Source organism: Candidatus Omnitrophota bacterium (assembly GCA_028716245.1).
In the GTDB taxonomy this organism is placed as follows: Bacteria; Omnitrophota; Gorgyraeia; order Gygaellales; family Profunditerraquicolaceae; genus UBA6249.
Map to the genome: position 1 here is coordinate 472,501 of JAQUQW010000001.1, position 57,671 is coordinate 530,171.

Below are 57,671 nucleotides of genomic sequence, written 5' to 3' on the forward strand. Positions count from 1 at the left end.
AAGTCTGCAGCTCATCAATAAAAGCGTCGGTGGAGTATTCTAATTTTACATTGGCAATCGAGCCTACCTTGGTCCAGGTGATGTTTTGCGTGGAATTTATCGGCCAGGCCTCGCCGCCGTTGGGAGCGGTAATCGTTAAAGAACCTCTGATTTTAAAATTGGCGGCAGAGGTTTTAAAGGCATTAGCATTGGCAACATCCGAGACCTTTATCCTGGCGCTGGTAGTTATGTTATCGGGAACCGTCCAGGCATACGCGCCGGTATTGGGCGTAGTGGCAATAATAACGTTGGGATAAGTAGTGCCGCCGTCGGTAGAATATTCAAGCTTTACATTAGCCACGCTTCCGGCAGTAGTCCAAGTAATGTTCCTGGATTCACCTACTGTCCAGACTTCGCCGCCGGCAGGAGCGGTAATGGTAAATCCGCCCAAAATTGTAAAATTAGCACCCGAAGCAGAAAATACCGTGGCGTCGGAAGCATCGGAGATCTTTACTTTAACTTGTATGCCTATAGCATCGGGAATGGTCCAGGCATAACTTAAACCCGCCGCTGGGGTTGAGGCAATGATTATATTGGGATAGCTAGTTCCACCGTTGGTCGAATACTCCAGTTTCGCATTGACAACCGAACCAACTTTGCTCCAGGTAACAGTTTGGATTGTTCCTACTGTCCATTGCTCTGTGCCGTTGGGAGCGGTGAGAGTAAAACCGCCTGTAATCTTAAAGTTCGTAGCCGACCTATTTGTAACCGTAGCATCAGCAGTATTAGTAATTCTCACCTTGACCGTAGAGGATATGGCATCAGGTATTGTCCAGGCATATTTGTAAGTACCGGCAGGTGTTCCGGTGGCATCCGTAGAAGCAACAATTACTACTGTAGCTAACTCATCCACAAAGGCATTGGTAGAGTATTCCAATTTTACCGTCGAGATAGTTCCTGTCTTTGTCCAGGCGATATCATGGACACTTCCAACTACCCAAGCTTCCCCGCCGGCAGGCGAGGTTATAGCCAATGAACCTTTAATGTTAAAGTTAGCGGCGGAGGCGATAAAAACCGTGGCATCTGAGGCATCAGTTATCCTGACCCTTAATTGAATGCCTATAGCATCGGGAATGGTCCAGGCATAGGTTCCGGTGACTGCGGAAGTTGAAGCAATAATAACATTGGGATAAGTTACGCCTGCATCAGTTGAGTATTCTAATTTAACATTGGCAATTGAACCAGTTCTGGTCCAGCTTATGTTTTGCGATTGGCCCACAATCCAGGTCTCCGCGCCATTAGGTGAGGTAATGGCTAGTTTTCCTTTAATAGTAAATGCGCCGGTAGAAACAGAAGTGACCGTTGCATTCGCCGCATCAGAAATCCTTACCTTAAGATTAGTCCCGATGGCATCCGGAACTGTCCAGGCATAGGTTAAAGGCGAAGCCAAGGTAGAGGCAGTAATTACCGTAGTCTGCAGTTCATTTAAGAAACCATTAGTCGAGTATTCTAATTTTACGTTGGCAAAGGAACCGGTCCTGGTCCAGGTGATATTTCTGTTTTCGCCGACAATCCAAGTCTCGCCTCCCACAGGGCTGGTTAAGGTAACTGAACCTTTAATGCTAAAGTTGGCTGCTGAGGCGGCAAACACGCTGGCGTCTCCGGCATCGGTAACTTTAACCCGAAGCTGTGTACCTATGGCATCGGGTATGGTCCAGGAATAAGTTAAGGTAGCGGCAGGGGTTGAAGCAATGATGATATTTCCTACAGGATAGGTTATGCCTCCATCAGTAGAATACCTTAATTCTACGTTAGAGATAGAGCCGAACTTGGTCCAGGTAATGTTATTGGTTGCCCCGACCACCCAGACCTCCCCGCCGTTGGGGGCGCTAATCCAAAGGCTTCCTTTAATACTAAAATTACTGATAGATTTAGAAAGAACTGTAGAATCCGAAACATCGCTGATGCGCACCTTAACAGTTGCCGAGGGCTTATCCGGTATAAGCCAAGAATATGGCGTGCCGGTAGTGGCACTGACCGAAGCCGCAATTAAAAAAGTCTGCAGCTCATCAATAAAAGCGTCGGTGGAGTATTCTAATTTTACATTGGCAATCGAGCCTACCTTGGTCCAGGTGATGTTTTGCGTGGAATTTATCGGCCAGGCCTCGCCGCCGTTGGGAGCAACTACAGTTAAATCTCCCCTGATTTTAAAATAAGCGTTAGAAACATCATTTACTGCCGCATCACTTGCGTCGGAAGCCCTGACCAGACAAGTAGGCGATATAGTATCCGGGATTGTCCAGAGATAACTTAAAGCTGCTGCCGGCGTAGAAGCAATAATAACATAAGGATAAGTTGTGCCGCCGTCAGTGGAATACTCCAATTTTATATTGGTAACTGTCCCTCCCATTGACCAGGCGATACTCTGGGTAGAGTTTACCTTCCACACCTCTCCGCCGTTAGGAGAAACTACAGTAAGAGTAGGCCTGATGGTAAAATCAGCCGCAGAAGCGCTGGTAACGGTAGAATCTCCCGTATCCGTGATACGCACTCTTGCCTGCGCCGTATGGCCATCAGGAATAGTCCAGGAATAGCTTCCCGAGGCGGCTAAGGTTGAAGCAATAATAAGGTTCGGATAAGTAACTCCTCCGTCGGTAGAATACTCCAGCTTCACATTGGCAATTGCCCCGGTAGTTGACCAAGTAATACTTTGCACGGAATTCACATTCCAAGCCTGGCCGCCGTTAGGAGCGGTCAAGTTAACGCTACCCCTAATCCTGAAATTAAGGTCAGAGGCATCATTTACCGTAGAATCCGCAATACTGGTAATTTTAACCTTAGCCTGGGTAGTCGGGTTATTCGGGATTGGCCAGGAATATGTTAAAAGCGCGCTATCTACGGAGGCGGTAATTGTATTAGGATAAGTAGTTCCTCCGTCGGTGGAATATTCCAACTTGGCATTGCCCACTGTGCCGGTCTTGGTCCAGATAATATTAGTTGCCGAACCTCCAATAACCAGCACTTCTCCGCCGTTGGGGGCGGTTATCGTAAGCGAACCTTTGATGGTAAATACAGCAGTGGATTCGGCTGAAATAACAGGATAAAGTAAACTATAAATCTTTACTTTCAGGTTCGTCCCTATTTTGTCGGGAATTGCCCAAGTATAAGTCAGGTTATCCGCCGGAAGCAATGCAATGATAACATTTGCGGGGTCAGGATATGTTGCGCCGCCGTCGGTAGAGTATAAGATTTTCACGTTGCCTAAACTACCGGTCTTGGTCCAGGTAATATTGGCATTCTGGCCTACAATCAAAGCTTGTCCGCCGGAAGGATAGGTGAGAGTTATTGAACCGTTAACTGTAAAATTGGCAGTTGAATTTCCAAATACTGCTGCGTCACTGAAATTAGCTACTTTTATCCTGACCTGGCTGCCGATTATATCCGGGACTGTCCAGGAATAAGTATTGGCATTGGTTACCGCGGTCGCGATAGTGGCAGGATAAGTTACTCCTGCGTCGGTAGAATAGTAAAGATTTACCTGGGGAATAGTCCCATAGCTATTCCAGAGGATATTGTAAGCTGTGCCGACAACAAAAGTCTCTGCGCCGTTAGGATATGTAACTATGATTTTACCTTTAATGGTAAAGGTGGCAGCGGAAACAGTGGAAACAGTGGCGTCAGAAACATCCGTAATTTTAACTTTTAAGCTAGTGCCTATGGCATCGGGTATCGTCCAGGTGTAACTGCCTACAGCCGCGGGCGTAGAAGCGATAATAATATTAGGATAAGTGGTTCCTCCGTCGGTGGAATATCCCAGCTTCACATTGGCAATTGAGCCGGCCTTGGTCCAGGTGATATTTTTGGATGCGCCAACCTCCCAGGCCTCGCCTCCGTTAGGAATACTGAGGAATAACTTTCCCTTGATCGTAAAGTTGGCATTGGAATCGTCAAAAACATTGCCCGGGTCGCTTAAAAGCAAAACCCTCACCCTTAGCTGGGTGCCGATGGCATCCGGGACGGTCCAGGCGTATGGAGTTGCCGTGCTAAGGACTCCGGTAGCAATCACATTACCCACCGGATAAGTCAAGCCGCCATCAATGGAATACCTTAACTCCACATTGCCTAAAGTACCGGTCTTAGTCCAGGTAATATTTGTAGAATCACCTACATAGAAAGTTTCTCCGCCATTAGGGGCGGTCACAGTAAGAGAGCCTCTTATGGTAAATACCGCGGCAGATTCACCGGTTACCGTGCTGTCTGTAATACTAATAATTTTGACTTTTAGGTTAGTGCCGATGGCATCCGGCACTGTCCAAGCATAAGTTCCCAAACTAGCCGCTACTCCGCCTAAAGGAGTAATCTTATTACCGGCAGGATAGGTTGTGCCTCCATCCGTTGAATAATAAATATCGACATTGCCTATACTTCCATAAGGCGTCCAGGTAATATTCTGGGTTGCGCCAACAGTCCAAGCCTCCCCGCCGTTGGGCGAAGTTAGAATTATCCGTCCTTTTACCGTAAAGTTTGCCGCGGATGCAGCGTAAACCGTACTATCGTAAAAACTCTCTACCTTGACCCTAGTCTGAGTACCGATAGCATCCGGCACTGTCCAGCTCCAGGCATTCACATTGGTTGCCGCGCTCACTATAGTAGACGAGTATAGGGCACCGCCGTTAGTAGAATAATAAAGATTAACTTTGTCAACTGTTCCATATGTTGTCCAGGTAATATTCTGAGATATACCCACATACCAGGTTTCGCCGCCGGAAGGCGCGTTAAGGGCGAACCTTCCGATAATGGAAAAAGTCCCGGTGGAAACATTATTAATGGATGCGTCGATAAGAGAAGTTATTTTAATCTTTACCTGATTTCCGATAGCATCGGGAATAGTCCAGGGATAAGTTAATGCTGCGGAATCAACCAGGGCCGTAATTGCGTAAGGATAAGCATCCAGGCCGCCGTTTTTAGAATAATCCAATCTTACATTACCCAGGCTGGCGCCATTCCTGATCCAGGTAATTGGCTGGCTGGTGCCGACTCCCCACTTTTCCACTCCGGAAGGAGAAGTGATGGTCAAACTACCCTTAATAGAAAAATTGCTGGTGGAAGTGCTATAGACTGTACTATCGCTTACCAGACATACCTTAACTCTGAGCTGGGTGCCGATGGCATCCGGGATGGTCCAATTGTATGGAGTGCCGGTGACCGGATCAAGGCCGCTGACAATCGTATTTGCAATAGGATAAGTTGTGCCTCCGTCGGTAGAATAAATTAATTGCACGTTTCCTATGGTTCCTTGCTTGGTCCAGGTAATAGTTGTAGTAGCGCCTACAGAAAATGACTGGCCTCCGGTCGGAGCGGTTAAAGTCAAAGAACCCTTGATAGCGAAGTTTGCGGTGGAAACACCAAATACATTACTCGGGTCAGAGATTAATTCTACTCTTACCTTGGCAGTGCTGGAGATATTATCAGGTATGGGATTCCAGGTATAATTCAAGGCCGAAGCCGATATACCGCTAGCAATTGTATTAGGGAAAGTTACTCCTCCGTCGGTCGAATATTTAATATTGACATTTCCCAATGTCCCATATTTCTGCCAGGTAATAATCTGTGAAGAAGCTACCGGATATACTTCTCCGCCGTTAGGCGCGGTAACCGTGATTTTACCTTTGATCTTGAAATTATTAGTTGACTGATTATTTATACCCGGATTAAGCACGTCGCTTATCCTTACTTTACACGTATCGCTGATTGCGTCGGGTATTGTCCAGGCGTAACTCAAGCTGGCCGCAGAAGTAGATGCAATTATGGTGTTACCCGCAGGGTAGGTTGTCCCGCCATCAGTAGAATATTCTATCTTGACATTTGCTATAGAGCCGCCGATAGTCCAGGTAATGTTATGGCTTTCTCCTACCAGCCAGACTTCGGTTCCTGCATCCGGGCTGGTTACTTTAATGGAGTTAACAATGTTAAAATTCGCCGGAGAAGTATTGCTTACCTGCAGGTCTGCCGACTGGTCACTGACTATCTTAACTCTGGCTTGCGTACTTAGTCCGGCTACCGGCACTGTCCAGGCGTAACTTCCGGTAGTTGTTCCTGCCGGCTGGGCTGTGGCGATAGTATTTGCATAACCATCGCCGCCGCTATTAGTAGAATAATATAATGAGACCGTAGCGAATGTACCGGCCTTATTCCAGGTTATATTTTGCGAAGTCAAAGTAGGCCAGGTCTCCCCGCCTATAGGAGCGGTTAAGGTTAATTTACCTTTAATGTAGAAATTCGCCGGTGAAGAAGAAGAAACTGTGGAATCGCTGTCTAAGACAACCTGGATGCGCCGGTTGTTCCCTATCTGATCGGGTATAGGATTCCAGTTATAAGTGCCGCCTGTTCCGCTGCCCGCAGCCACCGTCGCAACAATAATAGGGTAAGTCACACCACCGTCGGTAGAAAGCTTTATCTTTAATGTGCCCGGGGCTATGCCGTTTAAGTTACCTGTATTATTCCAGGTTATATTATTCGTTGCATCACCAACAAACCACACCTCCCCTCCCACGGGAGACGTTAAAGTCAAAGTCCCCTTTATCTGAAAATTGGCGTTGGAGGTATCATAGTTTCGCGCTGCCAAATCTGTATCCGTAATCTTAACCTGCAGCTGCGTGCTAATAAGGTTGGATACACCGATCGTAGCTGGTATTGTCCAGGCATAAGTATCCAGAGAAACATCGCAGCCTGTAATGATATTTAACGGAAAGGTCGCCCCGCCATCGGTAGAAAGATCAATATTCGCCTTATGGTGGCCCAAGGGGCCTGTGCCGCCTGATTCCAGAGCCGATGCGTGCTTCCAGGTAATATTCTGGGTTGAGCCTACTGTCCAGACTTCGCCTCCGTTAGGCGTCTTTATGGTCAAGGGACAAAATTCCACCGATTGGAATACGGTTGTGCTGGCTTCTATATCCGCAATAGTCATATAGTTGCGGAAAACATCGGTTGTCGTGGAGTTGTATAGGTTCGTTGCCACGCAATAATCACCCATCTCGTCGTTTTTACTGTTCTTGCTATTGCCATTTCCCCTGGTTGATTTTATCATTACTGTCCTGGTAGTATCAATTGCTGTAGGCGTTGTCGATAGGTTTACGTTATCGACTTTTACGACATAACCTGTTGCAGCGCCGGCATACCCAAAATAAGTTGAGCTGTTAAGGGTAAAAGTAGTGTTATTAATTACCATTACCGTCCAATACCCGTCATACGGAAGATAGTTATTCGCGCCGTCGCTTACAGTATGCCCGCTTATGGTAACCCTATCGCCCGTAGCTAAGGTATTGGCGGCGCTCGTGACAATCTGGGCCAGCCCGCCGTTATTGCCTGAGGAAGAAATAGTCCAGGAGTTTACGGAGTTCAGTGGATAATTAAAAGAATTTGCCTGATAAAAGTTTGACGGGTTGGTCAAATTCACTACATAATAGCGCATACTTACATCGGTATTGGCGTTACCGCTGGATAAATAGCGGGTAAACTGAATATTTGTATAAGGGGATGACCCGGTAAATTCCGCCGCGGGTAAATAGTTCTTTTCAAAGCTTGAGTCAGTAGTTCCCGTGCGGAAAGTAAAATAGTTAAAAAGTAAAGGATTGGTCACTCCGGTAATAGCCTGATTAACTGTTTGCGGGGTTGCCGCGACTGCCGGCAAACTCGCTGTACCGGTCTGAACCGTGGCATCGGTCAAAAATTCAATAATCTGCCAGGTAATCTGAACCGTCTTTGTGCTGGTGGCGCTATAACGGTCTAATTGCAATTTCTGATCCGGAGCTTCTGTAATAAACGAAGGCAAAAGGAATAACTCCTGAGTAGTGGTAGTGTTTGTAAAAGGGGCTTGAGTCTGGATAATAGGAACGGCTTTAGTAAAATCCGTATCGCTGGCAAGAATGATCTTTTTCTGGATTATGCCCTGACCGATACTAGAAATACCCCGCTGCACCCTTACTCCGTCACTAAATTCAATGACCTGCCAGGCAACCGCTGCCGACGCATTAGTTACTGCTGCCCCGGCGCGGTTAATTTGAATCGTGCTGGAACTTTCAAATTGCGCGGTAAAGAAAAAATTCTGGTCATTGGTGCTGTTTCCCGGCGTATTTTGCAAAAGGATAATGGTTTTTGACATATCCACCGGCGTTATGTTTACAGACGCAGAGATATCCCAGGTATCGAAATTTACCACACCTGACTGCACCCTTTTTATCTGCGCCGCTTCGGCATGGGAGATAAAGCAAAGAAATGAAAATAAAAATCCGAACAAAACTAAAGTTTTTAAAACTCTGCGAGTTTTATTCATTCCCACTTTCTTTGGGTTCCGTAACAGGAACTTCGGGTTTTTTGGGTGCCGGTTTAAGAAAAGTAACCGTTATGCCTTTAAAGGTTTTCCCCGGACCTTCTTTAGTTTCGCTGGCAACTTCTTCATATATGACACTTACCGTATCTCCTATACCTATTTCTTCAAGCTTTTTTTTATGCACCAGCCTTATATTGCTGTCCAAGGGCACAAACATTTCTTGTTCCGCGCCCTTTGCCAGGTCACGGTTATAGACAATAGCAACTCCGTTCTTATTCACCGCGCTTACCTGTCCCTCGATTGTTTTAATGATGCTTGTCGTTTTAGGTTTTTCCTGCTTTCCTTCCTCTTGCGCAAACGAAACACAGGACCATAAAGCCATTAATCCGGCTGCCAAAGCTATAACGCATATTTTTTTGCTTTTCATCGTTTCCCCTGGTAACTTATGCTTATTTTTATATTTGCCGATTGTTTTAAATCCTTAAGCCAATTATTAAAACCCTCGTATTTTTTCTTCATCCTCACCTTTTCAAAATATGACTGTTTTAATTGCGGATATTTTGTTTCCTCTGCCGGCCTTTTCTCCAGCACCTTAAAAACACCGTAACCTTTATAAATAGGTGCAGGCGGATAAATCCTGCCAATCTCCATCTGCATCATTTTATAAACCGCGTCCTTAGGCAGTTTCCACATCTCCATTAAGAATTCCAATGCCACAAAGCCCGGGCGTTTAAAATCCTTGGGCCGCTTCTCTTTTTCCTTATCCCAGAACCGGGAATTTTTTTCTGCCTTTTGATAAAAATCCCGGGCATCCTTTAATTGATCGAACTGCACCAATTCTATAGCTAAGGTATTGTATTCATTTAAAAATTTCTGATATGCCTCTTCTGCGCTAACCTCCGGCTTGATACTCTTCATCACCTCTTTACGCAGTTTCTCAAGCTGAATAAGATACCTGATCTGATTTTCAAACAATTCCACAGGTTCATTGACCCTTTTCTTTACCCATTGGGCATAAGCCTCCCTGTCTTTCTTCCGGTCAAACTCCACCTTTTCGTCTTTAATGATCTTGGCAATCTCATTTTCAATTTCTTCCTGGCTTACGGTAATATTCCTGCGAAATGCCTCATAAGAAAGGAGTAAACCGTCCCAAACACAATCTTCTAATTCTTGAGCAGTTTGAGGTTGCGGCCCAAAACGGTTGCCAAAGACCATAATTACGCCCTTGACAAAGTAGTAATTACCTATGGGAACAGGAGCGCCAAAGAACTCACCCGCGAATTCTGTTTTCTTCTCTGCCGGCTCTGCCCCATAAACAAAATTAAAAACCAAACACACAGAGACCGCGAAACAGAAAGTTAATATTTTTTTCATAGTCATAGGAAAGATAGGTTTTTTATTGCTTTGTGGAAGATATATTTGTAAAAGAGAACCCCCGCGCCTGGCCTTTTGGCGATTGCAAACTTAATACCCCCCGCATTGCCCCACCCTCTAACTCACCTCTCCAAAATGCCATCTCGCCTTTTTCCGTAGTCTGCATCGTCTCCCAGATTATTGTACCGTTGGGCTGGACAGTAATCGTACAATTAGAGGTGGGATACCCCTTGCTGGAAAGGTTCTTTGAGCTAAGTTTACCCTCCGCAAAATTCAATACATCTGTCTCCTGTCCCGCTTTTTTTTGCCCCATTGCCGTAAGATATACAGTCCATTCCTTTGCCGCTAATGTTGTTTTTGCTTTTACCTCAGCTTCTTTGCGCACAGCCGGAGAAAGCGCAGGGGGGCTGGCCGGCTTTTTTTGAGCCGCGCAGAGCGTCTCATTTGCCATCACTAAAAGACTTAAGATCATCATGCTTATAACTATCCTTTTCATTCTTGCTCCTTTTTTGTAGTTTTTATTTTTGATATTTAATTTTTGATATCCCGATCTCACCTCCTTACTCTACAGGTTTCTTACCCTCGTATGTCTCCCAGGTAAGCAAATATTTCTTCACCCAATCAACATCTTTATCGTCGCTTTTGGCAAGCTGCAAGTAATGCCGAAAGTGCTCAACTGCCTTTTTGCGGTTTATCAGATATTCCGCATAAATATAACCTAAATTAAAATGCGCATAGGCATCTTCCGGAGTTATCTCCACGACCTTCTCAAATTCCGCAAGCGCCCTTTCATATTCCTTGTTCTTGGTATAAAAGACGCCTAAATTATAATGCATCTCTGCGGTCTCTCTAATCAACCTCTTATTCTGACGGGCTATCTCTGAGAACTTCTTGGGAAGATTATTTACTTCCTCTTCCAATCTCCTATTTTTATTTATTGCCTGAGCAATAGCCTTTTTCTGCTCTTTAACCTGCGAGGTTAACTCTTTTTTTATTTCTTCTAATTTTGTTCTTTGCGCCTTGAGCTGCTCGATTTCCTTATTTTTCAGGTTAATTTCCGCACTAATCTTTTCTTTTCCTAACTTGACCAGCTCTTTTTTCGATTTTTTTATGGTGGCGTCCTTCTTAGCCGCCTCATAGGCAAGTTTAAAATCATCCCTTTCCTTAGTTATCTGGGCCTGTAATTCCTGGTATTTTTTAAACTTCTCTTTAAGGCTCAAGTTATAATTTTGTATCTCTTGTTTTTCTTTCTGAAGTTGGCTTATCTCCAGGTTAGCTTTCTCCAGGGAAGCCGCGAGTTCATTGGCCCGGGTTTTTTCTCCCATAAGGCTCTTTGTTTGCGCCAAAACATTATCACGATCAACCTTTAATGTTTCATTTTCCTTAACAGAGGCCGTAAACTTGTTCTTTAACTCCCGATTTTCCCGGTCAAGTTTTTGATAATCCGGAGTCATGGCTTCTAATTTCTTAGATAAATCTTGCGACTTGCCGGCAAAATATATAAGGCTGGCGCTCTCACCAAAAATTAAGGCCCCTATTAAAATAATCGGTATCTTAAATTTATTCATTGTCCCCCTCTCCTTTAATTGTTGGCTTGTATTCCTTCTCTTCCTTAAGAACCGGGTATTCCCGATAAGCTTTTATTTCCTCTTCCGGCTCCGCTGGTTTAGGGTTAATTATTTTTTCCGGTATTTTCTCGGGCGGTTTAAAATCCGGCTTTTCAGTAAACGCGGGGTACTCTTTATAATCTTTCCCGGGTTTTATTTCAAACTCCCTTTCATCGCCAGTTGTCAGGGTGTCGCCACTGACAATATGTGGAGTCAACATTACCAATAATTCCGTCCTTTCGGTTTTTTTTGTGCCTGACCTAAAAAAGAAACCCAGCAGGGGAATCTTACCTAATATAGGCACCTGGTCATTGTTGGAAGTCTTTTCCTCTTTACGCAAACCTCCGATAACAATCGTCGAGCCATCCTTTACCATCACCGTTGTTTCTGCCATGGAAGAATCGATTATAGGAATCTTATTGCCCGAAGGGGTAGTCAGGGTAGAAACCACGCTGGAAACCTCCGGCTTTACTTTCATCGTCACATAACCGTCATCATTTATAGTTGGAGTCACCGAAAGCTGGATTCCCACATCCACGAAAGTTACCTCTTCGGAAACCGTGGAGGTAGTCTGGCCGGTAGTGGTAGTTGTCGTAACATAAGCCTGTTTTTCACCCACATGTATTCTGGCTTCCTGATTATTTATTACCGCTAATTTAGGGTTAGAAAGTATTTGCGTATTGCCTAATGTCTGCAGGTATTTGATCAAAACATCGAAATCCTGTTTTTTGTTTATCATACCAACATGCATCTGTCCGGGAGTAATTTTTTGACTAGTGGAAGTACTGGTGGGGTAAGCGCCGATTGTCTGCTGAGTATTTAGGAAAGCGTCCCTGGATTGCCAGGGAACCGCGGTAGTTGAAGCGGGTATTACGCTAAAAGGATAAGAACCCATGTAAGTAGCCCCGACTTTTGTGCCCAAACTAAACAACCCTTCCCAATCAATCCCGGTAGTTAACTGGTCGGATAATTTAACCTTTACGATTTTCGTATCAATTAAAACTTGTTTTGTCTTTCTATCCAAAGCCTTTACTAACATTTCAATATCCGGCATTCGTTCAGGCAACGCTTGGATAACAACCTGATTTGAACGCTCATCTACTTTTATCGAACCGACCTTCTTGGCATCCAACTGGGCCTTAAGCTGCTCTTCCACGTCTTTTACTTTACTATATTTTAAGGTAAATACCCGAACTAAATTTTTCTGCTCAAATACGGCTAAGGCATTCTCAATCTGCTTGATATTTTCCGGAGTGTCCATAATGAGGGCAGTACCGGATTCAGGTTCAACTAAAACCCTGCCTACCTCGCTCTTTAAAGTATCCAGGAGGCTAAACGCCTGTTCCGGTATCGCATATCGAAGCTTAAAGGTCTTAACCTGCCGGATATCCGCAAACTTCTTTCCGTAAAGCGCCTTATATTCTTCTTCGGTCATTACATTGTAAATTTCACCCTGCTTTGTATAAGCAAGGCCGTTAGAACGCAGGGTTATATCAAATACATCTTTAACCGGGACATTCTCCACCATAAGCGTAATCCTGCCGGTGACATTTTTAGTAGCAATAATATTTATCTCAGCTTTGGTTGCTATAAATTTTAGCGCTTCTGTTACATCAATATTACGCAGGTCCAAAGAAATCCTTCCCGTTATACCTCCGGATATAGGCAAAATTGCGGCTTGAGCCTGCCTTGAAGGAGTTTGCGCTAATTGAGAAGGGGCTTCTTCGGCAACTAAACCCCTATTCACAGAAGACATAACCAAGATAACCAGTAAAATTATATTTCTTATGGATTTCATCTTAATTCGATTTCTTCTTCCGCGTAACTTAAAATCACCTTATCCTTAAAAATTGCCTGAACTTTTACCCCGCCAACCAATCCTCCCCTTTTCACAAAAAATGTCCGTAATGCCTTTGTATCCTCAATCATCGCATCAGGGTCATCAGACCAGGAAATCCCCACTAATTTTAAATTCTGAGTTGCTTCAATAATCCTTGGAGAAGGGCCGCGAGAAGCAACCTCAGTATCGCCATTCTTATTTTGCCCCATCCTAAAAATATCCCTTTGCTTAATTTTCTCTAAAAAATAAGAAACGGTCTTTTTTGAAACAAAAGCATCACCGGGACCGCCCATCATCGGATCTAAATCCTCTTTTTTAACTTCTAATGCTAAATTGCGCGGATTTTTCAAGTTAACAAAAGAAGTATAGAGGTTATTTATAGAATAAAATATTAGGGTCAGAATACAAATCCCTAAAACCTTGCTTATTATTTTTGTATCAAGCCCATGCGCTTGCGGCCTCTGAAACTGCTTTCTAAACCAATCCTTAAAAAAAGAAACCCTGCCTATCCAGGCACTGAAAGAAAATAAACTTAAACTCTGATGTTTAATTGCCAACGAGTTAAAGGATGCCGGTTTTAACTTCGGATCCTCAATTAATCTTAATAACTGCTTCTCTGGAGTAAAAGGTCTTTCCTGTGCCATCCTGATTTTATTTCCTCATTGATCAGCTCACGTATAAATAACTCATCGATCACGAATTTATTCCTCATTACCAGATTTTTTAAAGCCCGATGGCATAACATCGTAATCCTGCGGGGATATCCTTGGCTGTATTCATAGATTTCTCTAATCCCTTCATCTAAAAAAAGCTGGATGTTGCTTCTGTATCCTGCCTGCCTTATGCGAAAATCAATCATCTCTTTGGTCTCATCAAAACCCAGCGGGTTTAAAGTATACTTAAAACTAATGCGGTCAAAAAAATTGGGGATATTCATTATTTTAGAATATAACTCGACCTGCCCCAAGAGAATCAATTGTAAAAGTTTAAATTCATTTGTCTCATAATTAAGGAGGACGCGCAATACCTCTAAAGAGGCTTCGCTTAATTTTTGAGCTTCATCAATAATTAAAGTAACGGTTTTACTTTCGATCACGCCCTTTTGAAAAAGATAGGCCTGCAGGGCCTCTCTTAAGTCCAGGATAGTTTTGCAGCTATTAACTCCCGTATTATTAATTTCGAAATTTTTTATTAATGAGCTTACAAATAAAAATTCATTGTCAAAGGAAGGATCTAATATAATATGGAAGACAACATCGTCTCTCTCTTTTAGTTCCTGGATGAGCTTTCGAGAAAGCGTAGTTTTACCGGTCCCCACATCCCCTAAAATAACCGAAAGGCCTCTTTTTAAACGCAGCTCGATAAGGATATTAGTTAAGGCATTCTCATGTTCTTTAGATAAATAAAAAAACTCAGGATCAGGGCTGGTAGAAAAAGGCTCTTTCTCAAATCCTAACACCTTAAAATAGCTCACGTTTTAACCTTCCCCCTAAAATTTTAAACAAACTCATAACTTATTGTATTTCAATGAGTTTTGACTCATCCTAAATTCCAATTAGTTGCTTTCGGATCAGGCTCAGAGAATACCCTTCTTCTGTCAACTTCTTTATCTTTTTTATACGTTCATCTACTATATTCTTGTCATAGAACCTCACATTCCCCTTCTTTAATGCTATCGGTAACAATCCAAAATCCGTATAGTGGTTAACAGTCTGATAAGTCAGGTTATACTCCCCCATAATATCTTTTACTGAAAGCATTTTGCCCTCTTTATTATTGTCTTTTACCATTTATTTATTTCCTTTTTTGATAAACTCTCTAAATATATTTGACTTATGGTAACTACAAGAACTCGGATAAATACCATAGTCAAAATATATACCATACTTAAAATATATACCATAAAATATAATCTTGTCAATAGAAATTTAATAAAAAAGGCCCGGCGTTTTTTGCCGGGCCTTTTACTTTTCTTGCCTAAAAAATCTTAACTGCTAAACAAACGGTAATCTTATAATAACAGTAGTGCCGTAATCCTGCCTCTCTATTTCCATAGAACCATTATAGTTATTAATAATTTTACGGCACATCAACAAATCGAAATGTGTCCGCTCTTTTTTCTTAGGCCCCACATCGCTTATCTTAACTTCAATGTAACGATTCTCAAAATTAGATGTTTTTATGCTAAGTTTACTGTCCTGCCCTGTCATTGCCTGACAGGCACTCAGGAATAAATCCAGAAAAACTTCCTGCAACTGATTAAAATCACTTTTAATAAGCGGGATATCTTTGGCTAAATCTTTTTCTATACTTATGGATGCGGAGCATTCTTTATAATAGGCAAGAAGGGTGGCGGCATTTTCGATAACCTCATTTATATTTAAATCCTCAAGCTTATGCGGCATGTTCATGGCGAATTTAAGGATGCGGTTGACTATCACACTAAGCCTGTCTGCGCAATTACTGATTAACTCCAAATTTTCCCGGGCATTCTTATCTATTGTCTTTTGCTCTAAAAGGAACTTGAGCCTTCCGGAAATAACAATTAAGAGATTATTCATCTCATCCGTCAGGCCAACCGCGAATTCACGTATAGATGCTATTTTTTCTGCCTGGGTTCCTCTAAGAGGCTTTTCTTCTTTCTGCATTCCGCTATATCCTTCCCTTGAGTTTTTTATGTTTTCTCAAAATAACTTCTAACAAAGAAAACTCTTTTTCAAAATCATCCTCTTTAGAAAATATACCCGAGACCCCCAAAGACATTAACTCATTGGCCCTGGGGGTACCAATGTGGGCACTTATAATTATCACCGGAATTTCTTTATCGAATTCCCTGATCTTCTTAAAGGCCTCAACACCGTCCATGCCAAACATATTCAAATCCAGGAAAACGACATCCGGCTTTTTTTCTTTTACAAGTTCCACCCCCGCTCTTCCATCAGATGCGGATATAACCGTATAGCCTTTGGATTCAAGCCAAAACGTCATTATGGTCCGGAAATCAACTTCATCTTCCACGACAAGAATGGTAATATTATTAGACATTGATCTTCCTCCGATTTAACTCCAATATTGTTTACTTTAATGGCAGCGTAAAAATAAACCTTGCGCCAACGCCCTTTTCACTCTCTACCCAAATCTTTCCACGATGCAACTCAACAATTTCTTTGACAATTGATAACCCTATGCCTGTCCCATTTATATCCGAAGCGACCCTTTCCCCCGCCTGATAAAATTTATTGAAAATATTAGGCAAATCTTCTTTAGAAATACCCACACCGTTATCCTGCACAGTAATCATTACTTCTTTGCCTTCTGCGCTTAATGACGCTTCGATAATTACATTACCGTTAGCAGGCGTAAACTTAATGGCATTGCCGATAAGGTTAGTTAGAACCTGAATGATCCTGTCTCCATCAATATTTATCTGTGGCAGCCCATTCTCAATTTTCTTTTCTATGGTAATAGACTTTGTTTTTGACCAATTAATAAGGGATCCCACGGATTCCTCAATAACAAACGCAATTGAAGTTGGCAAAGCACTGATTTTCATCTTTCCCGCTTCAAGCTTGGAAAGATCCAACAAGTCATTGATCATAATCGATAACCTTTTAATATTGCGCTGGGCGATAGACAAAAACTCCTCCTGGGCGGAGGAAATCTCTCCCGCATTTTTAGCCAGGATTAAAGCAATAGATTTATCTATGGCTACCAGAGGCGTACGCAGCTCATGAGTAATATTAGAGACAAAGTTTGCTTTTAATTGATCCAGCTCTTTCTGTTTGGTGATATCGCTTAAAACAGAGACCATGCCTATGGACTGCCCATTCTCATTTTCGATAACCGCGCTGCTTGCCCTTAACGTCCTTTTCGTATCGTCTTTTTGGCTGACCAGCTCTATTTCCTTATCATCTTTGTCCTGCGATTCATTAACCAGCGAAACCAGCTGTTCTTCTTTAAGATTCTCTAAAATAGATTTACCGACCTTCTCTCTCTTGGAAACGCCCAAAAGCTTTTCGGCGGCAGGATTCATCATCACCACCCTGCCCTGCGCGTCCACGATCACCAGCCCTTCGGCAATACTGCGGATCACTGCGTCGGTATTTTTCTTGTCAGAAAGCACCTTTTTATATTTCTTCCAGGTAACTTCCTCATTGTGTTTTTCTTCCTGAATAATCGCTTCATATTTTTTGTCTAATTGATGGGTATTCTGATCTATTCTCTTTTCTAATTCTTTGTCAAAAGTGTCAATTAGTTTTTGACTGACCTCTTGGCCCTTGGCCTTAGAATCTACCAAATCATTTATTTCTTCAAGTATAGCCTGCTTTAGTGGTTTATCTTCAAAAGCATTTTCATCTAAGCCTTCAATTGCTTTTCTTTTATTATCAGCGTCTATTTTTGTCTGCCCGGATAATTTTGTTAAATTAAATAATACCAGGGCAATCACGATGCTGACGACAGCTGTTACTGTATATATTATCGCTATAAAGGACATCTTGGCCTTTCTGCTAAAATAACTTAACTAAATATACCATAAAACTTAGAAATTTGCTAAACAAAAAACCCGCTAATCTTTCGGTTAGCGGGCAAAAAAAACTTAAATCAGCTCTTAATCCACCTGTCCGCGATGGACCTCTCCGATTCTTACGCGAACTACCCCCTTTTTAACATCAGCTATTTTGGAAAAAGCATTCTGGCTTAAATCGACCATTCTTCCCATTACAAAAAGAAAGAACGAGGGGCCAAAATCATTATGCCTGACTTCCACGCATCTATTATTTGCCAAATTACATACCAGGTAATATTTACCAAAACCTCTCTTCCGCATCGCGCAAGTAAGCTGGCCGCTTTGGTACATTTCTCCCGAAGCAGTGCGCTGGGGACTATACCAGGTAGCCAGCCCGATTGCCGGATAAACCTCTCTCAGATGTTTCTTGTCTTGGCACCCGCAGAATAAAATAAGGCAAATCAATATAACCCAATAAAGTTTCATAAAGGATTGATTCTGTTCGACTTTAAGCTTTCTTCAACGCTACGAAGGCCCTTTCGTTATCACTGGTAGAAAGCACTATGGTTGCCGGGCAACCCGAAGAACAGGTAGTGCCATAGGCGTATTTTATATCTAAATCTTCCTGCGATACCTTATCGGTCACCAGTTTTAACGCGCCGATCTTATTTTCAAGATCAACTACGACCACGCTCTTTTCTTCCTGTGATTTGTAGCCAGCTTTTTTCAAGGCATCAGAGGCGCGCAGATTATCCGCAGTTAAGAGATGGATCTTGGCTTCTTTGCCGATGCCGTAACCCACAAAAGCCTCCAAGTTTATGCCGTGGTCAGCAACTATCTTGCACATATCCGCCAGAATACCCATCTTATTTGCCACGCTTACTACGATCTCCTTCTTCATATTCACTGCCCTAATCATGCCGGCCTCCTTTTTAAGTTTAAGATTTTTGGTCCTTGCTCCCTTCGTCAATAGCTATTCTTCTAATCTTACTTGTGCAGGGTCGATTCTATAATAGAAGTTGTTTTCCCAAAATCCCTGATAAATTTCTATCCAACCTCCAATTTTTAATAAGATCGGAGGATTTAATTTAGTCATTATGACTATGCTGGTCTGAAGATCAGCGACCGTTTCATTAACCCTGAATATCCAACGCGCCTTTAATGTCCCCCGGCCCGTAGACTGGATAGTGGCGACCTTCCAGACCCATGGCTGAGGCTCTATCGCGAATTTTGCCTTGGCTTCCGCGCTCAAAGGAACCCCGGCCACGGGCACAGAATAATTCATACCCAAGTCTAAACCAACGCTGCCGCTGATCCTCAACTTTTCTTCATAAGTAGTTTGAGGAAAGATGTCGGATATATTCAGGCGCGGATCTTTATCCTGCGACAATTCATAATGCAATTCCGCCTGTATGAATTTATAATTTGTAGACGGCCCCAGGTTAACACCGACATTAGCCTGATAAAAATTATAGCCGTTTTTCACAAAAGATTTGGCTTCCGGGGACAGTTCCTTTCCGCCGGCATTGGTAACATCAAGGACATTTATTAGGGGAGGATTCTTTAGCACAATAAGGTCTTCTATATTTTCAGGCGGTTTCTCGTAAGTAACGCCTCCAGCAGGGACTTCCATCCCCAATGTTTCTACTTCCCTTGCTTTTCCCCTTGGCATCAAAGATTCATCCAAAACAAGCCTCAATTTTTGTACTGCCATTCTACCCCCTTTCCTTTTAAACAAATAGGCACCCTCTATCTTCTAGAAGGTGCCTGTGATTGGCTGCTATTTTAACCCCATTTTTCGCTCCTGCTTATTGGAATTATTTTACACCTCTTAAAATCCTTGTCAACCCAAAAAAACCCCGGCCTCCCTGTAAACCAAAAATCCCAAGCTCTTGTGGAGCCTGGGATTAGAGGTAAACCGCAACTATTTATTTCTTACATTTCATGCAAAAATTATCATGCATGCACTTCACAAAGGATTTAGCAAAAACAAAGATGATTATCAACAACGCGATCTGTCCGAACAATCTCCAATCCATCATCTTTCACCTCCTTTTTATGCCTTTATTATACGCCAATCCGGGAAAGATACAAACAAAAAGAAGCTTGAAAGCTGAAGAATTTCAGCGAGCTTTAGAATCTAAAATGCACAAAAATCCTGCCAAAATTCTTGTCATCTTTCTCTATGCGGTGATAAAGCTTCTTAATCTCCGGTTGCTCCAGAAAACGCAATACGCTTTTCTTTAACTGGCCGCTTCCTTTGCCTGGAATGATCTCAACTTCGGTGATCCTTTTTCTTACTGCCTCTTCAATAACTCTCCTAAGCTCAGAATCAATCTGCTTTCCAACATTATAGATATCATGTAAATCCAACTTGATCTTACCCATTATTTTATAATCACCTTAAAAGAATTGAAACTTTTATCACTTTTAGACCCGCTAAAGGAAATCCGGACTAAAGACCAGGTATAAACCTGGCCGGCATTAAATAATTCCGGCTTAATTTTAATTAAAGACGCCTCGGACGGCAGCTCTTCTTTAAAAATCAGGTTCGCGGCAAACATATTATAACCTTTATAGAGCTTAAAGATATACCCTCTTGTTTGCGTAAAATCATTCCACCAACTAAACTCTAAAGCTTGGTTTAGGGATAAAATAACCGTGTCGTTAATGGGGTATCTTAGCCTTGGCGCAGGAGGGCTATTATTAAATCCGCTGTCTAAATTAACACTCAGCGGCCCAGCTAGACTAACCACAGCGGGCAGCAGAATTAACGCCAGTATGATTATTACAATCTTCCTCATGATCATATTTTACTCCCCAGCTATGTTATTTATGCCTAAAGATTAAGTTTATAATAATTGTAAGCAATAAGCTGATTATTAAAGAAGTTACTATTGGAAAGTAAAAATGGAATCTCTTTGTGTGGATTGCGATATCACCCGGAAGTTTTCCCAGGTAAGGGATCTTCCCTGCTAACATAAAAAGTAATCCTAGGAAAATCGTAACGGCACCGAAGAACACAAGCATCTTGCCGATACTCTCAAGAGAAAACATATAAGCCACCTCTTATTCTATTTTTTTTCATACACTATATTTAATTACAATTATATCCCTATAAACCAAAACAAGCACTTTAAATCTTTTATCCAGCGTAGTCCTTTTTGCTTCAGCAAAAAGAAATCCCAAGCCCTTTTCGAGCTTGGGATTCAAAGAATTATAACCTTCACCTTAATTCTTTAGTTAGAATTAATATCCCTGGTAGTATTCACTTGAAGGGCTATGACGGTAATGATTATGCCCTACCTGTCCCGTATAAGGATTCGAGTTTCCTTCATATGACCAATTATCTCTTACAGTACCATTGGAATTGGAACGTTCATAACTGTTTACAATGGTACCATTGTTTCTCATATATCCGTTTACTCTCTCAGCAAAACACAGCGGAACAGTAACCAATAACAATAGTAACACTAATAACAATTTCTTCATGGCCCCTCCTTTGTGTACGCTTATATCATCCTACTGCATCAGCTAGAAGTAAACCATTTTCTGGCTATTTTACACTATCCAGCTTAACTTGGGAATTAAGATTTGTAAAAATCATGACTAAATATTTTAATTGAAATTTCTAGTGTTACGGAAAAAACAGAAAATACAGTTAAGGAATTTATACAACTATTTTAAGGATTATCAGGAGACTGTCCAGATAAGGAAATAAAGAATCCTTTTGTTTCGCCATCTTTCATAACAATCGAACCTACTCCATAACCAATAACATACTGTTGCCCAAACATATCTCTATACCTAATGCTTTCAATTTCCGCTTCTAAATTAGGGATTCCTGAAATTTTAATTATACTTTGCTCATATTCTTCTTTTGCATCCATATTTGAGAATCTAACATCTACAACCTCTTCACAAATCTCATTGTTTCCCTCAACTTTTGAAAAACGCAATTTAAACTTCAAAGAAACCCCAATGGCAACGCCATGCGGATGCTCCTGTACGTTCTTCAAACTCAAGTTTAGATAATGAGGTTTGCCTTGTTCTGCTGTATCTGCTTTAGCATTCCATAATATAATCTCTCGCGGTCTCTTCTCATCTAAAATTTTAGGCCCAAGCACTTCTTCTCCTATCCACAAATTAAATTTTAACATTGGCGCAGTGTTCTTTCGATCAGATAAACGCATCTGATCTAAGGTATTTTGTGAAACCTTTATTGCCTCTTTAGTTAGGATTATGTTACAAAAAGTTAATAGAGCTACAGCCAGAGTTGAAAACGGTAAAAGCCAATTTAATAAAAATGCCTTTAATAGAACAGTTATTGTATCAATAGAAAACTTGGAAACAAAAAGAGACTGACGATTATCTGGCTGAACAATGAAAATAAAGAGAAGGAGGAGAAAAGAAACTAACGCTGTTAAAACATCAACTTGTAATTTAAATTGGATACCACGAGTATTTTTTTTAATTGTTTTCTTACTACATTCTCCGGCTGTCGCCATACCTACCCTCTTAATTGGGTGTTATGTACTGGCTTATATTTCGCAATCCATTCTTCCTCAAGTGACTTAGCATTTTGACCATCTGAAGTTTGATACCAATCAAAAAACGCCACATTAGGAATATCATTATTATTCCAATGCGACAGAAGCCTATCTTTCATAGAAACTTCTGACATGCCTATATAAATAAGTTGTTTTAAAGAATTACGCAGAACATATACTCCACAAGTAGGCATAGTAGTGTCTATGTTCAATTTGGTCCACTCTAAAATCCCAGATTTATTTATGAAACCCATTTCTTTTCTCCTTCTTAATATCGCATTATTTTAACATTTTTTAACTAAAATTCAATAGAATTTATTATGTTTAAATAACCAAAACCTAAGATAATACCCACTGTCGCTTTACGACAAATAAAATCTAAGATAGTTTACAGATGTTTTCGTGGCGCCTAATAACACAAGAAAATAACAATGGGACAAAACCCATAAACTCATAATTAAATTATAGAACACCGACCATGCTCTCAATCGCTCCTCACTACAATACAAAAAAAGACACTGATTTCTCAAAGCCTTCCTCGTACCAAAATGCCCCCTCCCCTTGTAAATGAAATTTAATAGTGTATACTTTAATTGGGAGGCGGGTAGAGTAGGAAAGAACAAGAGCAACCGCCCTTCCACACAAGAGCTGGGGCTGTGCAGTTGAACAGTGAACCCCGACTCTTGTTCTTTCCTATACAAAGATTAGGTGTATCCGAAAACAAAAAAGGCGTTGATTTCTCAACGCCTTCCTCGTAGCACAAATGCCCTTCCCCAACGATGAATAAAATATACACTACAAATAACAATATGTCAAGATAATTAGGGCGTAACTAACCTCCCTTTCTAGCTACGCCCATTTCAATACCCCCTCGGTGGGGCTCGAACCCACACTATCCTCATCGTTAGGGAGGAACACTATCCATTTGTGTTACGAGGGGGTACGAGCGAAGGTTAACCCTTCTGCTGCAATAGACGCGGTAAACCGGAAAATCTAACGGAAATTTTATAAGAAAACTCGCATGAGCACGACCTACTCTCACTATTTAGAAGGGGGCAAGCCCCCTCCTAACGCTGATGCGCAATTATTAACTAGGCGCTGTTCTCCCCCAAGCGCGGGGGAAAGTTTTCCCCCGCACCCCTTTGTGAGAGTAGGCCGGTGCTCGGGACAAATAAAAAAAGAGCCAACTAAATTAATAGCTGGCTCTTTTTTTATTTAAAGGAGCACCGACCTACTCTCACATAGCCTTACGACTACACTACCATCGGCTCTGAGGGGCTTAACGGCCGTATTCGGAATGGGAACGGGTGTTTCCCCCTCGATAAAGGCACTCCAAAGACTTTCAACAACTACACACAGATATAAGTGAGCAAAAACTACTCGTCCAAATAACCCAAGTGAAACAAAATAAAGGACAAGCCGATTGGCTGATTAGTACGTATTAGCTGAAACTCTCACGAGTCTTACACTTTACGCCTATCAAGGTCGTAGTCTACGACCAGCCTACAGAGCCTTGCGGCTCAGGGATATTTATTCTTGGGAGGGGCTTGGCACTTAGATGCTTTCAGCGCTTATCCCTTCCAGACATAGCTACCCGGCCTTTGCCCTTGGCAGGACAACCGGAAAACCATAGGTCTGTTTCTCTAGGTCCTCTCGTACTGAAGAGAACTTCCCTTCAAATATCCTAACGCCCACATCAGATAGAGACCGACAATACTGTTACACATTTTTCAATGAGGGTTAACATTTCTGCCAACCTCTGCATATCGCTATGCAGTTCGGACTATATCATCTTCTCCTTTCGGAGAGTCTGGCGTATAGTCTCTGAAGATTCCAAGTGACGAATTATATCTTCCAACTTTTGTTTACGATATTTACCGCTAAAATTCATTGAATAAGCGATTTTTAATATCGTAACCAAGCTACCTTTCTTTAAATGCCCGCCTTCTTTCATTAAACTAACAACTCGAGCGAACTTCTCAAAGTCTTTTTGTTTAATTGAAATGAGTGGTGATTTTTTAAAGAATGGTATGACTTTATCGCGAAGATCACTAATATTGCGCACCACATAAACTGAAGTTTGATCCTTTGGATTTCGATAATCATTAGGCTTGATATATCCGCAACCTAATTTATCCTTAATCACTTTAAGGACTTCAGTCCTGTTTTGGTGCTGCGAAACGTGGAACTCCGGAATTACCTGAATTCCTAATTTCACATTGCTGCTTTTCTGAATTGTTATCGAAAAACAGCCTTCTCCGTCAACAAAGCCTGAGATATATGATGCTATTTCACTTGGCCTTTCCTGCTGATTGTCTGCACTCATATATTTTCACTCCCGGCGATATAATATCATATAGAGACTAAATCGTCAAGTAGTAATATGAGATACTCAGATTTTCCAGCAATTAGCCAGATTTAAAGACAGCAACGGTCATGTTTACTGTCTCACGACGTTCTGAACCCAGCTCGCGTACCCTTTTAACCGGCGAACAGCCGGACCCTTGGGACCTTATACAGCCCCAGGATAGGATGAGCCGACATCGAGGTGCCAAACTGGACTGTCGATGTGAACTCTCGAGTCCAATAAGCCTGTTATCCCCAGAGTACCTATTATCCGTTGAGCGATGGCAATTCCACGTTCAACCACCGGATCACTAGCCCCTACTTTCGTATCTGCTCGTCCTGTCGGACTCGCAGTTAAGCTGGCTTATGCGCTTACGCTCCACGGGCGATTGCCGACCGCCCTGAGCCAACCTTGGGGCCCCTTCGTTACTTTTTAGAAGGGAACCGCCCCAGTCAAACTGCCCACCTGTCACTGTCCCTCCGCCGGATTCACGGCAAGGGGTTAGAATCTTAGAGCAATAAGGGTGGTATTTCAGATTGCGACTCTGCCCAAGCTAGCGCCTGGGCCTCAAAGTCTCCCACCTATGCTACACATATTGATCCAAAACCCAATAGCAGGTTGCAGTAAAGGTTCTGGGGTCTTTTCGTCTTGATGCGGGTAGACGGCATCTTCACCGCCACTACAATTTCGCCGAGCCTCACGTTGAGACAGCGATCAGGTTGTTACACCATTCGTGCGCGTGGGAACTTACCCCACAAGGAATTTCGCTACCTTAGGACCGTTATAGTTACGGCCGCCGTTTACTGGGGCTTCGGTTCAAAGCTTCACAAATCTTACGATCCGTTGACTAATCCCCTTAACCTTCCAGCACCGGGCAGGTGTCACACCCTATACTTCCTCTTTCGAGTTTGCAGAGTGATGTGTTTTTGCTAAACAGTCACCCGATCCACTTTATTGTAGCCTCGAAAAGGCCTTGCGACCTCCGAGGCACCCCTTATTGCTAACGTACGGGGCTAGTTTGCAGAGTTCCTTAACGTGAGTTATCTCGATCACCTTACCATATTCTGGAGTTCTACCTGTGTCGGATTCCGGTACGAGTAGTTATGCGACTTCCTCCTGTAATTTTCTCGGCAGCATGGCTTAAAAATACTTCCTCATCGGTTGCCCTCAGAGTCCCCTCCGCTTCTTCCGAAACAGAGAACGCAGACATCCAACACTGCGCAATCCTCAGCCTCCTGCGTCATACAAGAGGTGATAACGCCACATAACTAGTATCTGGATATTAACAGATTGTCCATCGCTTACGCCATACGGCCTCAGCTTAGGTTCGACTAACCCTGGGCGGATTAACCTTCCCCAGGAAACCTTAGAATTTCGGTGTGCCCGTTTCTCGCAGGCATTTTCGCTACTTATTCCGACATAATCCCTTGTCTAGTGTCCACTGCTCCTAACGGTACAGCTTCAACCAACTAGACAATGCTCCCCTACCACTAATCTTGCCCGAAGGCAAAACTAATCTGCAGCTTCGGTAATAGGCTTAAGCCCCGATCATCTTTGGCGCGAAATCACTCGACCAGTGAGCTGTTACGCACTCTTTAAATGATGGCTGCCTCTGAGCCAACATCCTGGTTGTTTTAGTGAATCCACATCCTTTACCACTTAGCCTATCCTTAGGGACCTTAGCTGACAGTCTGGGCTGATACCCTTTTGACAATGAAGCTTAGCCCCCATTGTCTTACTCCCGGAATAAAAATAGTAGTATTCGAAGTTTGGTTGGGCTCAGCAAGCTAGTATGCTCCCGTAGCCCATTCAGCACTCTACCCCTACTATTTAATTATCCGAGGCTATCCCTAGAAATATTTCGGGGAGAACCAGCAATTTCTGAGTTTGATTAGTCTTTCGCTCCGATCCACAGTTCATCCCACAGTTTTTCAACACTGACGGGTTCGCACCTCCACTCTCCTTTCGGAGAGCTTCGCGCTGACCATGGATAGATCACTCAGCTTCGGGTCTACTATATGGTACTTATGTTCGCCCGATTAGGACTCGCTTTCGCTACGCCTGCCCCCGGTGCTTTCACAGCGGGGTTAAGCTTGCACCACAAAGTAACTCGTCGGACCATTATGCAAAAGGTACGCGGTCAGGCATTCTACTCGCTTGCGCAAATAGCATAGCCCTCCCACAGCTTGTAAGTCTATGATTTTAGGTTCTATTTCACTCGCTTCACCAGCGTTCTTTTCAACTTTCCCTCACGGTACTTGTGCACTATCGGTTTAGGTGTAGTTTTTAGTCTTAGACCGTGGTCGGCCCAGATTCACACAGGATTTCCCGTGTCCCGTGTTACTTGGGATACCTCTAGGGTGCCTTTAGAATTTCGCTTACGAGGCTTTCACTCTCTTTGGCGTACCTTTCCAGGTACTTCTGCTATCCTAAGACAATCCCACATCGAGGTCCCGCAACCCCTTTTTTCCTTGCGGAAAAAAGGTTTAGACTGTTCCCTCTTCGCTCGCCACTACTAAGGGAATCTCTGTGATTTCTTTTCCTCAGGGTACTTAGATGTTTCAGTTCTCCTGGTATCGCTTCTTGCCCGTTATTTTATTCACAAGCAAGATACCGCAGTATAACCTGCGGTGGGTTGCCCCATTCGGAATCCCCCGGATCAAAGCCAGTTTGCGGCTCCCCGGGGAATATCGGTGCTTACCCCGTCCTTCATCGCCTCACCTAACCAAGTCATCCGTTCATAGACTCTTTGTAGCTTGACCAAAATCTTGATTCTCACTCGGTTATTTGAATTGTAGTTTTTACCACACAAGATCAAATTGACCTTGTATCTGTATGTCTGTTCCCGTCAATCTCATCAATCGCAGGAACAGTCGATCTAATGAAATAAATTTCAAAAGATCGAAGTTGTCAAAGAACATAAATTGACGAACGCATCGTCAAATAAATTTATGTCTGGTGGAGCTGAGGAGGATCGAACTCCTGACCCCCTGCTTGCAAAGCAGGTGCTCTCCCAGCTGAGCTACAGCCCCCCTCGAAAATGGTGGGCCCAAGAGGATTCGAACCTCTGACCCCAGTCTTATCAGGGCTGTGCTCTAACCAACTGAGCTATGGGCCCGAAATTAAGTGTATGCATTACTGCTGTGCAATGCCCTGATTCATTACACTTAACACAAAATATCAGAAGCCCTCTTAAGTTGGAGAGAACTCCTAAAATATAGATAATTGAATGCCAAGCCTTAGGATTATTAAATTAACCCCAAGTTTTTCTAATAATTCGTCGTTAAACAAAATTATTAGAAAGGAGGTGATCCAGCCGCACCTTCCGGTACGGCTACCTTGTTACGACTTAGCGCCAGTCACCGGTTTTACCCTAGGCCCCAATTGCTTGGAGACTTCAGGTACCACCAGCTCCCATCGCTTGACGGGCGGTGTGTACAAGGCCCGGGAACGTATTCACGGCGGCGTAGCTGATCCGCCATTACTAGCGATTCCGACTTCATGGAGTCGAGTTGCAGACTCCAATCTGAACTGAGCCGACTTTTTTGCGATTAGCTCCCCCTCGCGGGTTGGCAACGCTTTGTAGTCGGCATTGTAACACGTGTGTAGCCCAGGGCATAAAGGCCGTACTGACTTGACGTCATCTCCACCTTCCTCTCGGTTATCCCGAGCAGTCTCCTTAGAGTGCATCTCTAGGCCTTGCGGCTTTGAAATTAGCAACTAAGAATAATGGTTGCGCTCGTTGCGGGACTTAACCCAACATCTCACGACACGAGCTGACGACAGCCATGCAACACCTGTGCAGGCTCCTGACTTGACAGGTTGTCCCCCTTTCAGGTTCCTACTTCCTACATGTCAAGCCCTGGTGAGGTTCTTCGCGTAGCGTCGAATTGAACCACATGTTCCACCGCTTGTGCGGGCCCCCGTCAATTCCTTTGAGTTTTAACCTTGCGGTCGTAGTCCCCAGGTGGAGCACTTAACGTGTTAACTTACGGCGCTAAGGGTAAACCCCCAACACCTAGTGCTCATAGTTTACGGCTAGGACTACCAGGGTATCTAATCCTGTTTGCTCCCCTAGCTTTCGCAATTCAGCGTCAGTACTGGACCAGAAAGCCGCCTTCGCCACTGGTGTTCCTCTCGATATCTACAGATTTCACTCTTACACCGAGAATTCCGCTTTCCTCTCCCAGTCTCAATCTTGACAGTTTTAAAAGCAGTTCTGCAGTTGAGCTGCAGGATTTCACTCCTAACTTGTCAAGACGCCTACTTGCCCTTTACACCCAATAAATCCGAGTAACGCTCGCCACCTCTGTATTACCGCGGCTGCTGGCACAGAGTTGGCCGTGGCTTCTTCTCTAGGTACCGTCAGTCTGTTCCGTTAAGAACAGGTTTTCTTCCCTATCGAAAGAGGTTTACAATCCGAAGACCTTCATCCCTCACGCGGCGTCACATAGTCAGACTTTCGTCCATTGCTAAATATCCTCGACTGCAGCCTCCCGTAGGAGTTGGGGCAGTGTCTCAGTCCCCATGTGGCTGACCACCCTCTCAGGCCAGCTACCCGTCAAACGCCTTGGTAGGCCATTACCCCACCAACTAGCTGATAGGACGCGAGCTCATCTCTAAACAAAAACCCTTACGGGCCTCCTTTACTTACAGCTGCTTATGCAGCCGTAAACACATCGGGTATTACCCTCGCTTTCGCAAGGCTATCCCCGACTTAGAGGTAAATTACTCACGTGTTACTCACCAGTCTGCCGCTATATCCTCTTTCCATCAACAGATCGGCCTTACGGCTTCACCATATCAAGAAAAAAGTATCGCTCGACTTGCATGCCTAATCTACGCCGCCAGCGTTCACTCTGAGCCAGGATCAAACTCTCCGAAAAAATCTTTTGGAAAAATTTGTATGAAGGCTCTAGTGATTTATTTAATTTCAAACCTCATGAAATTGACCCGTATAAAAATATTCCTATTCTTATACTGGCCTCGCTTGGCAATTCAATTATCAAAAGAGCAGACAAAAAAACGTCCCGACAAAAATTGTCGGGACGCAAATTCTATTCTCTACTGGCGCCCTTATTGTCGATGCGGATTAACTGCTAGAAATTGTCAACTGCGTTTTAATTATTTTCACAATAATTTAACCCCTTTTCAGGGGGAACACTAAGTTTAATACAAAAATACTTTTTGTCAAGTATTTTTTTAAATTATTTTAAGCTTTAATTAAACGCCTAAGTTGTTAATTTTCCAGAGGATTTGGCTTTATCCTGCTACTATCGCGACATAAGCTGAGATATCTTGAAGATGGGCAGGAACAAAGCGATAACGATGCCACCAATAACCACGCCTAAAAAGGCGATAACCATCGGCTCGATCATACTAGTTAAGGCGGCTGCCGCGCTATCTACCTGATCATCATAGAAATCAGCAATTTTAGAAAGCATTTTTTCCAGCTGGCCGGTTTGCTCGCCGACATTAATCATCCGCGTAACCATGGGCGGAAAAACCCCGCTTTTAGCCAAGGGCTTGGATATCGGTTCTCCGTTGCGGACACTTTTAGAGCAATTGAGTACCGCTTCCTCAACCACCTTATTGCCGGAGGTCTTGCTGACAATATCCAAAGCGCTCAAAACAGTAACTCCGCTTTTAACTAAAGTAGAAAATGTGCGGGAAAATTTGGCTACGGCCAGTTTACGCAAAAGCGGACCAAAAACCGGCAACTTCAATAACTGCTGGTCGAAACGGTATCTGCCCCTCTCTGTCTTTATGTAACTCCTGAACAAATATATCGCAATTCCCAGGATCAATACGGTGTACAAGAAATATTTTCTTAGGAGGTCGCTGAGAAAAATTAAAACCTGCGTGGGCATCGGCAGCGTACCGCCGAGTGATTCAAATATCCCCTTAAACGTAGGGACTACTTTTAGCAAAAGCAAGGCCGTAATAATAAAAGCCATACTCACCACTACCGCCGGATAAACCAGGCTGGAAGTTATTTTACGGTTAAGCGCCGCCTGTTTTTCCATAAACGTAGCCAAGCGATCCAGGATTTCATTCAACATACCCGAAGCCTCTCCGGCTTTGGCCATATTCACAAACAAATCGGAAAAGACCTCCGGATGCCTGGCCATGGCGTCAGAGAAACTTATCCCCGCTTCAATGTCGCTGCGCACAGTACCGATAATTCCCCTTAAATTTTCATTCTCGATCTGTTCCGCTAAAATCCCCAAGGCATTGACCAAAGGAATGCCGGCGCCGATCATTGTCGCCAGCTGGCGGGAAAAAATAACCAGGTCATCAAGCTTAACTTTTTTATCGCCTCTTTTTGGCCTGGCGGCAGCAGCTTTGGCAATTTCTATAGAAACCACTACCAGCTCTTTCTTATGTAAAATGTCGGCAACCTCTGACTCCGAAGCTGCCTGGACTATGCCGGTTATGGTCTGGCCTTTTATGTCTTTTGCGCTATATTGGTATGAGTTCATAGATTATCCACTATTTTTAAAAACGCATCTACGATCTTAGGGTCAAATTGCGTGCCGCTGTTACGTTTGATCTCCAGAATCGCTTCCTCTTTAACTAAAGGAATCTTTCTGTAAGAACGCGCCGAACGCATTGCCTCATAAGCATCGGCGACATGAATGATACGCGCCCCAAGAAGGATGTCATTGCCTTTTCTTCCTTCCGGATAGCCTGAACCGTCATAATGCTCATGGTGCTGCCTGATTAAGTCTACCACTCCGTTTAAAAAAGTCAACGGTTCGAGGATCTGGGCTCCGATAGTCGGATGTTTACGGATTTGCTCCCATTCCAGGGGTGTAAGAGCGGAAGTTTTGAGCAATATGCTATCTTCAATTCCAATCTTGCCCAAATCGTGTAATTCGCAAGCCTGACGCAATAATTCAATTTCTTTTGACGGAAGCTTCATGTAATTTGCAATCGCTATGGCAATCCACGCCACATCCTCGGAATGGCTGTGCGTATAATGGTCGCGGGCATCGATTGCCTGGGCTAAAACCTTGATCGTGCGCATATAGGTGGTGCGCAAATCTTCATAAAGCCGGCTCAAGTTGGTAGTCGCGTCTTCAATCCTTCTGGCTAAAAGCATATTTTGCTTTTCCAAAGACTGGTTGGATTCTTTCAACCCTTGAGAAAATTTACGGTTAGCCAGAAGCAAGGCATGCAGCTTAACCCCTTTTTCAATAATAAATTTTAACCTTTCTATGTTTACCGGCCGGCTTAAACAATCATAAATTCCCAAATCCATAAGGTTGCCTACGTTTTCCTCCTGTCCTGTTTCAAACAAAATGACCATTACGCAATCAGGATCGATTTTTTTAAGCTCCGAGATCAGCAGGGCCGTATTTGTATCTGTTCCATACTTTATAAAAACTAAATCATAGCTGCCCTGTTTTAAACTTAATATACCTGCCTGGGCAGTAGGTTCTACAAAAACAGAGCTGACTCCCGAATCCAGCAACTGTTCTTTGATATACACGGAATAAGAGTTGTCATCACAAATCAGGAGTATTTTCCCAGCGGTTTCCATAATCATTCCTCGGTAGTAATCCTCAGCGCTTCATCCAGGGTAGTCAACTCTTCTTTAACTTTTAAAAAAGCATCATCGCGTAATGTTTTCATTCCCAGTTTCTTAATCGCATAATCCCTGATTTCATCAATTGATTTTTTGCGGATAACCATCTCTCTGATGGCATCATCAATCAAAACCGTCTCCAATACCGCTACCCTGCCGTAGAAGCCGGTGTTGTTGCAATATTTACAACCCTTGGCGGAAAAGAAATTGGCTTTTCCGCTAAATCCTATTTTTTTCAGAAAATCATCGGAAACCTCTATCGGAGCCCGGCATTTAAGGCAAATCTTGCGCGCCAGGCGCTGGGCGCAAAGCATAATGACACTGGAGGCGACCAAAAACGGCTCAACCCCCATATCGATAAGCCGGGTAATACTGGAAATCGCGTCATTAGTATGCAAAGTGGAAAGCACAAGCTGGCCGGTTAAAGCGGCTTTAATGGCGATATCGGCGGTTTCGGCGTCCCGGATTTCCCCAATCATAATTACATCCGGGCTCTGCCGTAAAATAGAACGCAATCCCGAAGCAAAATCCAAACCAATATCCGGTTTAACCTGCATTTGCGTAATCCCTTCGACCAGATATTCTACCGGATCTTCAATAGTAATGATATTTCTGTCCAGAGTGTTCAATTGATTTAAAACAGAATAAAGCGTGGTAGATTTACCTGAGCCGGTAGGCCCGGTAACCAGGATCATGCCGAACGGCTTGGCCACTGCCGCCTTAAAATTAGAGGCGGGCTGTTCGGAAAAACCCAATTTATCCAAGCCCACGGAAAGATTGCTTTTATCCAAAGCGCGCAAAACAAATTTTTGGCCAAAGGTCGTCGGAAGGCTGGATACCCTAAAATCAATCTCCCGGTCCTCTGTTTTTACTTTAAACCTGCCATCCTGAGGAATACGATTCTCAGTAATATCCAGATTAGAAATTATTTTAAGCCTGGCTAAGATTGCGTTTTGATTTATTTTGGGGACCCTTAGGATATCATGGAGAGAACCGTCTATTCTATACCTGATCCGCAAACAGTCAACTTCAGGTTCAACATGTATATCTGAAGCCCTTCTCTTTAAGGCTTGGGCTAATATAATATTAACTAATTGCACAATCGGGGCCTTCTCGCTATCCTGAAGAGTATTGGATAACTCAATCGCATCGGTTTTAAGCAACTCCAGATTCTTATCAGAATCTATGGCCCGGACTGAAGTTGTTTCATCAAGGATATTCTGCATATCCCTGATTTCCTTGTGATACTGGCTGTCAATAACGCGGGTAATCTCATCTTCGGGGCTCAAAACAATATCAATATTGCATCCAGTAAAGTTACCTAAATCATCCAGCGCAAAAATGTTCAACGGATCAGACATGGCCACGGTAAGGGTGTTGCCGATCCTGGATAGCGGGACAGTATTGTAGAGTTTGGCCATCTGTTCCGGAATGAGATTGATTATTTTTGGATCAAACCTGAACTTAGCCAAACGCAGGCTGGGTATATAAAGCTGCTCTGAAAACAGGGAAAGTAAAATCTCCTCCGTAATAATCCCTTCATCAACCAGGATCCTCCTTAAAGGCACCCCCTTCTCCTTCTGTAGAATCAAAGCATGGTCCAGCTGCTCTTTAGTTATATGTTTGCTTTTTAAGAGTATCTCGATTATATTTTCTTTTAATGAATGCATTTAATGAACGCTTCCTTTATTCATCCGGCGCTGTTACCCGCAAAACTTCTTCAATGGTAGTTTCTCCCTTTAAGGCAGCCGCAAGCCCGTCTTCCCGCAAGGTCTTCATCCCTTCAAGGCGCGCCTGCTGCTTAATAAACTGCTCCTGCGAACCGCTAAGGATTAGCTCCCGGATCTTCGGGCTAAGCTGCAGGACTTCGGCAATTACGGTCCTTCCTGAATATCCGGTATTAAAACAACGCTCGCAGCCCTTGCCTTTATAAAACTGTAATTTACCCATCTTTGCCGTATCCAACTTTAAACTAGCGGCAACCTCATTTTTAAGAACATGCATTTCCTTGCAATATGAACATACTTTACGTACCAGCCGTTGCGCCATGACGCAAACCAAAGAAGAATTAATTAAATACGGCTCTACGCCCATATTTACTAAACGCACTACCGCACCGGCGGCTGTAGTGGTATGCAAGGTAGAAAGGACAAGGTGGCCGGTAAGGGCGCTTTTAATCGCGATATCAACAGTTTCATAATCACGGATTTCACCGATCATAATTATATTCGGGTCCTGACGCAGGATAGAACGCAGAGCCGCAGCAAAACTAAGGCCGATTTCCGGCCGGGCAGTTACCTGATTTATGCCGTCCAGCTGAAACTCCACTGGATCTTCCACGGTAACAATATTTTTATCCGGGCTATCCACTGATTTTAATATCGCGTAAAGCGTAGTGGTTTTACCGCTTCCTGTCGGGCCGCAGACCAGGATCATGCCATGCGGAAGCAAGGACATCTTTCTTAGGACTTCCAGGGCATAATCGCTAAAACCTAATTTTTTCATATCCAGATTGGCCTGTGACTTATCCAATATGCGCAAAGCGACCTTCTCGCCATAAGTAGACGGTAAAATAGAAACGCGAAAATCGATGTGCCGGTTAAGTATCCTTATTTTAAAACGCCCATCCTGAGGAACACGGTGTTCGGCAATATCCAGCTCCGACATAACCTTGACCCGCGATACTATGGAAGCATGCATAGTTTTTGGCGGGGTCTTCTGCTCCTGCAGGATACCGTCAATACGGAAACGTATGCGTAATTTTTTATCAAATGGTTCAATCAAAATATCGGAAGCTTTCTTTTTTATCGACTCCTCTAAAATCATATTTACGACTTTGATCACCGGGGCTTCACGGCTAATGCGGCTTAGCTCCTGATCGCTCGGAGATACTTCCTTCTCCTCTTTTACCAGCTCAATGGAAGAATCAGTCATTTCTTTAACCAAATCGTCAATGATTCCCTTGCTGGTATCAGGATAAGACAACTCAATTGCCTGGTTTATATCCTGGACCGAAGAAATTATGGGATTTATTTTAAAACCGGTGAGCGACTGGACATGATCGATGGCAAATATGTTTAACGGGTCAGCCATAGCCAAAGTGATAGTATCCCCCATTTTGGATATAGGGATAATCTGGTAATGGCGGGCAATATCAACGGAGATTATTTTTACGATTTCAAGATCGATTTTAAAACGTTTCAGATCGATCAGAGGCAGGCCCAAGCCTTCGCTTAGGATGGTAATCAACTCGCTTTCCTTGACAAACTTAAGCTCGACGATAATATCGCTAAGTTTGCCGCCTTTAGTGGTTTGTACCTTAAGCGCCTGCTCAAGTTGATTAGTAGTAATGAGTTTGTTGTTAATTAATATTTCGGTGAGCCGATCTTTGAGAGAAAGCATTATTCTTTATCTTTGCTGTAATATTTCTCAATCGCTCTTTTAATATCCGAAGAGGTGGAAACAAAAGTCTGCACACTGCATCCGCTAAGCAATTCCACGTCCTCAATCGCCTGAACATTCAAAGGATTAGACATGGCCAAAGTAAGATTATTGCCGATTTTATCTATCGGCACAAGCAGATACTGCCGGGCAACCCTGCCGGGGATAATGCTGGTAATATCTGCATTCACATCGTAGCTGCCCAAAGGTAAATAAGGAAAACCGTATTGGGCGGTCAATGACTGGGCAATATCATCTTCCTTGACAAATCCCAGTTCAACCAGGATCTCTCCGATTAAACCGCCTTTATCCCTTTGGACGCCCAAAGCCTGATCAAGTTGGGATTGATTAATAATCCCGCGGTCAAGCAGCAGTTCGCCTAATTGTTTATTATTGATCCTTCTGATCACTTTCAAACACTCCTTGTCCACAAGGACACATTAAAAAGCTACCACCCTGTTTCTGCCTTCGATTTTAGCTTTCTTTAACAGTTCTTTTGCTTTATCAATTAATTGCTCAGCTTCAACCCCATCAAGAGGATTCTCCGCAACTCCGGCGCTCAAAGTAATACTTTTACTGCTATCCTGATCGGAAGGCAAAGCCAGCTGGATTTTTTTACGTATCTCTTCGGCAACCTCTTTACCTTGACGCTTATTCTTCTCGGGGAGAATTAACGAAAATTCATCATCATCGGTCCTGCCTACCCGGTCAACCTCGGTAACAGAACCAGCTAACAAGACAGCTATTCTCTTTAGGGTAACTTCCGCGCTGATCAACCCGAATTTCTCGCGGTAATTTTTAAAATTATCAATATCAAAAATAACAAATGCGCATGGCCGCTGATAAGTAATTGCCCTTTTTATTTCCTCCTGGAGGCGGCTGGTAATAAAATTTCGATTATAAAGTCCGGTAAGGGTATCTTTTGTTTCCAGTTTCTCGATGCGGCGTATTAAAATATCATTTTCAATAGCAATAGCAATCTGCTTTGAAAATATATCCAGGAGTTCCATGTCATCCTTAGTATACAAAAAATTATCCCGGCTGTTGGCAATCCCCAGCACCGCCTTGACCCTTCCTCTTAAAAAAATAGGCATCGACAGGCAATTTTTCACCTGAAATTTAGCAAAAAATTCAGCGGCAAGATTATTCTCTAACAGATTTTGCTTATCCAGGATTAAAAGCTTATTTAAATTAAAGGCCTTATTATAGATATCCTCTTTTACCCCGACATCCACCGTCATTAAATAATCCGCTCCTGCTCCGTCGGCAACCTTGACGCAAAATGATTCTTTATTCTCCTCCTTAAAAAGCAGGAACACGGTTTCGGAATTAGCCAGAAGCCTGGATTTTTCAACCGCGATTTTTAAAATATCTTCCAATTTCGCGCCCTGAGAAATAAGCGAGCTGACCTGCAACAAGTTAGAAAGAACGATTATTTTTTGCTGAATCTCCAGGTTAATTTCGGTAGTTTTCTCACTATATTGCTTAAGTTCATCCATATCGCCGCGGATACGGTTGGTCAGCTGGTTTAAAACATGGCCCAGTTCCCCCACTTCATCATTATGCTCCACTTCCAGTTTGCGGCTAATGTCCCCGGAGACAATAACCTTGGCCTCCTTAGCCATTAAGGCTAAACGGTCAAAAACTTCCTTAATTACCAAAAGCCCGACTACCGCCACAAACATACTGACAACCAAAGAAGCCACGATATCAATCTTGAGCCCAAATTTAGGCAGGATATAATTTGACACTAAATAAACACAAACTAAAAACGGCAGGATAGACATAAGCTGAAAAGCAACAATCAGTTTCTGCTTTATTGTGCGCGAATTTAAAGAAAAGCGGTCAATTTTTTTAGGCATATTTTTCTCCGCAATTTATTCCATTAGAACGCAGAAATACTTTTGGATATTCAATAATTATATCCCTGAACTCAACATCTGGCAATAGTTTTATTAACACAAGATTCGTTAAATTCCGCAAGTAAATCATCCTTATTGATTCCTGTGTCGATAAAATCCCAAGGCAGAACAGAGGTAATTGCTTTTTCGCCAAGGTATGCCTGCGGGTCTATCCCTTCTTCAAAAAATGCCTCCTGCCACCTGGCAAACGAAAAATAATTTGACCAGGCATCAAACTTGGCCCCTTTCCTATAGGCGGCCAAAATAACCCGGCTTAACTTGCGGTCCCCGCGGGAAAGCACCCCTTCTAAAAAACCCATTTGGAAATTATGGAAATTGAGTTTGATCCTTTTGTTTTTACAACGCGATCTTAGGTAATCTTGTTTTTCTTGTATTGAAATAATGGAATCCATTTTTAACCATTGCAGGGGGGTGTGCGGTTTGGGGATTAACGGATTAATACTGATATTGATTTGGGCAGGTGAGCCTTTTATCCTCCTTTTCAACTCCGAGGCCTCTTTTGCAAAATCGATTATTCCGTCCAGATCCTCTTTATCCTCGCCGGGCAAACCGATCAGAAAATATAATTTTAAATGCTGATAGCCGGCTTCATAGGCGGCGGCGATGGCTTTAAAAAAATCTTCTTCGGAAAAATCTTTAGCCAAGACCTGGCGTAATCTCTGCGTCCCTGCTTCCGGGGCAAAAGTCAGGCCGGTTTTTTTTATTTTAGCAATTAACGCCGATACGTTTCCTAATAATGCCTTGGCCTTTAACGAAGGCAGCGACAGGTTAACCGACTCATCCTTGAAGATAGCGGTTAAATCAAAAACCAGTTTCTCTAATCCCGGATAGTCACTTACGGATAAACCGGCCAGGGATAATTCTTCATATCCGCTGGAGGCATAGGCAAGACTGGCCAGTGAGATTACCTTTTCTTTACTTCTTATTCTTAGGGGATAATACTGGGATCTAGCCTGGCAGAAACGGCAGCGGTTGGGGCAGCCGCGCATAATTTCCAAAGTAATCCGGTCATGGATTGTCTGGACATAAGGCACCATCCAATTACAGGGAAAATAAGCTGAATCAAAATCGCTGACTACGCGTTTCTTTATTTTTAAAGGCAGGGCGCTTTCCTTTGGATAAAAAGCAGTAAGCTCACCGCCTGCATCATAATCTACAGCGTAGAGAGACGGAGCGTAAACCCCTTCAATTTTAGACAGTTTAATCAAAAGGCCTTCTTTGGTTAACCTGCCGCTTTTATAATCTTGTTTTAAATTCCGATATAGATCCAGCAGTTCTACAAGTGACTCTTCAGCCTCACCGATAATGAATAAATCAAAAAAATCAGCCATTGGTTCCGGATTAAGGGTTGTTGGCCCTCCGGCAATAACCAAAGGATGCTGCTGATTACGTAATGCGGATTCTAAAGGCAGTCCTGCCAGATCCAGGATGTTTAAGACATTGGTATAGTTTAACTCCGAACCGAGTGAAAATCCCAACACATCAAAACTGGATAACTGCCGGTTTGACTCCCAGGAGAAAAGGCGTTTATTCGCGCTCCTTAAAGCAGCCTCCATATCGGCCTCAGGGGCAAAAAATCTTTCGCAAACTAAACCGTCAATATTATTTAACAGGCCGTAGATAATACGCAACCCTAAGTTGCTCATTCCCACTTCGTATAAATCCGGAAAACCCAGCGCGAAAGTCACAGCGGAAGAAGCAAAATCCTTTTTAGAAGAATTCCATTCGTTGCCCATATACTGGGCGGGCCGGTGCACATTTAAAAACAAATCTTCGATCATGGATTAAAAAACATTGCGGGTTCGGTCGATATTCGCCAAAATTCCCAAAGCAACAAAAGTAGCCAATACGCTTGAACCGCCGTAGCTCATCAGGGGCAAAGGCAGCCCGACAACGGGCGCCAACCCCATATTCATCGCGATATTGATAAACACCTGTATTCCCAACAAAAGAGATATCCCATAGGCAAGCAGCCTTCCAAAGGTATCCTGCGTCCTTTGGGCAATTATGAAACCCTGGCGAATAATTAAATAATATATAAAGATAAGCAGGCAGCTGCCCAGAAAACCCCACTGCTCTGAAAAGGTAGCAAAAATAAAATCCGTATGCGATTCCGGCAAAAAATATAATTGGCTTTGCGAACCGGAAAGCCAGCCGCGGCCAAAGAAACCTCCGGAACCAATGGCAATGCGCGACTGAATCACCGTATATCCGGCGCCCAAAGGATCGATATTAGGATTCAAAAAAACCAATAACCTCTGCTTCTGGTAATCGCGTAAAAAATGCCAGAAAAAAGGCAACGGAAAAACCAACGAAACCAGAAGAATAAAAATATATCTTAATCGAACATGGGTTAAATACAACAGGCAAACAAAAACCAGCATCAGCATCATCCCACTGCCTAAATCCGGCTGTTCGATAATCAAAAACATGGGGACAGCTACGAATATAAAGGGTAAAATTATCCCTTGGAAGATCCCAAACTTCCCGGACAATAAAGACGTGTCATCGGCAGATTTACGGCTAAAGTAACGCGCCAAAAATATGATAATCGCCAGTTTGGCAAACTCCGAGGGCTGAAAATTAAACCAGGCAAACTTAAGCCAGCGCTGGGCCCCCAACCTTACAATGCCCAGGACAAAAACCAAAAACAGAAAAAACAAAGCTATACCGTAAATGAAATAGTTGGCATCCCAGAGTTTTCGGTAATTAAAACCTGAAATGGCAAAAAAACAAACCAACCCGATTGCCAGCCAAAGCACCTGGCGCATATATATACCCTGCCAGGCTCCTTCCTTTTGGAAGGTGCTGCTGTAAATAGACAAAACTCCTAGCGTGGCGATAATCAAGCTAAGGACCAAAATCCTAAAAAAAGAATTCCTCATATTAACCCCTGCTTACTCATCTGCTCAATAATTTGCTTGGTAACAACGCTGGCGGCATGGCCCGAACCGCCGTTTTCCAAGAAAACGCAAATTACGAATTTAGGCTTATCAAAAGGGAAAAAACCCAAAAACCAACCATGGTTTGTTCCGTGGGATACCTGGGCAGTGCCGGTTTTTCCGGCAACGGCAACGGGTAAAAATGATAAGGCATTCCCCGTGCCCTTATCATCAGTAACTACTTTCCGCAATCCCTTAGATAAGACATCAAAAGTAGTTTTCTTAAAATTTACCCGAATAAGTTTTTTCTTTTTCGCGGAGAAATCTAATCCCCCTACTGCTTTGACAATATAAGGGCTTAATAAATACCCGCCGTTGGCAAAAACAGCCATCATATTGGCTGCCTGCAATGGCGTAACCAGGCAATCCCCCTGGCCAATAGTCAGGTTAGCAGTGTCCCCGTCAAACCAATTCTGGAATTTATTTATCCTCCTCCAGAGTGGAGATGGGATAAAACCGCTTGTTTCGTAGGGAAGCTCAAAACCTACATTTTTACCCAAACCCAACTTTAAAGCATAATCATGGATATTTTGCGCCCCTACCAACAAACCTGTTTTATAAAAAAAGACATCGCAGGAATGAGCGATTGCCTGGAAAATATCCTCTGGCCCATGCACATCCCAACAGGCAAACCTTCTGGCTCCCACCATGGTTGAGCCCTGGCAAAGAAAACTGGTGGAAAGGTTTATTTTTTTTAATTCCAGGGCGCCGCAAGCTACAATCAGTTTAAAAACCGAGGCCGGCGGATAGCTGGAGCTGATCGCCCGGTTGATTAACGGAGCATCCGGATTATTAAATAAACCGGAAATAAGCGTGGTGCGGTTATCGACAAAAACAGTGGGGTCGAAATTTGGATGGCTGGCCAAAGCTAAAATTTCTCCGCTGCGCGGATCCATTAAAATTATACTTCCTTTCCTACCGGTTAAATTTTCTTCTACAATTTTCTGGATCTTAAGATCTAGGGTTAATTGGACATCCCTTCCGTTAGACGGAGCTTCAAAGCCTAAGACGCGCATAAATTTACCCTGATGGTTTACCTCAACGGAAAGCCCACCCTCCTCCTGGCGTAAATAATAATCATATTTTTCTTCAACTCCGCCAAATCCCACGATATCTTTAGTTTTATAACCATAATCTTCCAGCTTGGTCAGACGCCAGCGGTCGATCTGATTAACATAGCCGATAACATGGGCCGCTAATGGGCCATATGGATAATGGCGTAAAGGTTCGGGTTGGACCATAACGCCGGGCTCCTCAACTTTATATTCCCCCAGCAATATTGCTTTTTTAAGGTCGATATTGGTGGCCACAGTAACCGGTACGCTTGAAGAAATAAAATTCCTCTTGAACGCGGCCTTTAATTCTTTAGCCTCCACGCCCAATATCCGGCTTATCCTATTCATGATTTGATCAATACGCTTAAGGTCCTGCGGTAAAATCATTACGTCATAAGAGATTTTGCTATCCACGATAATCTCGCCGTTACGGTCTAAGATATTGCCTCTTGAGCCGGATTGCGGTATCAACCGGATACAATTATTGTCACTCTGCCGGCGGAACTTTGCCCCTTGTAATATATCAAGGTTGAGCAACCCCATCAACAGGACACAAAACACGAAAATTATTATTAAATTTAAAATGTCTTTTCTTTCCATAACTTTACCTTGATAGGTTATACAGTTATTCTTTTAACCAGCTTAAAAACCAAAGGAGATAATGCTGCCGTATAAACCGAAGGAATGATTAAGTTGCGCAAAAAAATAAACGGCGGTATGATATTGCCGGAATTTATGTTTTGCAGGCCGATGATGATATTGTTTAATAAGGATACAACCAAGACTATGGCCAGACGCATATAGTCGTCTTCGGTAGATATTTGGCTGGATAGCCTGTAAATTAAAAAACTCCACAGGGGAAATAAAATTGTATTTAACGCAAGAGAAGATGGTAAAAAAACATCCTTAAGCAGACCGCAAAAAACAGCAAAGATCAAAGCGGCCTTAAAATCTAAATAAAAGATTAAAGTTACGGCTAAAACTAAGAGCAGGTCAGGCTTACAATTAAAAAAACTTAAAAAAACCGGCCAAGCTAGTTGGAAGGTGGCCAAAATAATTGCAATTAATAATAAAGGCCATTTTTTCATGGAATAATAACCAATACTTCTTCGATACTGGCAAGATCCACAGACGGCCTGACTATGGCATAACGGCAAAGCCCGGAAAAATCGCGGCCGATATTAATCACTTTGCCGATAAGCAGGCCCTTGGGATAGACTTGGCTTAATTCTGAAGTAACGATTAAGTCTCCTACGGCAATCTGCGCTTCATCGGGAAGATAGCGCATAATTAAATTACCGCCAAGAGTTCCGCTGATTAAACCTTCCTGCCGGCTGCGTTGCACAATACTTGAGATACCCTGGCTGGCATCATTAATCAACAATACTTTGCTGTTATTATCCCCGCTCTCCACCACCTTGCCCACCAACCCTCGGGGATTAACCACAATCATTCCCGGAATAATCCTGCTATTTTTCCCCTTATCAATAATAATACTGGCAGACCAAACATCCGGAGAACGGCCAATCACCCTGGCGGCAACCAGGCGCAGAGGAGATTTTTGTTTGAAATTAAGCAGGTCTTTAAGCCGGTTGTTTTCCTGGCTGAGCTCCCGAAAATCAAATAATCTCCAGCGTAATAGCCCAACCTGGGTGTTTAATTCTTCGGCTTGGATCATATTACGGTGATAGAAAATAATACCGGCAAATTCACGCTTAAGTAAGCTGATCAGAGAAAGCTGGGGCCTGAATGTTTTTTGCGTAGAATTTTTTAGACAGGATAGAAAATTAGAAATCAGGAGTATTGCGCAAACAACGGAAATAGAAATAATTAGGTTTTTACGGGGCACCTTAAGCACATTGAAAGATCTGGAAAGATTTAACTACGTACGTCGGTTTTAACCGGTACGGTTACTTTCTTAAGATATTGAATTTCGCTAAGCACAATCCCCGTACCGTTAGCAACCGCGACAATCGGATCATCGGTTATATGCACGGGAAGCCCGGTTTCTTCGGAAATTAATTTATCCAATCCTCTTAATAATGAACCGCCTCCGGCCATAACAATACCGTGATCAATAAGATCGGCGGCTAACTCCGGGGGAGTCCGCTCTAACGATACTTTTGTAACTTCTAATATCGCGCGCAGAGGTTCCTGCAGGGACTCGCGTATTTCTTCGCTGGTAATGGTTACGGTTTTAGGAAGCCCGGCAACCATGTCCCTGCCTTTTACCTCCATGCTCATCTCTTCTTCCAAAGGATAAGCTGAACCAATCTTTATCTTAATATCTTCAGAGGTTCGTTCCCCAACCATAAGATTATATGTTTTCTTAAGATACTCGACTATTGCTTCATTCATTTCATCTCCGCCGATACGAATGGATTTTGAAAAAACTGTTCCGGCAAGCGAAATTACCGCGATCTCCGTAGTCCCGCCTCCGACATCAATAATCATGTTACCGACGGGCTCCTGGATAGGCAGGCCCACGCCGATAGCCGCGGCGATTGGCTCTTCAATCAAAAACACTTCCCTGGCTCCGGCGCGCTCCGCGGAATCCTTTACCGCCCGCTTTTCCACTTCGGTTATGCCCGAAGGGATAGCAATAACAATCCTGGGCCTGACTAAAACCTTGCGGTGATGCACCTTTTTAATAAAATACCGAAGCATAGCTTCGGTAATCTCAAAATCAGAAATAACTCCGTCTTTCATCGGCCGGATCGCAATGATGTTGCCGGGAGTCCGCCCAAGCATACGCTTGGCTTCATCTCCTACGGCTAAAACATGCGAAGTACCGCGTTCAATAGCCACCACCGAAGGCTCACAAAGCACTACCCCTTCGCCTTTAACAAAAACTAAAGTTGTCGCTGTTCCCAGGTCAATCCCCATATCATTGGAAAAAAGACCTAAAACATAATTGATCGCCCTCTTTAGTTGTTGACTTAGCTTTCCCATATTTATTATCTCCTTGCCTACTAAGGCACACCCGCGCAATTCCATATAAGCGCGGCATGTGAAATTAGGTAGTTAGAAAGATATTAACAAAGATTAAACCCTTTGTCAAATAAATAAATGCGGCCACAACTTACTAGCCTGCCCCCAAACTCTTCAATGCCTCTAAAAATCCGGGGAAAGATTTACCGACGCAGTTGATATCATCCAGCCTGGACGCTCCTTCCGCTGCCAAAGCAGCAACCACCATGCTCATGGCAGTACGATGATCCCCGAAACTCTTAAGGCTGGCGCCATGAAGATGCTTGCCGCCTTTTATAATTATACTTTCTGCGGAACCGGTTTTTTTAACTCCGATATCCGCTCCCATAGATTTTAAATTTCTAACCATAGAATTAATACGATCAGTTTCCTTAACCCTTAACTCACCTGCCCCTTTGATTACCGTCCTGCCTTCTGCAAAACAGGCAGCAACCATAATAATCGGCAACTCATCAACTAATGAAGGTATTTCGTAAGAAGCAACGGATGCCCCTTTAAGCTTACTGCTGCTTATTATAAGATTACCAACGGGTTCAAAACTTCCGGATTGCCTGCCCCTAAGATCTCTTATTTTTATCTTTGCCTGCATTCTTTTAAGAACCTTGATTATTCCAATGCGGGTAGGATTAAGGCTCAAACGTTCAAAGGTAATTTTAGCTCCGGGAATTATTGAGGCTAAAACCATAAAAAAAGCTGCCGAAGAAATATCCCCGGGGATATAAATTTGGCCCGGACTAACTAAGGCCCTATCCGGATCTAAGGTTATACCATTATTTTTTGCAACTATGTTTACGCCAAAAATTTTAAGCATACGCTCCGTATGATCGCGGCTGCCTAGGCGCTCGATAACCCGGGTCTTACCTTTAGCCGATAAACCTGCCAGAAGAATCGCGGATTTAACCTGAGCCGAAGCAATAGGCATGCGATAAACAATCCCCCTAAGATCCCCTCCATTTATAACTATCGGAGCATACTCTTCCCCGCCTTTGATTTTTGCGCTAATGCCGGCTCCCATCAAACGTAAAGGCACATTTACCCTGGACATCGGCCTTGCCGAAAGATATTTTCCCGCGATAATTTTGGTTTTAAAATCCTCTGCCGCTAAAACGCCTAAAAGCAGGCGTAAGGTCGTACCGGAATTACCCACAAAAATCGGTTTACGGGATTTTTTTAAACCCTGCCTTCCCCTGCCAAAAACCAGAACCTGGTTTTCCTTAATGCGTATACTTACCCCCAAAGCAGTTAAGGCATTTAATGTAGCTAAAGAATCGGCGTGGATTGGAAAATTTTTAAGGATAGTTTTCCCTTGGCTTAAAGCGCTTAAAATCAAGGCTCGGTGGGCGATAGACTTATCACCGGGAAGGGTTAGTTTACCACAGGGGATGAACTTATCCTGGATTAAAAAAGATTTGGTGCGGTTAGAAAATTTTACTTTTGCCCGATTAGCAGATTTTCTAACGGGGCTCACTTTGCTTTTTGCGTTACCTTATCGTTTTCTTTGATCAGGTCTTTTAACTCCGGAATAAAACCTGCGGCAGACATAGATTCATGGACCTTCTCGACCTTTAAATCGCCGATATATTTGCCGTCGCGGGTAACCCTGAACTCCTGCCCTAACTCAACCTTATCTTTACTGCCTAAATTAATCACGGCAAAATTAAACTCTTTGTTTACGATCATAACCTTGCCTTCCAAAATACCCGGCGAAGGGATTTGAGTTTTTTTATCAGTTTTTTCCGCCTTTAAGGCAGCAGCGTTAATCTTGGCATTAGCCGCTTTAACCTTTCCCTTAGCGGTATTATCAATCACAACGGGTTCCCCGGCGACAACAACCTTACCCAGCTCTACACCCGCTGAGCCGCTTTCCATATTTTTGATTTTATCCTCAAGTTCAGCCTTTTGTTTTTGGATAATTTTTATCTGCTCCTTTGTTTGTTTACCCTCTTCTTGAGCTGCTTGGAGCCTGTTCTCAAGGTCCTGCCGCAAAGATTTCTGCTGCTCAAGGTCTGCCTTAAACTGCTCTAATTTATTTGAAGTTTCCGCCAGTTCCGATTTCTTCTGGATCATCTCCTTAATTAAAGAATCGACCTTGGCGCCGGACTCCTGTAATTTAAGCGCAAGCTCACTGGCCTGTTTCTTGGATTCTCCAAGCTTATCCTCGGTAATACGCTGACGATTATTTAACTCGGTAATTTGATCCTGAAGTTGGATATTCTGCGCGTGTTCTTTTTGGTATAAATAAAATGATACAGCGGCAAATGCTGATGCGATAATAATTAGGACGATTAAAATGGGTAAGATAATTGTACCTTTGCGATACATTTTGCCTCCTTTTGTCTACGAAGACAACACCCGCGCAACTTGCGCTAAACGCGGGGTGTCTCACCTATTATAATTTAATCCGTGTTTATTACCCATTACTATAACATTAGTTAGGTAAAAATCAAGATATATTTTTTTTAATGAAATCTTCCAACTCTAGGGGTATCTTGCTGGTAAAATGAACCGGCTTATTTCTGGCAGGATGGATAAAACCAATTTCTTGGGCGTGTAAAGCCAGGCGGGGAAAATTAGCATTCTTTCCGTATTTAGTATCGCCCAGTATGGGATATCCTAAATGCGCCAGGTGCACCCTAAGCTGATGCGTCCTGCCGGTAAACGGCCTTAATTCCAGAAAACTAAAAAATTTACCGCGTTTTAAAGTACGGTAGTGCGTGCGGGCGTATTTAGTGTTTGGCGCAAAACTAACGGCCATATTTTTTCGCTTTAAAGGATGCCGGCCGATAGGGGCTTCGATTACATCTTCATCAAACTCAACCCGGCCGCAAACGATGGCAATATATTTTCGCTGGATACTATGCTGGGCAAACTGCTTGGCTAATTTTAAATGGCTGGAATTATTTTTGGCAATCACCAAAAGGCCGCTGGTATCTTTATCCAAACGGTGAACAATACCCGGCCGGTTTTTGTTTATATCAGAAAGCTGCGTTCCTCGGCCAAGAAGAGCATTAACTAAGGTGTGCTCCCAGTTTCCGGGAGACGGGTGCACCACCAGGCCCGTCTGTTTATTGATCACCAGCAGATCATCATCCTCATAAACAATCTCCAAAGGGATCTGTTCCGGTAAAAATTCTGTTTTTTCTTTTTCGGGAAGAATGATTTTGATCGCATCTGCCGGATTTACTTTGTAATGAGGAGTCTTGACTGCTTGAGAGTTTAAAAAAACCCTGCCTTCATGGATAAGTTTCTGGATAATTGTACGCGATAAACCCAAATTATTGCGCGCAGAATAATCCGTTAAAAGCAAATCCAGGCGCGTCTTGGCCTCTTTGGCTAAGACTTTTAATAACAATTCTTTCATAATGTTTTTTTCTTATCGTAAGCTATCTTGATTAGGATCAAAAGCGAGACAATAAACATCGCCAAAGACAGAAGCTGAAAAATAGTTAAGCCATAAAACAATCGGGGGCTGTCGTTGCGGAAATATTCGATAAAGAAACGTTTTATAGAATAAAGAAAAAGATAAGCGCAAAGGATAGTCCCCGGAAGGTGTTTTCTATCCTGCATAAATCTTAAAACAAAGAAAATAAACAATAGAAGCAAAGAGGAATATAATTGCGTCGGGATTAAGACCTGGTCAAAAACTTTAAAATATATCCCAAATGCTGAAACCCTTCCAAAACAACATCCGTTTAAAAGACACCCGATCCTGCCGATTGCCTGCCCCAAAGCAATAAAAGGAACCAAGAGGTCCAGGGTTCTAAGCAACCCCAGCTTATTCTTCTTGATGAATAAAATCACAACCAGTGACCCAAAAATTACCCCTCCAAACCAGGCCAGGCCTCCGTGTTGGAGCATAATGATCTCCAGGGGATTGCGCAGGTAAGAGCTGAGGTCATTGAGCACATAAAAGGCCCGGGCACCGATAATTCCAAAGATAAAAACAAGAAAAAACAGATTAAAAATTAAATCGGGATCAAGCCCCTCTTTTTTTGCTTGTAAAGAAGCCAAATAGCTGCTCACAAAAAAAGCCAGGACCAGCATAAGGCCGTATGAATAAATAGTAAACGGACCGATTTGACAGATTTCAGGCAGCATTTTTCTTAAATAATAATTCCCAGGTTAATAAAATCGCGGCGATGGTTATGACCGAATCCGCCAGATTAAACACCGGCCAGATCCGCAGGTCCAGAAAATCAATCACAAAACCAAAACGCAGGCGGTCAATCAGGTTACCGGCTGAGCCGCCTAAAATTAAGCTTAAAGATAATTTAAAAATAAATGAATTCTTTTTGTTCCTGAGGTTGTGCAAAATAAGCGCGATTGCAAAAATCGAAATCAGCACAAACATAAACAGCTGGTTTTGGAACAGACCAAAAGCCGCCCCGCGATTATGCACCAAGGTCAGGTTTAAAAAATTTTTTATCAAAATAACCGGGGTATTTAATCGCAGGAGTCTTACGGCGAGAAACTTGGTAATCTGGTCTAAAAAAATTACACTGGCAATAATGGTCAAGGCCATCTGTTAAGCCTGATAAATTAAAGCTTTTATCTTTTTTCCCTTTTCTGCTGGCACTTTATGCAGAGCCGGGCAGAAGGGACCGCTTTTAACCTGATTTTAGTAATTTGCCCTTTGCAATCATCGCAAATGCCAAAAGATCCGTCTTCTATCCTCTTTAGCGCGTCATCCAGCTCATAAAGAACTTTTCTTTCATTGGAAGCCAGCCCCAACGAAAACTCACGGTCATAATTATCGGTAGCCACATCGGCCATATGATAGGTATAGCCGGAAATGTCCCCGGAGGCCTCTTTCTGGGATTTTCTTAACGTATCGTCGGATATATGCTTAAGATCCTCGAATATCTCTTCTTTTTTCTTGAGGACGATTTTCTTAAACTCCTTTAAATCTTTTTTTAAAAATTTCTTCACTTGGCCTTCCCCCTTAATGCCGCAAGGCAATTATCACAAAGCAAAGGATGCTCTTTATCCTTGCCTATCTCTTGCGAATAATTCCAACAACGCGGGCATTTGCTGCCTTTGGCTTTGGCTACCTTAATCGAAAGATCTTCGGGATTTTCCTTATCCAGGGTAACCTCAACGCCAGAAACCTTAAAAATCTCACAGAGTTGCTCTTTAAAGCTTTGTAAGAATGTATAACGATCCTGGGTTTTTGTCAATATATTTATTTGCGCATCAAAGGAGCTGCCGATCTCGCTTTTTGTACGTAATTCTTCTAACTTCTTGGCTACTTGAGGAGATAAAAATTTAATAACATATAAATCAAGATTAAGCAGTTCTTTTTCTTCGCTCACAAAAAGCTTCTCCTTGTTTTCCGGCCAATCTAAAAGATGAACACTGGCTAAAGATTGATCCTTAGCCTCCTTGGGCATATTTTGCCAGATCTCTTCAGCGGTAAAAACTAAAATGGGAGAAATAATCCTTACCAGGCAATTAAGGACTTCATATAAAACTGTCTGGGACGCCCTTCTCTGCGGCGAAGAAGCAGCATAAGTATATAATCTGCCTTTGGCCATATCCAAATAATACATCGAAAGGTCTTCGTTACAGAAATCATAAATTGATTTATAGGCCTTATGAAATTCAAAATCAGCGTAGGCTTTATCCACCACGGAGCATAATGAATTTAAACGGCTAAGTATCCACTGATCAATTTTTCTAAAATCTTTATATTCTGCTTTCTGCGTATCCGGGTCAAAATCATACAAATTACTTAAAATAAAACGCGCGGTATTCCTGATCTTACGATAGGCCTCAGATAAACGGCTTAAGATAACCGGCGAGATACGGATATCTTCATTATAGTCGCTGGAGGCAACCCACATCCTTAAGATATCTGCGCCGTAATCCTTGATAGTTTCAAAAGGAGAAATAACATTGCCTGAAGATTTAGACATCTTTCGGCCTGAGCCGTCAACCACAAAACCATGGGTCAGCACATTCTTAAAAGGCGCTTTCTCCTCTATGCAGACAGACGGAATAAGCGATGATTGGAACCATCCGCGGTGCTGATCCGAACCCTCAAGATAAAGGCCGGCCGGAAATTCCAACTCTTTCCTTTTCTTTAATACTGCCTGCCAGCTTAACCCGGAATCAAACCAGACGTCTAAGATATCAGCGCCTTTAGAAAAATTTTTACCCTTACAATGCGGACAGTAAATATCTCCCTGAAGGAAATCTTCGACCGGCTGTTCAAACCAGCAATCTGTCCCGGTTTTTGCGCTTTGGAACGCAAAATTCCGGATTACCTCTGTGGATAAAAATTCTTCTTTACAATTATTACAGATTAAAGCCGGGATAGGCACGCCCCAGTATCTTTGGCGGGAAAGACACCAATCCGGCCGCAAAGAAACCATCGCCGAAATCCTTTCTTCTCCGGTAGGAGGAACCCATTTAACATGCTGGTGGATTATCTTTAGCAGTTTATTCCTTAAATCATTATGTTCCATATTCAAAAACCACTGCCGGGTCGCCCTAAAGATTACCGGAGTCTTACAGCGCCAGCAGTGCGGATATGAATGCCGGATACTGAAGTTAAACAGCAAGGCGCCGGTTTTTTCTAATTTCTCAAGGATGGGCTGATTAGCATCATATACATGCAACCCCTGGAACTCGCCGGCAGTAGAATCAAAAATACCTTTAGCATCAACCGGCATAATTATATCCAATTTATATTTAATCCCGGTAAAATAATCTTCATTACCGTGGCCAGGCGCGGTGTGCACTAAGCCCGTGCCTTCTTCACCAGATACATAGTCAGCTAAAACTACCCTGCCTTCTCTTGGCATAAAAGGATGGGTATAAATTAACCCTTCCAGATTCCTGCCTTTTAGCTCCTTAATAATTGTATGTTTGGAGATACTGCTGTTAGTTAAAAAAACAGACAGTAAATCTTTGGCAACAATCAAATTCCCTTTTTCGGTATTAATGTAAAGGTAGGAAAACTGCGGATGCACAGCCACAGCAACATTAGCAAGCAAGGTCCAGGGCGTGGTGGTCCAGATAACCAGGAAACTGTCCTCCTGAAAATCTTGATGCTCATTAAGCTTAAATTTTACATAAATCGACGGAGAACTGTGATCCTCATATTCAACCTCGGCTTCAGCCAGAGCAGTCTCGCATTTAAAACACCAATTCACCGGCTTGAGGCCATGATACAAATACCCTTTTTCATTAAGCACAGCTAAAGAATTAAGTATACTCTCCTCGTAATCATGGCTTAAAGTTAAATACGGGTTTTCCCAATCGGCAAATACTCCTAAACGCTTAAATTGATCCTTTTGCGTTTCGACATATTTGTTGGCATAAACAAATGCCTTTTTGCGGAAATCCAATTGGGATATCTGGGATTTATGCATTTTGAGCTCTTTGAGCAGTTGATGTTCAATCGGCAGGCCGTGGCAATCCCATCCGGGCACATAAGCGCAGGAATTTCCGCGCAGCGTCTTATATTTAACAATAATATCCTTTAAAGTTTTATTTAAGGCATGGCCGATATGGATATCGCCGTTAGCATAAGGCGGGCCGTCATGCAGGATATACTTTGGCTTTCCTTCGGATTTTTTGCTGACGAGCTTATAAATACCCTGCCCTATCCATTTCTGCAATAAAAGCGGCTCCCTTCTGGGAAGATCAGCCTTCATCGGAAAATCCGTTTTGGGTAAATTTAAGGTATTTTTATATTCGGAATTATTGGACATACTTTCCTATAATTATATTTAAATCTTTTTTGGTTTTTCCAGGAATGAGTTTTTTATCCGTAACAATGGCAAACTTTAATGCCTGGCCGCAACTGCACAGGCGTTGCGGCTCTAACTCCTTAATCACTTTATGGATAATCTTTTTAGCATTCTCGGCATTTTTCTGCAGGTTACTGATCACCATCTCCAAAGTTACCGACTCATGCTCCGGATGCCAGCAGTCATAATCAGTAATACAGGCAACCGTAGAATAACAAATCTCCGCCTCGCGGCAAAGCTTGGCTTCGGCCAGATTAGTCATCCCAATCACATCCATGCCCCAGCTGCGGTAAAGCTTGCTTTCGGCTAATGTAGAAAATTGCGGGCCTTCCATGTTAATATATGTGCCGCCTCTATGCATATTCAAATTTAAAGATTTACCGGCTGAGTAGATGCCTGCGCTAAGCTGTGCGCACACAGGATGGCTAAAGACAATATGACTGACAATGCCCCGGTCAAAAAAACTCATTTCCCGCGCGTGATTAGTACGGTCGACAAACTGGTCCACCACCACAAAATCCAAAGGCTTCATCTCCTCCTTCAGGCTTCCGCAGGCAGTTACCGAAATAATCCTTTCTACGCCTAATTTTTTCATCGCGAAAATATTAGCCCGGTAATTTATCTGGCTGGGGGATATGCGGTGCCCAACTCCATGGCGCGGCAAAAAAACTACCTCTTTATTTTCTAACCTTCCGATTGTAAATTTATCCGAAGGCCTGCCAAAAGGAGTCTTAACAGTTACCTGCTTTATAATCTCTATCCCTTCGATTTTGTATAGTCCGCTTCCGCCGATAATACCGATTTTTGACATATTAATTCCCTTTCCCTAATTCATCAGCGCGCTTGCTGGCGCTTTTTACTGCTTCTTCAAGAGACCCCCCTGATTGCAGCACATCAAGGCCGGCTTGAGTTGTCCCCCCTTTTGAAGCAACCATTTTAATTATATCCGCGCAGGATAAATTTCTTTCTTTTAACATGGCAATAATGCCATCAACGGTCTTCTCAGATAAAACATCAGCTTCCCGCTGGTCAAAACCTATACTCACGGCAGCATCCGCTAACATTTTAATGAACCCATCCCGCTCTTTATCCGCGTTTGCCTTTTCTTTAATATAATGACAGAAAAAAGCCGGTCCACTTCCGGAAACTGCTGTTGCCGCATTAAGCATCTTCTCCTCGGTGGTAACCAATACCAGGCCTATATAATTTAATAACTGCCAGGCCGAATCCAGGTCCGCTGCGGTAGCATTTTCTTCCTTGAACAAAACAGAAACTCCCCGGCCGATCTGAGCCGGCATATTCGGCATAACCCTGATGATCCGCGTTTTTTCGCCCAAGCGGTTCTTGATGTATTTGGTAGTAATGCCGGCGGCGATAGTAATAATCAACTTGCCCTGCGTAAAATTTTTGATCTCATTAAGCAAGGTATCAAAATCTTGCGGTTTGACTGCCAGAATAATAATTTCGGATTCTTTGGCTAACTGAACAGGCGCACCGGCAACAGTTATATTTTTTAAGGCAGAGATTTTATTTTTATCTTTATCAAAAACACAGACCGCATACTTTTCTTTTATGCGCTCTGCGATTGCCTTACCCATATTCCCGTAACCGATAATGCCGACTTTTTCCATTCTTAACCCTCAAATATCGCTCTCCCTAATCTTATAATATTAGCGCCCTCTTCTATCGCCACCTCAAAATCATCGCTCATCCCCATCGAAAGCAGCCAAGCGGGATTTAATTTATCCCGTAATTGCCTAAGCCGCGCGAAATACGGGCGCGCTTCCTGGGTATCACCTACCACCGCGGCGATAGTCATTAATCCTTTAATTCTTATATTCTTTAGTTCGGTAATTTCTGAGCAAGCATCGCTTAAGGCTTCCGGGGAAAACCCGAATTTTGTGGCTTCCGGAGAAGTTTTGGCCTCAAGGAACACCTCTTGAATTTTATTCATCCTGGCTGCCTGCTTATCAATCGCTTGAGCTAAACTGACCGAATCAACCGAATGAATAAAGTCAAATATTTTTAAGGCCTCTTTTACTTTATTTGACTGCAAGTGGCCGATCATATGCCAGGTTAGACCGGAAAATTGTTCATATTTCCCCAAGGCTTCCTGCACCCTGTTCTCGCCGATATCTTTTAGGCCAAAACTCGTTGCTTCTTGAATTTGGAGAAAAGATCTGCCTTTGGTTACGCAGATTACGGTAATCTTATCAGGATCAACCTTAATCTTTGCGCAAGCCTGCCCGATACGCTGCCTGACTCTCTCGATATTCTCTTTAATCATAGATTAGATTAATATATTATACACAATAACCTAGGAGGGTCAATTAAAACAAAATGGATAGCGGGTCCTGCCTTAAGCGTCTGCCTTGTCTTGTTTTCTCGCAGGGACGCTTGTTTGCCCCTGCGCGGCAAACTGCGCTCGGGTTTCGGCCTCGCTCTGCCGGAGCATTTATTGTGGGCAGCCGTGCCCGCTCGGCCTGCAAACGCCCTGCTCGAAATCAAGCCAAGCCATCCGCTGATAATATATATAAATGACACTGACAAGTTTCGCAGCGAATGTCGATTTTATGAATATTATCAAGATTTCCGGCTTTTGCTGGAGGAGCATTAGAAATTTTTCGGCAGTTGTGTGCAAGGAATTACGGCGAGTGCAGGCAATACCTTTATACGTAAGGAACACTGCGCTGCCGGAACAAGCCGTAAACCGCAGCACACGGCGAAAAATTTCAGCGACGGAAGCAAAAGACGGAAAGCTTGGGAAAAACTAGAAATATTCCTGGTAAACTTCTTTGAAACGGTTTACCGCTTTAAAAAAGAGGTTTTTGGCAGGCTTAACTAAAGGCGAACTCCCTACGGTCTTGTTTTCTAAATCTTCACAGACCATCCCCAGGCAAGTCAGATAAGTCAGATATCTTTGTCCGGCTAAATCATTATTTTCTTTGACTAACGCGGCGATCTCCGGATTCCTGATCCGGCCGAGCTTAACCGGAATACCCGTTAAGCTCTCCATCATCTCGATAAATCCATCCGTCAGAAGCGTTTTACCGGCCATAATAAAGTGATCAATTTCATGCAAGGCCACCTTTTTCTCTATGATTTCCTTAATCTGCGCGCAGACCAGGCGGCCGGAGTTGGTAGTCATTAAAGCTACATCGCGCTGTTTTAGAGGTTTATAGAATTCATCTTTCTTGACCAAAATTTCTTTATTTTCCGCAATACTGCCGGCATCGCCGATAATCCCGTAAGAACGCTTGATATCTTCTGCCAGCTCAAAATTAATTTTTAATCCTTCCGAGAGCTGGGCCGTCATGCTGTTTCCCCCTAATGCCAAAATCTGGATATCCTGCAAGAGCCCGTCTTTAAAGATAAGCAGTTCTGTAACATCGCTTCCCACATCGCAAAACACGCTTAACCCTTTTTTTTCTTCTCTGCCAAACACTGCTTGGCTAGTGGCTAGCCCCGAAAAAGAAAGATTCCTGATCTCATAACCAACCTGGCTTATCACCCGGCTTAAGCTCTGCAAAGAAGAAATCCTGGCGCAGACCAGATATAGATCTACCTCCAGCCTGTGGCTGTATAAACCAATAGGATTAATAACATTACTTTTGGAATCAATGGTATAGCTGGAAGGAATTACGTGGATTATCTCCTCCTCTAAGCTGGAACCAAGGATGCGCGCCTGTTCATTAGCGCTGGCTATATCCGTTGAGGTAATCACCTTATTGCCGCGTTCGGCAAGCGGGATAATCGCGTGGCTATGCTTGGTTAAGATATCCTTTCCGGAGAAATTAGCATGAATATACTTGATCCTCAATCCAGATTTAGTTTTCAGGCTCTTCATAATTTTTGTCAGGCAAACCACTAACTGCGTGGCATCAACAATCACCCCTTCTTTAACCCCGGAGGATGGCATAACCTCAAAAAAAATATCCTCTATCCGGCTTTTCTTTATCTTAGCCAGGCAACCCGCGATTTTATTTGAACCGATGTCTATTGCGCAAATATAATTATTGTTTAACATTGTTAAGCTTTATTACCGGCTCCTTAAACCGAAGGTCAATATACTTTATATTGCCCCATTCTTTACGCGCCTGGATAACCAAGCCGCCTAAGATTATCATTTTCTGCCTGATATTATTTTCTCCCGTGCGCACCTCAAAACCAATCCACTCTGCTTGAGCAACGGGTTTTGTATAATCGGCCAACTGCTTGGGCAGAAGAATAAAAAAGCCCGCGCTCTGCAGATCCGCCACATCAATTCTTATTAAGGTAAAACCCTGAAAAGCTTTATTAACTTTAAATTCCTTAACTATACTTAAAGCCAAATCAAGTTCAGCCCTTTTATATCTTGTCCCCGGCTTAGGGGCAAATATCTTTGTTTCTAAGCCATAGATAACCGGCAGCCCTGCTTCCTCAATGGCCGCGTTTGAGTAGAATAACACCCCCTGCTCATCGATGGCAAAATCTTTATAGAATTTAACCAAGGCAGCAGGCTTGCGCTTCAAAAAATCCACAAATACGCAGTTGGGAAGTACCCGGGCAAACCTAACCTTGCGGCAATCCGGGCAGCTTAAAGCAGCCCTGTGGGATTCACCGTTTAGATCCAGGCTAAAAATGTTCCTGCCTTTTAAATAATCAAATGACTTCTCGGAATTCCTGACGACAACCTGCCTAACGGCAAAAAAATCTGAAGTAGTTAAAGCTTTACAAATATATCCTATTATAAAAGAGAAGGCAAGTAAAATTATTGCCAAGGATATAATAATCTTTACAGGAAAATTAAACCTTCGCTTTTTCATAACCTAATTCCAAAAGCTTAATACAAAGCCGGTTAAAATCTATACCGATGATTTTGGCAGCCTTGGGTAAAAGGCTGGTCGCCGTCATCCCCGGTATGGTATTGACCTCCAGGACGTAAGGCAAACCGTCTTTACTCAATATAATATCCGTGCGTGAGCAGCCAAAACAACCCAGAAGTTTATGTGCCGCTAAAGCCGCTTGCTGGACTTTTCCGGCAATATCCTCCTCTAAATGAGCAGGGATGATATACTCCGTTAATCCCGCCTGATATTTAGCTTCAAAATCAAAAAATTTATTTTTGGGGATAATTTCGATCACCGGCAAAGCCGCTTCATCCAAAACCCCCACCGTAAGTTCTCTTCCAAATATGTACTCCTCGATAATTATGCGTTCATCAAACTCAAAAGCCAGATCAATAGCCGCAGATATCCCTTCATCACGCTCAACCAGTGAGAGCCCGATACTTGAACCGTGATTAGCCGGCTTAACTACTAGAGGCAGCCCCAGATCGTTTTCATAAACCCTGTTTTTCCGATAAACCGATTTCTCTAAAAAACGGGATTTAGGCACGCATAGCCCGCCGTCTTTGAATTTTCTTAGCGAACTGATCTTGTCCATGGCTAGCCGGCTGGC

The 57,671-nt window shown here is 43.1% G+C and carries 46 protein-coding genes, 3 tRNA genes and 3 rRNA genes (1 of these 52 running past the window's edge); all 52 read right to left on the bottom strand.

Translation table 11 applies throughout. From position 1 onward, the window contains the following. The coding region (locus tag PHG87_02590; protein MDD5477084.1) for a hypothetical protein at positions 1-8,311 on the bottom strand (8,311 nt) is incomplete at its 3' end. Beyond that, positions 8,304-8,735 (bottom strand): hypothetical protein, encoded by a 432-nt coding sequence (locus PHG87_02595; GenBank protein ID MDD5477085.1) that lies wholly within the window; start codon positions 8,733-8,735, stop codon positions 8,304-8,306. The genes PHG87_02590 and PHG87_02595, both read right to left, overlap by 8 nt. Next, positions 8,732-9,688, bottom strand: coding sequence for a peptidylprolyl isomerase (locus PHG87_02600; protein ID MDD5477086.1), 957 nt, complete (start codon positions 9,686-9,688; stop codon positions 8,732-8,734). Before PHG87_02600 ends, PHG87_02595 begins: the two co-directional genes overlap by 4 nt. A 16-nt stretch (positions 9,689-9,704) precedes the next feature. After that, positions 9,705-10,178 carry a hypothetical protein gene (locus PHG87_02605; GenBank protein ID MDD5477087.1) on the bottom strand — a complete coding sequence of 158 codons (474 nt, stop codon included), beginning with the start codon at positions 10,176-10,178 and terminating at the stop codon, positions 9,705-9,707. 64 nt (positions 10,179-10,242) lie between these two features. Then, entirely contained in the window at positions 10,243-11,250 is a 1,008-nt protein-coding gene (locus tag PHG87_02610) for a tetratricopeptide repeat protein (GenBank protein MDD5477088.1), read from the bottom strand. Then, a complete protein-coding gene (locus PHG87_02615; protein ID MDD5477089.1) occupies positions 11,243-13,087 on the bottom strand; it encodes a secretin N-terminal domain-containing protein in 1,845 nt (614 codons plus the stop codon). The genes PHG87_02610 and PHG87_02615 overlap by 8 nt, the downstream gene beginning before the upstream one ends. Then, on the bottom strand, positions 13,084-13,773 hold the full coding sequence (locus PHG87_02620; protein ID MDD5477090.1) for a hypothetical protein: 690 nt from the start codon (positions 13,771-13,773) through the stop codon (positions 13,084-13,086). The genes PHG87_02615 and PHG87_02620 overlap by 4 nt, the downstream gene beginning before the upstream one ends. Then, entirely contained in the window at positions 13,731-14,603 is an 873-nt protein-coding gene (locus tag PHG87_02625) for an AAA family ATPase (GenBank protein MDD5477091.1), read from the bottom strand. The genes PHG87_02620 and PHG87_02625 overlap by 43 nt, the downstream gene beginning before the upstream one ends. Positions 14,604-14,673: 70 nt before the next feature. Next, positions 14,674-14,919 (bottom strand): MerR family transcriptional regulator, encoded by a 246-nt coding sequence (locus PHG87_02630; GenBank protein ID MDD5477092.1) that lies wholly within the window; start codon positions 14,917-14,919, stop codon positions 14,674-14,676. A 204-nt stretch (positions 14,920-15,123) separates the two neighbouring features. Then, positions 15,124-15,777: a histidine kinase dimerization/phospho-acceptor domain-containing protein gene (locus PHG87_02635; protein ID MDD5477093.1), complete on the bottom strand. Its 654-nt coding sequence runs from the start codon at positions 15,775-15,777 to the stop codon at positions 15,124-15,126. A gap of 4 nt (positions 15,778-15,781) precedes the next feature. After that, the gene (locus PHG87_02640; protein MDD5477094.1) at positions 15,782-16,174 is read right to left on the bottom strand and encodes a response regulator; all 393 of its coding nucleotides are present in this window, start codon (positions 16,172-16,174) and stop codon (positions 15,782-15,784) included. 31 nt (positions 16,175-16,205) lie between these two features. After that, positions 16,206-17,624 carry an ATP-binding protein gene (locus tag PHG87_02645; protein ID MDD5477095.1) on the bottom strand — a complete coding sequence of 473 codons (1,419 nt, stop codon included), beginning with the start codon at positions 17,622-17,624 and terminating at the stop codon, positions 16,206-16,208. A gap of 114 nt (positions 17,625-17,738) precedes the next feature. Further along, on the bottom strand, positions 17,739-18,122 hold the full coding sequence (locus PHG87_02650) for a septal ring lytic transglycosylase RlpA family protein (protein MDD5477096.1): 384 nt from the start codon (positions 18,120-18,122) through the stop codon (positions 17,739-17,741). Between the two features lie 22 nt (positions 18,123-18,144). Next, entirely contained in the window at positions 18,145-18,555 is a 411-nt protein-coding gene (locus PHG87_02655) for an ACT domain-containing protein (protein ID MDD5477097.1), read from the bottom strand. Positions 18,556-18,609: 54 nt separating this feature from the next. Beyond that, positions 18,610-19,350 carry a hypothetical protein gene (locus tag PHG87_02660; protein MDD5477098.1) on the bottom strand — a complete coding sequence of 247 codons (741 nt, stop codon included), beginning with the start codon at positions 19,348-19,350 and terminating at the stop codon, positions 18,610-18,612. A gap of 419 nt (positions 19,351-19,769) precedes the next feature. Then, positions 19,770-20,024, bottom strand: coding sequence for a Smr/MutS family protein (locus PHG87_02665; GenBank protein MDD5477099.1), 255 nt, complete (start codon positions 20,022-20,024; stop codon positions 19,770-19,772). Further along, positions 20,024-20,440 (bottom strand): hypothetical protein, encoded by a 417-nt coding sequence (locus PHG87_02670; protein MDD5477100.1) that lies wholly within the window; start codon positions 20,438-20,440, stop codon positions 20,024-20,026. Before PHG87_02670 ends, PHG87_02665 begins: the two co-directional genes overlap by 1 nt. A gap of 25 nt (positions 20,441-20,465) precedes the next feature. Next, positions 20,466-20,693, bottom strand: coding sequence for a DUF2905 domain-containing protein (locus PHG87_02675; GenBank protein MDD5477101.1), 228 nt, complete (start codon positions 20,691-20,693; stop codon positions 20,466-20,468). A 192-nt stretch (positions 20,694-20,885) separates the two neighbouring features. Continuing rightward, positions 20,886-21,128, bottom strand: a complete 243-nt coding sequence (locus tag PHG87_02680; protein MDD5477102.1) for a hypothetical protein — start codon at positions 21,126-21,128, stop codon at positions 20,886-20,888. A 191-nt stretch (positions 21,129-21,319) separates the two neighbouring features. Beyond that, positions 21,320-22,144, bottom strand: coding sequence for a hypothetical protein (locus PHG87_02685; GenBank protein ID MDD5477103.1), 825 nt, complete (start codon positions 22,142-22,144; stop codon positions 21,320-21,322). A gap of 2 nt (positions 22,145-22,146) precedes the next feature. Beyond that, on the bottom strand, positions 22,147-22,440 hold the full coding sequence (locus PHG87_02690) for a GIY-YIG nuclease family protein (GenBank protein ID MDD5477104.1): 294 nt from the start codon (positions 22,438-22,440) through the stop codon (positions 22,147-22,149). 612 nt (positions 22,441-23,052) lie between these two features. Then, positions 23,053-23,126 (bottom strand) — tRNA-Val (locus PHG87_02695). 278 nt (positions 23,127-23,404) lie between these two features. Continuing rightward, a 5S ribosomal RNA gene (gene rrf / locus PHG87_02700) occupies positions 23,405-23,521 on the bottom strand. A gap of 75 nt (positions 23,522-23,596) precedes the next feature. Beyond that, positions 23,597-27,295: ribosomal RNA gene (locus PHG87_02705) — 23S ribosomal RNA — on the bottom strand. Between the two features lie 194 nt (positions 27,296-27,489). Further along, positions 27,490-27,565, bottom strand: a tRNA-Ala gene (locus tag PHG87_02710). A gap of 9 nt (positions 27,566-27,574) precedes the next feature. Further along, positions 27,575-27,651 (bottom strand) — tRNA-Ile (locus tag PHG87_02715). Between the two features lie 182 nt (positions 27,652-27,833). Beyond that, positions 27,834-29,419: ribosomal RNA gene (locus PHG87_02720) — 16S ribosomal RNA — on the bottom strand. The 16S, 23S and 5S rRNA genes sit together here with 3 tRNA genes alongside, the layout of an rRNA operon. A gap of 387 nt (positions 29,420-29,806) precedes the next feature. Further along, positions 29,807-31,015, bottom strand: a complete 1,209-nt coding sequence (locus PHG87_02725) for a type II secretion system F family protein (GenBank protein ID MDD5477105.1) — start codon at positions 31,013-31,015, stop codon at positions 29,807-29,809. Beyond that, positions 31,012-32,079, bottom strand: a complete 1,068-nt coding sequence (locus PHG87_02730) for an HD domain-containing protein (GenBank protein ID MDD5477106.1) — start codon at positions 32,077-32,079, stop codon at positions 31,012-31,014. Before PHG87_02730 ends, PHG87_02725 begins: the two co-directional genes overlap by 4 nt. 2 nt (positions 32,080-32,081) lie before the next feature. After that, positions 32,082-33,794, bottom strand: coding sequence for a GspE/PulE family protein (locus PHG87_02735; GenBank protein ID MDD5477107.1), 1,713 nt, complete (start codon positions 33,792-33,794; stop codon positions 32,082-32,084). 16 nt (positions 33,795-33,810) lie between these two features. Beyond that, positions 33,811-35,526 carry an ATPase, T2SS/T4P/T4SS family gene (locus tag PHG87_02740; protein ID MDD5477108.1) on the bottom strand — a complete coding sequence of 572 codons (1,716 nt, stop codon included), beginning with the start codon at positions 35,524-35,526 and terminating at the stop codon, positions 33,811-33,813. Next, entirely contained in the window at positions 35,526-35,975 is a 450-nt protein-coding gene (locus PHG87_02745) for a hypothetical protein (protein ID MDD5477109.1), read from the bottom strand. The genes PHG87_02740 and PHG87_02745 overlap by 1 nt, the downstream gene beginning before the upstream one ends. 30 nt (positions 35,976-36,005) lie before the next feature. Beyond that, a complete protein-coding gene (locus tag PHG87_02750; GenBank protein MDD5477110.1) occupies positions 36,006-37,427 on the bottom strand; it encodes a diguanylate cyclase in 1,422 nt (473 codons plus the stop codon). Positions 37,428-37,498: 71 nt separating this feature from the next. Next, on the bottom strand, positions 37,499-39,268 hold the full coding sequence (locus tag PHG87_02755; GenBank protein ID MDD5477111.1) for a TIGR03960 family B12-binding radical SAM protein: 1,770 nt from the start codon (positions 39,266-39,268) through the stop codon (positions 37,499-37,501). Positions 39,269-39,271: 3 nt separating this feature from the next. Beyond that, positions 39,272-40,372 carry a rod shape-determining protein RodA gene (rodA, locus tag PHG87_02760; protein MDD5477112.1) on the bottom strand — a complete coding sequence of 367 codons (1,101 nt, stop codon included), beginning with the start codon at positions 40,370-40,372 and terminating at the stop codon, positions 39,272-39,274. After that, positions 40,369-42,084 carry a penicillin-binding protein 2 gene (gene mrdA, locus PHG87_02765; GenBank protein ID MDD5477113.1) on the bottom strand — a complete coding sequence of 572 codons (1,716 nt, stop codon included), beginning with the start codon at positions 42,082-42,084 and terminating at the stop codon, positions 40,369-40,371. Before mrdA ends, rodA begins: the two co-directional genes overlap by 4 nt. Positions 42,085-42,101: 17 nt before the next feature. Then, entirely contained in the window at positions 42,102-42,572 is a 471-nt protein-coding gene (gene mreD, locus PHG87_02770; GenBank protein MDD5477114.1) for a rod shape-determining protein MreD, read from the bottom strand. After that, on the bottom strand, positions 42,569-43,342 hold the full coding sequence (gene mreC / locus PHG87_02775; GenBank protein MDD5477115.1) for a rod shape-determining protein MreC: 774 nt from the start codon (positions 43,340-43,342) through the stop codon (positions 42,569-42,571). Before mreC ends, mreD begins: the two co-directional genes overlap by 4 nt. A gap of 20 nt (positions 43,343-43,362) precedes the next feature. Further along, entirely contained in the window at positions 43,363-44,436 is a 1,074-nt protein-coding gene (locus PHG87_02780; GenBank protein ID MDD5477116.1) for a rod shape-determining protein, read from the bottom strand. A 133-nt stretch (positions 44,437-44,569) separates the two neighbouring features. Next, complete coding sequence (gene aroA / locus PHG87_02785; protein MDD5477117.1) at positions 44,570-45,943, bottom strand: 3-phosphoshikimate 1-carboxyvinyltransferase; 1,374 nt, start codon at positions 45,941-45,943, stop codon at positions 44,570-44,572. Continuing rightward, positions 45,940-46,797 carry a hypothetical protein gene (locus PHG87_02790; GenBank protein MDD5477118.1) on the bottom strand — a complete coding sequence of 286 codons (858 nt, stop codon included), beginning with the start codon at positions 46,795-46,797 and terminating at the stop codon, positions 45,940-45,942. Before PHG87_02790 ends, aroA begins: the two co-directional genes overlap by 4 nt. 121 nt (positions 46,798-46,918) lie before the next feature. After that, a complete protein-coding gene (locus PHG87_02795; protein MDD5477119.1) occupies positions 46,919-47,836 on the bottom strand; it encodes an RluA family pseudouridine synthase in 918 nt (305 codons plus the stop codon). Continuing rightward, complete coding sequence (lgt, locus tag PHG87_02800; GenBank protein ID MDD5477120.1) at positions 47,833-48,573, bottom strand: prolipoprotein diacylglyceryl transferase; 741 nt, start codon at positions 48,571-48,573, stop codon at positions 47,833-47,835. The genes PHG87_02795 and lgt overlap by 4 nt, the downstream gene beginning before the upstream one ends. Further along, positions 48,563-48,997, bottom strand: coding sequence for a signal peptidase II (lspA, locus tag PHG87_02805; protein ID MDD5477121.1), 435 nt, complete (start codon positions 48,995-48,997; stop codon positions 48,563-48,565). Before lspA ends, lgt begins: the two co-directional genes overlap by 11 nt. Positions 48,998-49,023: 26 nt before the next feature. Further along, positions 49,024-49,404, bottom strand: a complete 381-nt coding sequence (locus PHG87_02810) for a TraR/DksA family transcriptional regulator (GenBank protein MDD5477122.1) — start codon at positions 49,402-49,404, stop codon at positions 49,024-49,026. Continuing rightward, complete coding sequence (gene ileS / locus PHG87_02815) at positions 49,401-52,193, bottom strand: isoleucine--tRNA ligase (GenBank protein ID MDD5477123.1); 2,793 nt, start codon at positions 52,191-52,193, stop codon at positions 49,401-49,403. Before ileS ends, PHG87_02810 begins: the two co-directional genes overlap by 4 nt. Then, on the bottom strand, positions 52,183-53,043 hold the full coding sequence (mtnP, locus tag PHG87_02820; protein ID MDD5477124.1) for an S-methyl-5'-thioadenosine phosphorylase: 861 nt from the start codon (positions 53,041-53,043) through the stop codon (positions 52,183-52,185). Before mtnP ends, ileS begins: the two co-directional genes overlap by 11 nt. A gap of 1 nt (position 53,044) precedes the next feature. Further along, the gene (gene proC, locus PHG87_02825) at positions 53,045-53,863 is read right to left on the bottom strand and encodes a pyrroline-5-carboxylate reductase (protein MDD5477125.1); all 819 of its coding nucleotides are present in this window, start codon (positions 53,861-53,863) and stop codon (positions 53,045-53,047) included. Positions 53,864-53,865: 2 nt separating this feature from the next. Beyond that, positions 53,866-54,519: a YggS family pyridoxal phosphate-dependent enzyme gene (locus PHG87_02830; protein ID MDD5477126.1), complete on the bottom strand. Its 654-nt coding sequence runs from the start codon at positions 54,517-54,519 to the stop codon at positions 53,866-53,868. A gap of 483 nt (positions 54,520-55,002) precedes the next feature. After that, entirely contained in the window at positions 55,003-56,259 is a 1,257-nt protein-coding gene (ftsA, locus tag PHG87_02835; protein ID MDD5477127.1) for a cell division protein FtsA, read from the bottom strand. After that, on the bottom strand, positions 56,246-57,037 hold the full coding sequence (locus tag PHG87_02840) for a hypothetical protein (GenBank protein ID MDD5477128.1): 792 nt from the start codon (positions 57,035-57,037) through the stop codon (positions 56,246-56,248). The genes ftsA and PHG87_02840 overlap by 14 nt, the downstream gene beginning before the upstream one ends. Then, on the bottom strand, positions 57,018-57,671 hold the 3' portion of the coding sequence (locus tag PHG87_02845; protein ID MDD5477129.1) for a D-alanine--D-alanine ligase. The gene runs 291 nt beyond the window's last position; the window shows 654 of its 945 coding nt (coding positions 292-945); its start codon lies off the right edge, out of view — the gene reads right to left on this strand; the stop codon is at positions 57,018-57,020. Before PHG87_02845 ends, PHG87_02840 begins: the two co-directional genes overlap by 20 nt.

Excerpts from the sequence above, each read along its gene's own strand:
- PHG87_02605 (MDD5477087.1), bottom strand. The coding sequence starts at position 10,178 with ATGAAAAGGATAGTTATAAGCATGATGATCTTAAGTCTTTTAGTGATG.
- mtnP (MDD5477124.1), bottom strand. The coding sequence starts at position 53,043 with ATGTCAAAAATCGGTATTATCGGCGGAAGCGGACTATACAAAATCGAA.
- PHG87_02725 (MDD5477105.1), bottom strand. The coding sequence starts at position 31,015 with ATGAACTCATACCAATATAGCGCAAAAGACATAAAAGGCCAGACCATA.
- PHG87_02660 (MDD5477098.1), bottom strand. The coding sequence starts at position 19,350 with ATGGCAGTACAAAAATTGAGGCTTGTTTTGGATGAATCTTTGATGCCA.
- proC (MDD5477125.1), bottom strand. The coding sequence starts at position 53,863 with ATGGAAAAAGTCGGCATTATCGGTTACGGGAATATGGGTAAGGCAATC.
- PHG87_02790 (MDD5477118.1), bottom strand. The coding sequence starts at position 46,797 with ATGTATCGCAAAGGTACAATTATCTTACCCATTTTAATCGTCCTAATT.
- PHG87_02615 (MDD5477089.1), bottom strand. The coding sequence starts at position 13,087 with ATGAAATCCATAAGAAATATAATTTTACTGGTTATCTTGGTTATGTCT.
- PHG87_02630 (MDD5477092.1), bottom strand. The coding sequence starts at position 14,919 with ATGGTAAAAGACAATAATAAAGAGGGCAAAATGCTTTCAGTAAAAGAT.
- lgt (MDD5477120.1), bottom strand. The coding sequence starts at position 48,573 with ATGCTGCCTGAAATCTGTCAAATCGGTCCGTTTACTATTTATTCATAC.
- ftsA (MDD5477127.1), bottom strand. The coding sequence starts at position 56,259 with ATGTTAAACAATAATTATATTTGCGCAATAGACATCGGTTCAAATAAA.
- PHG87_02740 (MDD5477108.1), bottom strand. The coding sequence starts at position 35,526 with ATGCTTTCTCTCAAAGATCGGCTCACCGAAATATTAATTAACAACAAA.
- PHG87_02750 (MDD5477110.1), bottom strand. The coding sequence starts at position 37,427 with ATGCCTAAAAAAATTGACCGCTTTTCTTTAAATTCGCGCACAATAAAG.
- PHG87_02635 (MDD5477093.1), bottom strand. The coding sequence starts at position 15,777 with ATGCAGAAAGAAGAAAAGCCTCTTAGAGGAACCCAGGCAGAAAAAATA.
- PHG87_02680 (MDD5477102.1), bottom strand. The coding sequence starts at position 21,128 with ATGAAGAAATTGTTATTAGTGTTACTATTGTTATTGGTTACTGTTCCG.
- PHG87_02665 (MDD5477099.1), bottom strand. The coding sequence starts at position 20,024 with ATGGGTAAGATCAAGTTGGATTTACATGATATCTATAATGTTGGAAAG.
- PHG87_02780 (MDD5477116.1), bottom strand. The coding sequence starts at position 44,436 with ATGGGAAAGCTAAGTCAACAACTAAAGAGGGCGATCAATTATGTTTTA.
- PHG87_02645 (MDD5477095.1), bottom strand. The coding sequence starts at position 17,624 with ATGTCCTTTATAGCGATAATATATACAGTAACAGCTGTCGTCAGCATC.
- PHG87_02685 (MDD5477103.1), bottom strand. The coding sequence starts at position 22,144 with ATGGCGACAGCCGGAGAATGTAGTAAGAAAACAATTAAAAAAAATACT.
- PHG87_02755 (MDD5477111.1), bottom strand. The coding sequence starts at position 39,268 with ATGATCGAAGATTTGTTTTTAAATGTGCACCGGCCCGCCCAGTATATG.
- ileS (MDD5477123.1), bottom strand. The coding sequence starts at position 52,193 with ATGTCCAATAATTCCGAATATAAAAATACCTTAAATTTACCCAAAACG.
- PHG87_02795 (MDD5477119.1), bottom strand. The coding sequence starts at position 47,836 with ATGAAAGAATTGTTATTAAAAGTCTTAGCCAAAGAGGCCAAGACGCGC.
- PHG87_02655 (MDD5477097.1), bottom strand. The coding sequence starts at position 18,555 with ATGATTAGGGCAGTGAATATGAAGAAGGAGATCGTAGTAAGCGTGGCA.
- PHG87_02620 (MDD5477090.1), bottom strand. The coding sequence starts at position 13,773 with ATGGCACAGGAAAGACCTTTTACTCCAGAGAAGCAGTTATTAAGATTA.
- PHG87_02650 (MDD5477096.1), bottom strand. The coding sequence starts at position 18,122 with ATGAAACTTTATTGGGTTATATTGATTTGCCTTATTTTATTCTGCGGG.
- PHG87_02600 (MDD5477086.1), bottom strand. The coding sequence starts at position 9,688 with ATGACTATGAAAAAAATATTAACTTTCTGTTTCGCGGTCTCTGTGTGT.
- PHG87_02830 (MDD5477126.1), bottom strand. The coding sequence starts at position 54,519 with ATGATTAAAGAGAATATCGAGAGAGTCAGGCAGCGTATCGGGCAGGCT.
- PHG87_02675 (MDD5477101.1), bottom strand. The coding sequence starts at position 20,693 with ATGTTTTCTCTTGAGAGTATCGGCAAGATGCTTGTGTTCTTCGGTGCC.
- mrdA (MDD5477113.1), bottom strand. The coding sequence starts at position 42,084 with ATGGAAAGAAAAGACATTTTAAATTTAATAATAATTTTCGTGTTTTGT.
- PHG87_02735 (MDD5477107.1), bottom strand. The coding sequence starts at position 33,794 with ATGCATTCATTAAAAGAAAATATAATCGAGATACTCTTAAAAAGCAAA.
- PHG87_02610 (MDD5477088.1), bottom strand. The coding sequence starts at position 11,250 with ATGAATAAATTTAAGATACCGATTATTTTAATAGGGGCCTTAATTTTT.
- PHG87_02670 (MDD5477100.1), bottom strand. The coding sequence starts at position 20,440 with ATGAGGAAGATTGTAATAATCATACTGGCGTTAATTCTGCTGCCCGCT.
- rodA (MDD5477112.1), bottom strand. The coding sequence starts at position 40,372 with ATGAGGAATTCTTTTTTTAGGATTTTGGTCCTTAGCTTGATTATCGCC.
- PHG87_02840 (MDD5477128.1), bottom strand. The coding sequence starts at position 57,037 with ATGAAAAAGCGAAGGTTTAATTTTCCTGTAAAGATTATTATATCCTTG.
- PHG87_02690 (MDD5477104.1), bottom strand. The coding sequence starts at position 22,440 with ATGGGTTTCATAAATAAATCTGGGATTTTAGAGTGGACCAAATTGAAC.
- mreD (MDD5477114.1), bottom strand. The coding sequence starts at position 42,572 with ATGAAAAAATGGCCTTTATTATTAATTGCAATTATTTTGGCCACCTTC.
- PHG87_02640 (MDD5477094.1), bottom strand. The coding sequence starts at position 16,174 with ATGTCTAATAATATTACCATTCTTGTCGTGGAAGATGAAGTTGATTTC.
- lspA (MDD5477121.1), bottom strand. The coding sequence starts at position 48,997 with ATGGCCTTGACCATTATTGCCAGTGTAATTTTTTTAGACCAGATTACC.
- PHG87_02730 (MDD5477106.1), bottom strand. The coding sequence starts at position 32,079 with ATGGAAACCGCTGGGAAAATACTCCTGATTTGTGATGACAACTCTTAT.
- PHG87_02595 (MDD5477085.1), bottom strand. The coding sequence starts at position 8,735 with ATGAAAAGCAAAAAAATATGCGTTATAGCTTTGGCAGCCGGATTAATG.